The organism is Veillonellales bacterium (assembly GCA_039680175.1).
Classification (GTDB): domain Bacteria; phylum Bacillota; class Negativicutes; order JAAYSF01; family JAAYSF01; genus JBDKTO01.
Genome location: JBDKTO010000045.1, coordinates 1 through 57,275 on the forward strand (window position 1 = coordinate 1; position 57,275 = coordinate 57,275).

The window sequence follows — 57,275 nt, forward strand, 5'->3', positions numbered from 1 at the left end:
CAAGTTGAATATTTAGACCCTCAAAAAGTAGAAATGAAATGGATAAATGAAAAACAAAAAACATCTAAAATGCTAGAGGAAACGGGCATACTGGACTTGATTAAGGAACAAAAAAAATAGATAAAATCACAAATTACCCCCTTACCCCCGCCACAGAAGAGATACCCGTAAAAAAATCCCGTCCGAAAATAAAGCAGGAGATCGTATAACCCCCGCCTGACACACGCCAGACGGGGGTTATTTTCGACACCTATCACAATATTATGGACTTTCTTTCTTGTATACGTTTATTTACCAATTACAGCCTTATAAATTTCTATGCCACATCTCTTATCATTTTCATTTCTTCTGAGTTAAACAGTTTATCCAAATCCAATATGATCAACAGCCTGTCCTCCCTTTTACCTATGGCTTTGATAAACTCATTGGAATCTGCGATCCTTTTAATTGATTCTATAGCGTTATCTTCAAGCCGTATTACTTCTGTGACCATGTCAACCACGATCCCCATTTCCTGGCCTGTCATTTCAACAATAAGAGCTTGTTTCTTAGAGGGATTTTCTAACTGCAGTTCAAACTTAGCAGCAAGATCGATTACTGGAATAATCTTGCCACGAAGGTTTATCATTCCTTCCATATACTCAGGCGTGTTGGGAAGTTTAGTAGCTCCGTTATACTTAATAATTTCCCTGACATGAGATATGGAAACGGCATATTCTTCAGTTGCCAGCTGAAACGCGACAAGTTGTTCAGTTGCCATGATATGCACCTACTCCTTTCACCATTATACTTGGAAATTGCTTACAGCGCTCTGAAGATTCTGGGCCATTTTCGCCAGGCTTTGGCTGGAAGCAGCAATTTCTTCCATAGATGCCGATTGCTCCTCCGTAGCCGCTGAGACTGTCTGTGATTCACCTGATGCCTTTTTGCTTAAATTGTCGATCCGTTTCACTGATTCTACAATCTGTTGGCTGCCCACTGCCATTTGCTCAATGGCGGTGGATATTTCTTGCACCTGGCCGGATACGTTTGTGACCAGAGTTGCAATCTCCCGGAAGGCTTGTCCGGCAGCATTGACGACTTCTGCTCCCAGTTTGACTTCCTTAGTCCCATCATTCATGGCAACTACCGCTTTGTCGGTGTTGCCCTGAATCTCACTAATCAGGGAAGCGATTTGCTTCGCCGCTTCCTGGGACTGCTCCGCCAATTTGCGCACTTCTTCCGCAACTACGGCAAAGCCGCGGCCCTGTTCTCCGGCCCTGGCTGCTTCGATGGCGGCATTCAATGCCAGGAGGTTGGTTTGGCCGGCAATACCGGAAATCGTATCGACAATCTGACCGATTTCCTTGGAACGTTCTCCCAATAGCGTTACTACTTCCGCTGAGGCAGTAACCGTTTGTTCGATGCTAGTCATTTGATTAACCGCTTCATCTACCGCTTTGTTCCCTTCGATTGCCTTATCGGCAGCCTGGGCCGATTGGCCGGCTACTTCATTTGTGTTGGCAGCAACTTGCTGAATACTGGCCGATAATTGTTCCACCACAGCGGAAGTATCATTGGATGCGGCTAACTGTTCTTCCGCGCCCTTTGCCACATCGGTAATGGAGGTGGCGATTTGGTTAGCCGCCTGAGCCGACTGCTCGGAACTGGCAGTCAATTCCTCACTTGATGCTGCTACCTGTTCGGCATTTTCCGTAACTTGTTTGATCAGCGTCTTAAGTTCCGTCACCATCGTATTGAAGGAGGATGCCAGTTTGCCGATTTCGTCCTGGCTGGTAACATTCACTTGCTCGGTCAAATCACCATTTGCCACTTTCTGTGACACTACGGCTAACTGATTGACTGGGCTAGCGATGCGGCGTGCGGCAAAAAAGCCAATGAGAATTCCCAGCACAGCCGAAAATACAGCGGCAAAAATGGATGCATTTCGGGCTTGACCAACATTATCCAAAGCCTGATTTAAGTCGTTGGTAATTTCTTTGTTTCGACGTTCTTGATATTCATCTACTTTATTGTTTAAAGCCGTAGCAGCTGGTACTAACTCGCTTACCATGACTTGAATTGCTTCCTCTTGTTTACCGGCTTGAACTAAGGGGATAAATTTTCGTTCAGCAATTTCCGAATATTTATCATCCAGAGTTTTCACCTCGGCAGACAATCGTTTCCCTTCCGCAGAATTTGATGCTTCAATTAATTTCTTTTCAATCTGACTATTCACATCAGCCTCTCTTTTGTAATCGTTGAGCATTTGCTGATCTTTGGTAATAAAATATCCCTGAATATTGGCTATTTCGTCACCAGCGTTGTTGTTGATCTGATTTGTCTGGAGCAGACGCGGCAACTCATTGCTGGAATTTGTAACTAATTTTTCTACATCATTTACTTTCCAGATGGTATATGCAAAGCCCAATGAGGTTACCAGCACAACTAACAAAAAATAAGCCACCATCTTCGTCGTCAAATTCATTTTCATGTTCTACCTGCCTCTGTATTTTGAGAAGCAGGTTCACCTCCCCTGTCTGTAAGATAATTATTAGTTTTTATAAGTGCTTTTGACTGCAAAATTAGCGATATCTACTCCTCCTTATTATTCCCTGCTCTCATAGACGATCATAATATTATGGGACACCTCCTAATTAGACCTTTCTTTTGTCATTCACAAGATATAAAGGACAAAATCTTTGTGAAGCCATAAGAACAACCAAAACATTTATAATGATTGAAGGTTTGATTTATCTAGATATTTATCTATAACACATCAAGTATATGTGCCGATTTTATCAATTAAAAAAGTATCGACCAACAAAGGATCGAAAGCAGTGCCTCTTCCGTCCCATATAACTTTTAATGCGTTCTCTTGCGACATTGCTATGCGATAACATCGATCTGAAGTAATTGCATCATATACATCTGAAATTGCTAATATTCGTGAAATTAATGGAATAGTTTCACCTGATTTTCTTGTAGGATAACCGGTGCCATTAAATTTTTCGTGATGATAAAGAACAGCGTTTGCTATATCTTTTAGCTGATCTAAATTATTTAAAATTTGATAACCATATTCCGAATGCTGTTTAATAATTTCATACTCAAATGTGCTTAGCTTCCCTGATTTGGTCAATATGTTTTTAGAAATTTTCATTTTCCCAATGTCATGAAGCAGAGCTGCCGTGGAGATATCGTTAATCATTTTCGGTGAAAGATTAAGCCTAGTTGCTAGTTCAACCGAAAGTTTTTTTACGTTGAGGGAATGAGTAGCTGTATAGGGATCATATTTAGAGATTAGCTCGAGAAAATAATTAATTATTTCAGGTTTTGTTTGAGAAGAAGATGCGATAAGCATATTAATACCTCAAGGCGTAATGTAACACAATTAGATTGTGTTACATTAGCAAGCAAAAAAATTCATTTTCGTTGAATTTTTACATGTTTAATAATAAATTTTATAAATTTTTTCTACAAAAATTGCGGTTTTAAAGGATACTTTTACAACTTATTACATTTTTTTATTTAATAGGAAGGAAAATAATATAAATAATCGTATATATATATATTGTCAAAATAATTCATAGTAACACAATCTAATTTTGTTACTATAAGGGTAGACTACACTATTGTTTTATCTACCTTAGAAACGCAAAAAAGCCCGGACGCAACTAAATGTATTCGGGCTAAACTTTTCTTAAACTGTATCGTTTTCTTTATCCTTTGTGATTCCATCCGGCAACTATCCGCTTATGAGGATACTCAAATTGTTTTAGCTAAAAACCTTATCCATGCGTTCTCTTAGTTTTTGTCCATAATCGGTAAAAATTGCTTTCATGTTTTATCTTTCTCTCCGGGATATAATTGAGTTTGGTAGCTAAGTTTTAGCAAAGGCTGTCTTACTTGCCTGAGTTTGTTGATGAGTCGTAATGTAAACGCCAATCATTATCCATAGTCCGCCAACTATCTCCTGCCAGCCCAAATGCTCGTGCAGTAATATAACTGCAAGCGACATTCCTGCCAAGGGGATGATATTCATAAAAATCGCTGCAATATTGGAACCCACAACAGAAACTCCGACGTTATACAAAATAAAGGCTATTATCCCGCTGCCAATAATCATATATAGCATTAAAAGCCATCCTTGGTAAGATAAATGAACAGGTGCTCCGGTTCCTTCATACAGGATTATAACTCCCATTAGTACCGTCCCGGTGAAGCCAGCCCAAGCCGTAGTGGCTAGCGGCGTCATGTCTTCCATTACCTTTTGTCCCAGCATGGAATAAAAAACCCAAGCAAATTGAGCAACTATAAATAGCAGATCACCTTGATTAAAAGTTAATCTTTGTATGTTATCCCAAGAACCATGGAAAATTAAACATAAGGTTCCAAAAAAAGAAATTGCTATTCCCAACCACTGCTGCTTTCGCATATGTTCATGAAAAAAAATTCCAGTTAACAAGGCTGTCATTGCCGGTGTTAAAGTGGCTATTAGCGTACAATTAATTGCTGTAGAATATTGTAAACCAGTAAACTGCAGACCATTATTTAGTACAATACCGGTAACTCCCATAAGGATTAATGGAAGGACATGCTGTTGAGATGGCCAGCAGTGTTTGCCTTCTCTCCAGAATATAATTGTAAGTAATATTGAGCTAATACCGACAAAGCGCACTAAAATCAGCATCTCTGGCGAAATTTCGTTAAGAATACTTTTTACTGCAATTGCATTACCGCCCCATAGTACTGCCGTTAGACATAGAAGGCAATAAACTTTTTTTATATTTAGTTGCACACTCGTTGACTCCTTACGAAACGGGATTAGTGAATTACATATATTAATTCGATGAATACTTTAGCATACCATCCCGGCGAACGCCAGGCAAAATATGTTAGCGGATGAATGAATAATAAAATCATCATAGTCATAATCATAGAATGGATAAGCACCTAGCAGATGTCCTAATCCTATCCCCAGTCCCAAACCACTCAAGCCCAAAGATGCCCGAAATAGGCAAAACCACCATGGAAGGCTTCATGAGATTGACGCCAACCAAACACTTCGGACAACCATATTGCATATTTTGCTTCCTCCTTTACGACAGTTTACTGCTTCTCTAGCTTTTCATGTATCACTGGCAGAATCTTATTAATTATATCCGTTGCCATCCCATTCAATATGTTATAATCTGCCTCAATCCAATATGATTTTAGCAATTTAATTAATTCTTCATGCTCTATCATAGTGGCTCACCCCCATAATTCTATATTAAAACAACGAGATAAAATAATATATAGGCCGTAAGTACCAAAAAATAGGCTATCGTAATGGAATTTTTATGTTTTTTAAGGAAGGCCTTTTCATATATCTTTTGAGAATAATTTATATGTAAGTACTAAGATGGTGCTATATGACTGAGAAACATAGTGAATGGCTACAAATCAATCAATCTGTCCTCAAACTCCCCGATCCAAACAGGCATAATAACGGAAAACAATAAGAAGGGCGAATGGGTTCTATGCCACTTTCCTTGTACCTAACTTGTGATATTTATTTAAAAGACTATCAAGTTTTTGACTTAATTTTATTACATCAGGATTACTCAATCCCTTATCCATTCCCATATTCACCATGGTTTTGCGCAATGTTTCTATATTCTCAAGCAATCTTTTCACTTTCGACACGCTCCATATAAAATTTCAAACATTTACCATTATAATTAATTTGCTTAAATAAATCAACCTGTCGAAGTGTGTTTGTAAAATGAAAAAGTTCGTCACCATGCGGCAACAAGCTTCATTTTTTTATAAACCATCGTCCAAATTCGTCGAACAAATATAATTTTTAATTTTTTCCCTGCGTTCGGTAGGTGTATCTGGTGCCCGGTTCCAACGGGTATTTTTATGCTAAACAAAAAAAACGGCAGCATCGCTACCGGAGAAGGTGGATATATGGAATTGAGGCTCGTGTACGGTTTAATAATAGCCGCTAAATTTTAAAAATAAATTATAAAATCGTTATATTTTTATCTTTTCTTAAGCAATATCCTCTTTTTCGTTCACTTATGGCCTGCCTGACTTCTTCAAATATTACTGGAATAACATGAGTAATTATATTGTCAGCCATTATATTTAATGTTTTATAATCAGCTTCAGGCCAATATGATTTTAGCACCTTTATTACCTCTACGCGATTGATCACCTGACAGCCCCTCAATCTTTAATGTTTTTATATTTTGATTATATGGAAAATTCTTTTATTACTTTTACCTTCTTATAATAAAATGTCTGAAATCTAATCACCTAATTTAGTAGCTGTTGTAGACAGATTCTATTCAAGTATTAATTTTTATTTCTAACTAACTATGTTAATTCCTGCAAAACATATAACTTTTTAAAATATTTTGTAAAATAGGCTCCTACCTGCTATGTGTACTTAAGGAAGAACTGTATTGGAAATTATGGGAACGAACCAGCCTGACAAAAAAAACCGCCCAACCAAAAGGATGAGCGGCTATATGTATTATCATCAGTATTTAATTACTTGCCGAACCAACTATCACACCAAGCAAGAAGGCTCCAATTTCATTCAGTACCGAATCATGACGTTTATTTTCCCTCTCTTGGCGCTCACGCCACTCTCTTACACTTTCATCATGTCTCCGCCGCATCTCCCAATCATGGCGTTTATTTTCTTCGCGCATTCTTTTATCATGTTCATGCTGCCGATAATTATCGTGATTATGATATTCTTCGCTATATTGTATTCTTTCAGGACCATGTGCAGGAGAGGCGGAAACTATTGAAGCACCAAACCCAATTTGCAGCATACCTACCATTGAATAGACAACTATTTTTTTTACAATATTTTTCATGGAGCATCCCTCCTCTATTTCATGTTTTTATTATAATTGGTAAATATGACAAGATTGTGACTGAACAGTCACAGCTTTAAAACAAAAGCCCATCACCATCACGGTAAGGGGCTAACCTAAGTCAATTATACTTCTGTTACCATCTTGCTCGCAAACTGGCTGTTGTAAAGATTCTCATAGAATCCCTTTTTATTTAGAAGCTCCTGATGTTTTCCCTGTTCTATGATTGTGCCATTCTGCATGACCAGAATCAAATTCGCATCGCGGATGGTGGACAACCGGTGTGCGATTACGAAGCTGGTCCGCCCCTGCATTAGCCGTTTCATCGCTTTTTGAATCTCCGCTTCGGTTCTTGTGTCGACGCTGGAGGTTGCTTCGTCCAAAATAAGAATAGACGGGTTCGCAAGGATAGCCCTTGCTATTGTCAGCAACTGTTTCTGCCCCTGAGATACATTTGAACCATCCTCATTTAAAATGGTTTGATATCCTTGCGGCAAAGTGCGGATAAAGTGATCTGCTCGGGCAGCCTTAGCCGCAAGAGTCACTTCGTCCATACTCGCGTCCGGCCGACTGTAGGAGATATTGTCCTGTATGCTCCCCTGAAAAATCCAGGTATCCTGTAGCACCATACCAAACATCTTCCGCAAAGTACCACGGCTGAATTCTTTAATATCCACATCGTCAATCGTAATTTTCCCGCTCTGAATTTCATAAAACCGCATCAGCAGATTGACCAGCGTGGTTTTTCCCGCACCTGTCGGGCCTACAATAGCAATCGTATCTCCTGAATTTAAATGGATATTGATATTATTCATCAAAACCGTGTCATCACGATAGCTGAATCTCACATGTTCGAACGCCACTTCTCCCTTGACGTTTTTCAGCTGCTTGCTGTTCTGAAGCTCCAGCACTTCTTCATCCTCATCCAGAAGTTCAAAAACGCGCTCTGCCGACGCAACAGCGGATCGCAGCATGTTCAGAATGTAAGATATCTGCGTCATCGGTTCGGAACACATGTCGACGTATTGAATAAATGCCTGAATACTGCCAAGCGTCATGGTTCCCTGCACCGCGAAAATACCTCCGATAACCGCGACCACGACATATCCTATTTTCCCGATAAACCGAATCAGCGGTTCTATGGAAAAAGCAGTAAATTGTGCCTTCCTATTTGCGTCACAAAGCTGCCGGTTTACATTTTGAAAGGCTGCCACCGATTTTGCTTCGGTGCTGAAGGCTTTTATTACCATCTGACCGGTAAAGGCTTCTTCTATGGTGCTGTTTAATTCGCCTAAATATTTTTGATTATCTGCAAAATGGCCCTCCACTCTGTGTGCTACTTTCGTTGTGATAAACATGGATAAAGTGAGTGTCACAACTGTAATCAGCGCAAGGAGAGGATGAATGGTCAGCATGATTATGATGGCAGCTACAATTGTAACTGCCGAAGAAATGAGCTGCATCATTCCTTGTTGAAGGCTGTCGGCTACTCTCTCCAGATCACTGGTGGCGCGGCTTAATATATCGCCTTTTTGGTGGGAATCGTAATATTTTAATGGCAAATGGTTGAGTTTTTGGCTCAGTTCTTTCCGCAAGCCTAAAGTAAGGTTTTGTGCCACCCCTGACATCAAATACTGCTGGAAGTATATAAATAATGAGATTAAGATATAAATGACAAGCAGGAAAATGACGGTTTTCCCGATTGTATTAATATCTACGCTGAATTTTACTCCGGTTATCAGGGACATCTTTATTCCCTTAGTCAGCTGATCGATCACTTGACCCATTACCAGAGGGGCCGCAAGGTTAAGCGCGGAACTGACCAATACGGTAATCAGAACCGCCAAGAATTTAATCTTCTGCATTACGAGGCATTTTAGCAAGCGTATGGAAGTTGTTTTCGCATTTTTTGCTCTGTCGATGGAATCGTCTATGCCGATATCATAGGTATCCATTTCCTGATTTGTATTTTCGCTCATAGTGGCCTCCTTTCCTGTTAAACCAAATCTTCTTCGCTGAGTTGTGATGCCGCAATTTGTCTATACACGTCACAGCTTTTCATCAAGTCCCCGTGTCTGCCCATGCCCGCTATTTTCCCGTCTTCCAATACGATGATCCGGTCGGCATCCATGATTGTACTGATGCGCTGTGCTACAATTAAGACTGTGGAGTTTCCGGTTTCCCACTTCAAGGCTCTTCTGAGCTTTGCGTCCGTACTGAAATCAAGGGCGGAAAAGCTGTCGTCAAAGATATAAAGCTCCGGTTTCCGAATCAAAGCGCGGGCGATTGCCAGACGCTGCTTCTGCCCGCCCGACAGATTGTCGCCTCCCTGCGTCACATGGGAATGATATCCTTGCTCCATTTCAGTAATAAAGTCATGTGCCTGCGCGACTTTTGCGGCATGTTCCACCTGTTCCTGTGTGGTGTTTTCCATGCCGTACTGGATGTTTTCTGCTATCGTCCCGCTGAAAAGGAAGGTTTTCTGAGGAACAAACCCTATTTTGTCTCGCAGTTCTTTCTGTGGCAAAGCCCGAATGTCGATACCGTTAAACATAATACTGCCGCTTTCGATTTCAAAGAAGCGGAGGATCAGGCTTGCTATCGTTGATTTTCCAGATCCGGTGCCTCCAATAATTGCGGTAACTTCCCCGAAATTCGATTCAAAGCTCAAATTGCAGAGTACCGGCTCTTCCGCATTCGGGTACCGGAACATAACGTTCTGGAATTCAAGATGCGCGTATTCTTTCTTTTTTGAATAAGGTACCGACATATCCGAAATTTCAGAAGTCATCGTGAGAATCTCATTAATTCGGTCGGCGCATGCCTGCGCGCGCGGAATGTACATAAACGTCATGGCACCCATAATCAAAAAAATCAAAATCAGAAAGCAGTACTCGACCATGGCCATAATATCACCAATTTGCACAGCAGCCTCAACAATCCTTACTCCCCCAAGCCATAAAATACCGATTATGCCACCATTGACGATCAGCACTGCAGTAGGCTCCAGAACGGCAATTAACTTATTAATTCTGATTGCATTGTCCGCATAATCGGAAGATGCCGCGTCAACTCTGTTTTTTTCATATTTTTCACGGTTAAAAGCACGGATTACACGCACGCCGATTACATTTTCCCGGAGAGTTCGGTTAATATTGTCCATTTTTATCTGAACCAATTTAAATAGAGAAATCACTTTTTTTCCTAACAAAGCGGCAATCAGCAAAAAGACGACCATGGTCGCTACAATAATCAGTGCAAGTACCTTATCTTTTGCAAAGGCGAGACATAGTCCTCCGATTGCCATAATGGGCGCGGGCAACAACATTAAAATAAACATAATCGCGGCATCTCCGATTAAGGTTATATCGCTGGTTGCCCTCGTAATCATGGAAGCCGTACCGATCTTGCTAAAATCATTAATTGAAAATGATTGCACCTTCACAAATACGGCTTCGCGAATGTCCCGAGCTAATCTTGCGGATAATTTTGCAGCTAAATGGTTGCTCCAAACCGTAGCTGCTCCGGTTAAAGCGGATATCAACAGCATGATGGCTCCCGTTTTTATGATATAAGGGATGTTTCCCTTCATTACTCCGTTGTTCACAATTTCAGCGGTGAGCGTTGGAATATATAAGATACCAAGCGTCAATAAAAATGTGAGCAATAGTACAGTAACAAGCGTAACTTTATAAGGTTTTAAAAAGTGGAACAGTTTTAACATAAAAATCTCCTTGCTTGAATTTGTTTATTGCGTCATCTATAATAAGGTATAACGTAACCGGATAGTCAAGAGTAAGGGGAAAGAATAATTTATGACGAAAAATATGAGTAACTTTTTTACAACAGGGGAATTTGCAAAACTTTGCAACGTTAATAAAAGAACCCTTTTTCACTATGATGACATCGGATTGTTTCAGCCTGCCATTACAGATAAAAATGGATACCGGTATTATTCGTACCGTCAATTTGACGTTTTCTTAATTATATCCATGTTGAAAGAGCTGGATGTTCCATTAAAAGAGATGAAAGAATACATTGACCAAAGGACGCCTGAGCGATTACTTACTCTTTCAAGCCAAAAAATCGCTGAAGTCGAACATAAAATTAAAAAGCTAAAGCAAATTAAGCATTTATTGAAAGAAACAATCGCTTTTACAAATAAAGGACTAAATGTCGATTTTAAAGAAATTACAGTTGCGGAACAGGCGGAAGAGCATCTTATCCGCAGCGAATTGCTCCGTGAGGAAAACATAAAAGATTATATCAAATGGATATTGGAATTCACCAATTTTGAAAGCAGGACTCTGTCGACAGACACATCATTTGTAGGTACCATGCTAAGCAGAGAAAACATTACAAGCGGCAATTACTTTAGTAACTCTTATTTTTTTGTAAAAACAACGAACGAAAACATTTCAAACGCGATAAAGCCAAAAGGCTTATATGCAGTTACTTATCATCGTGGATGTTATGAAACGATCGGTAAAACCTATGAGAGACTGACAAATTATTGCAGCAGAAGGCATTTGTGTTTGGGCGAGTACTCTTATGAGGAAAGTTTATTAGACAATATTGCATTACAAAATGAAAACGATTATATTACGCAAATTACAATTGAGGTAGCCCAGTCAAGATGAAACTTATGGGATAAAAATCAAAGCCGCATGGATATTTTTTTTGTCGTCATGCCTTTTACGCCGACCAGCAGCGCGGAATCTCTCCGGCCCAGCAGCTTGCAGACCAGCTTTTTGGTAGTTGTGCTGCCTATAAGTGCAGCCACCCCTGGTGGGGACTGCGTATTTTGCTGCCATGAAAATTCATCTCCCCATTTTGGAAATATCCTTTTGGTTTGCGCGAGGTTGTCCGCTTTAACGGTAGCCGGTAGTTAACCGGCTTTCACCTTTTTCTTCTCATTGAGGATTCGAATTGCGGCCTTAACTAGTATTTCGTAGGCTGCCGAAATACTGGCGGTATCCGGCGGATCACTGTATGTTACCTTAACCACCTTGAAATTTGACATTTCTCATCCCTCCCTATTGTCACTTCATAAACAATTTCTTTAGAGCATATGCAGTAATGGGTTGGACCGTTGCCTAGTTTTTTTGTTATAATTTACCTATATCAGAAAAACAGAATTTAAATCAGGAAATTCTTCCACAAAGAACGGCAATCTTTTAACCCAGCTATTCTTTTGACAGGGAGAAAAGAAGATGAATTGTATGTACCTTAGCCCCCGATTATTTGAAAAAAGTTTATGGTGAACTGATTTCAAAAATTGGACAGAGTAAAATTTATTTGATAAAGCCGTTATCAACGGCTGCTTGATTGTAGGATCCGAGGTAATGCTGTATGATTGAAATGCTTTGACTGGAGATCATTTAACCTAGCTTGATTAAATGCGGACGAAAGAAGGTATAAATTTATGGGTCTATTAGTAGCTGCATATCTTCGCGTAAGCACGGACGAGCAGGTGGAACAAGGTATTTCTATACCCGCACAAAAGACTCGCATTACAGCCTATCTACAGGCTCAGGGATGGGATTTGTTTGATTTTTATATTGATGACGGATTGAGTGGAAAAAATCTAGACCGCCCTGACATGCAACGGCTTATAAGGGATGCAGAATCTACCCGGTTTAACGCCGTGGTCGTTATTAAGCTGGATCGTCTTTCGCGCCGCCAGAAAGATGTTCTGTATCTTCTGGAAGATGTATTCGAGCCGAATGGGGTTGGCTTTAAGTCGGTTACAGAACCATTCGATACCACTACTCCCTTCGGTAAGGCCGCTATTGGTATGATGGCTGTTTTCGCACAATTAGAGCGAGAAACAATTGTGGAAAGGGTTATTATGGCAAAAAAAGAGGCCGCCAAACAAGGCCGTTTTATGGGTGGTCCTGCCCCATACGGCTATAATCATATGCGCGGCAGTAAAAGTGTCGATATCAATGACGTAGAAGCTCATACAGTACATTTTATTTTTGATGAATACCTTACCAGCGGTAAAGGATATCAGCATATTGCCGATTGTCTCAACGAACGCGGAATAAGCCCACCCGATACTGCTCTGGAATGGAGCCGAGGAACAATTAAGGCAATGCTTCATAATGCCTTTTACGCTGGATTCATTGAGTATAAAGGGAATTTAAACAAAGGAAAACACCCTGCCATCATTACCGAGCAGCAATTTTTTGACGCCCAAAAAATTCAAAGTGTAAGAAGTACCTATAATCCGGAAGCGAAAAGCGGCTTATTAACCGGTCTCTTGTATTGCGCAGAATGTGGAGCAAGAATGCGGTTTAAAAAAGTATGGCGCAATCCTCGCAATCATAAAGAAAAAGTTGCTTATTATGTCTGCTATTCTCAGGACGGAAGCTCTAAATCAATGATACGCGATGTCAACTGCAAATGCGGGTATAAGCGAGCGGTTGATTTAGATGCTGCCGTAGTGAAGGAATTACATCAATATAGTCATAATCCCCAATTGCTCAAAGGTGTTGCAAAAAAGTTACTGCAGCCCGAAAATAATAAATATGTCAACAAGGCTATTACACAGGCGCAAAAAGAACTTGATAATACTAAGCATAAATTAAATAAGTGGTATGATGCCTTTGAGCAGGATACTATCACTTCTACTGATTTAGTAGATCGGATTAAGGGGCTTCGTGAACGGAGAATTTTTCTTGAACAACAAATAGACGAATATCATAAAACGATACTGGCTGATAAAGCTCGTATTGCAGATTCAGAAGAAGTCATTTCTTCCCTTAAAAATTTTAGCCGCATTTGGAGTCAATGCACCGAACCTGAACAGAGAACGATGCTGATCCGGCTCATCAAGGCCATCTATGTAAGTGAAGATGATAAAATTCAGATTACCTTTGCCTAATATTGCATGTCGTTTCGTATAAAGCATTACAGCATTATTCCCAGCTAGCAAACCGGTAACCACCGCTTCGGTATGGCCGACGAGAATGGCCGACTTTTCACCACCACAGAATAAGTTATCAATTCCATCAATTTGCAATGTATTATTACACGGCGCAATACCTAAATACCGCATGGAATTGCCGATTCCACCGGCATATGGATCTTCATAGCGGGCCCGTTCCAGACCAGGAATAGTCCGCAGCTCATCCAAGGGGAAAAACGACGTCATTAATTTAGCATGACCAGTATCCAGCAGTACTAAATTAGCAGCATATTCAGGTACTGCATACTGAGAACAGGCCTTTTTCCCCAAACAGTCATTTCGCTGTAGATTTTTTGGCAGCGGTATGACGACTACGCCACTGCTTTCCAATTGATCACGGATTTCTTGGCTTAGAGAATCTTTATTCAGTTTACATGAACCGCTCATGGCACCAAAAGTGCCATCGACTTTTTGCCCCATAAATTCCTTTACCTCAGCCTTTGCCGCTACACTGATGCGAGGGCCAAAAGAAGGACAGCGCAGTACGCACATCGCACAGCCATTGCCATATGTAAGACAATTGCCCATCGGCCCGGCTGTTCCGGTCGTATCAACGAAAGCATCACCTTTTATTAAGTCACCGTTATCCAAAGTCAACGACTGCAAAATCTTCCCGGATTTCACTACATCAGATACCCGGCTTTTTAGGCAAATTTCAATTCCATAATTTTGTAATATCTTTTTTACCAGTGGCTCCATGGTAGTTACATCATAAAAAGAAGCGTGGCTATGACCAGGAAAGTTCACACCCTTATGTCGACTATTTGCATCCATCGCTACAAAAAGATCTCCTCCCCCCATCGCGATGGACTCTTCAGCAGCAGTAAAACGGCCATTATTGCGAAAAATTCCACCTACCAGTCCAGTTCCTAATAGCATATCGGTACGTTCCAGCAAAATAACATGTGCACCGGCTTTGGCCGCCGATAGTGCTGCCGCGCATCCTGACCATCCCCCGCCAACAACAACTACTTTAACCATGGACATCACTCCATTCACGTCTTCATTACACTTACAGTCTATTCTCCGGCAGAAGAAGTGTCACAATCTAAAAAAAAATGGAACTGGCAACATATGTCACCGTTCCAGATACCACTTTATTGTCTTTAAAGAAAAATTTTCTGACAAACATACACGGAACCCAAAAAGCCAATCAGATCACCCAATAACCCAACAAAGACGGAATACCTGGGGTTACGAATTCCTACTGCACCAAAATAAACTGTTAGAATATAAAAAGTAGTATCGGTGCTGCCTAACGCCGTTGATGCTATTCTTCCTGCTAATGAGTCCGGTCCATGCGTATTGAATATTTCAGTAGCTAATCCTAAAGAGCCGCTTCCTGATAAAGGCCGCATAATCGCCAAAGGAATTAAATCAGGGGGTACACCAACTCCTTGTAACAGCGGCGCAACTGCGGACACACATACATCCATCGCCCCTGAAACCCGAAAAATAGTAACAGCGACCATAATCGCAACTAAAAAAGGCATAATCCGTATCGCAGTCTGAAACCCTTCCGTCGCCCCTTCAATAAAGGCTTCATAAACTTTAACCCTTCTGATAATACCGATTAAGGGAATAATCAGCAGCAGCAAGGGAACTGCCCAGCCAGAGAGCTGCTTGCACACTTCACCGAACATCAGCCTAGCGCCTCCTTTGTACCGGATAAAACATCCGGCATAGGCGATCGACAACAATTACACTTAGTGTTGCTCCTAAACTGACCACCAATGTAGTACCGACAATCTCTGTAGGATTGACTGAGCCGGCGGCTGAACGCAACGCAATAATAGTTGCCGGCACCAAAGTAAACCCGGTGGTACACAACGCCAGGAAGGTACACATCGCATCCGAAGCAGTTTCTTTACTGTTATTTATTTTTTGTAATTCCTGCATGGCTTTGATGCCAAGGGGGGTGACCGCATTTCCCATTCCCAGCATATTGGCGCTTAAGGTCATAATGATAGCTCCCATAGCGGAATGATTTATTGGGACGCTGGGAAATAAAAAACGAATGAATGGACTCAAAAGCAGGGAAAAAAGACGAATCATTCCCGATGCTTCAGCAATTTTCATAATTCCTAACCAAAGGCACATAACGCCGACTAATTTTAATGAAAGATTTACCGCCTCTTCGGCAGCAGCTATGGAACTTTGAGTAATTAAATCCATTTTGCCGTGTAACCCTGCATAAATCACGCCGACAATCATCAAAAAAGCCCAAATAAAATTAATCATACGTCCATCACCCCCTGTATGAACGTATGAATTGAACACATGAACTAGAACAATATTGATTTGCTGTCGTAAATAATCATTTTTCAGGCAAAATTGCGAATAAAAAAGGTGAAAAAGCTCCAGGCGGAATGCCACAACAGGCCAAAAAATGACTTAAGTTCCACATCTTCTGCGGCAACCAAATCTACGGTAGCAACTTGGTTATTGTTATACATCACTTTCACTATACCGATTTTTTGACCGGCAGTAATTGGCGCATTCACTTTGGCTGGTGCCACAATTTCAGTCCGAAACTGTTCCTTATCGTCCTCCGATACGGGAACAGTAATCGTAGCATTCGTCGCCAGCTGGATCAAGCCGGATTTCCCATTTGTAACTGCAATTGTTTTTAATACATCGCCTTGATTAAACATAACCATCGGCTTTACTTGCGAGAAACCATAATCCAATAAGGCAATAGAATCATCCCACATATGCTCGCTGTCTAAAACCACTGTAACTAATTGAATCCCGTTGCGCTGTGCCCCGGAGACGAGGCAGCGGCCTGCTGATGCTGTATAGCCTGTTTTTAGGCCATTACTACCATCGTACAACCAAAGCATACGATTTTCATTATACAGTTCCCGGTCATGATCCTTGCCAGGCCAGGGAATAATTTTATATTTTGTACTTACTATCTGAGTAAACAACGGATTGCGATAGCCATATGCCGCAATTTTTGCTAAATCATGGGCCGTCGTATAATGATCCGGATCCGGCAGACCGCTGGAATTAGTAAAATTCGTATTGTTCGCCCCGATAGCATGAGCCTTCTCCGTCATCAGCTTTGCGAAATTATTTACCGATCCGGAAATATGTTCGGCAACCGCTACTGTTGCATCATTACCGGATATTAACATAATTCCATATAACATATCAAGCATTTTTAACTGCTCGCCCTGGCTTAACCATAAAGATGATCCTTCTGTGTTTGCCGCGTTGGCGCTGGCAGTGACCACATCATCAATATTACCGTGTTCAAGCGCAACAATTAGTGTCATTATTTTAGTTGTGCTGGCAGGATAATGCCTTTCTTCCGCATTTTTTGTATAAAGTATTTTCCCCGTTGACGCATCAATTACAATAGCCGCTTTGGCTTTTATGTCCGGTGGGGACGCTGCCGCAGCAAAAAAAGGCATAGTAATGATATAGATTAACACTATAAAACAGGCAATTAGTCGTAACATAAATAACTTATCCCTCTCCACCAGATTATATAAGAGTAACCGTTGCATCTCATTTTTAAGATTTAAAAAATCAAACTAATAATTATTATATCCATGTTTTCTCCGGACGTAAAGTACCTATACATGATTATTGCGCCAACAGGAGATACTACTACGTAGTTTAAGGGAGGTGAAATTATGGAAACAATTGATGCTAAGACAGCTTTGCGCTCAACATTAACCCAGAAACAAGAACTTGTTCGCGATTATCAGACCGTTGCCAGCCAAATCACTGATGCTGAAGTAGCCAAAATGTATAAACATTTTGCCGAAGCAGAAGCATTGCATGCAACTAAAATTAAAGCGGTATTAAATGAATTACACTAAATTAGTAAAATTAGTAAATTTATATGTTAAAATCTTTACTATATGTACGGATTTTTATGGCCGCAACAAATATATTAAATAGGCAGTCATTCTGTCTGCTCAAAAAAATTTTACTGGCTGACAATTTTTCAAAGAATGTCAGCCAATTTTTCGGGTAAAAAAAAGAGCCCGAAAGCTCTAAACTATTCGACATAAGGTGATACTTTTTTAATTCAAATAGGAAAATTCTAGTTAAAAGTAATAAATGATACTCTTCTCGCCAACCTTTGCAATAATAACTGCCGCGGTCATATACAATAAATAAAAATCCAATCTTTTCACATGATCACCTCAGCTATAGTGTAACACTTTTAAGAGAATGAATCATACAGGAAATATCTGGATTACAAACTTTCCTGTTTATGTTGTCGGTATTTTACACTGCTTGTCATTGAGTTTTTGCCGTTTCAGCAAGTTCATCAAGTTCATCTTCAGCGTGCTGCTGCTTACACATTTCTTGCAATTTGCTTAATGCTTGTGGTATTAAATCAAGAATCCGGTCATACACGGCGTTGCCTTCCACAGGCATAAACCGTACGCCATTTGTCGGTGAACAAACCAAAAATCCCACAGGCTTAACACTTACCCCGGCACCACTGCCGCCGCCAAAAGAATGTGCAACTTCCGCCTCCTGGATTTCTTGCGGCTCATAGTCGCCTCCCCCGGCAGCAAAGCCAAAGCTAACCCGTGAAATCGGCAATATAACTGTGCCATCTGTTGTTTCGACCGCATCGCCTACAATGGTATTAACATCCACCATATCTTTTATACTTTCCATGGCAGTTTTCATTAGCCCCTGAATCGGATGTTCCCCCATTAGCTGCACCCCTTTTCCTTTCTTTTGGGTAAAAATAAACAACTCATCGCCTTTATAACATTTCCCAAACGGATACTGAATATACATTGGAAGTCGATCTCAAGCTGTCGTCGGTCAAATACAGGAATAACCGTAACCACCGGTTTTTGCAAAAATTCGATGCGGCATTTCATGACTGTAATTAAAAATTTTTCCATCAGCCCCAACGCACCAACCATCATACCAGTTACAGCAGCATCTTCTGAGCCGAAAATTGTTTTCCAGCAAAGCCGTTCACAATGAAGAAAAGATAATATTTTATTAATAAACCGCTGGTATATACGGGTATAATGTCGCAGGAAACAAATTACCTCATCAAATTTTTTAGGATGAGTAAGATAAATTTTAAAAGCATTTAAAATAAATCTATTTTCCCGGTGAATTTGACTATTTTCTTCCTCATCCGCTACTTTTACTTTTGATTCCGGCCAAATGATCATACTTTCCTTAGTCAATTTAACGACCGGGACGACCATACGATACAGTGTCATATTATGAAATAGGCATACCGATATCATTATATTATCATCCTTATCCTGCAGCCGATACCGGATATCAATATAAATTACAAGCCGGGAAAGCAGATAGGTGAGTGTAAGATTCGCGGAAATAGCAATCAACCAGTTCTCCATATTTACCCCTGTGTTTCTGCGTTATACTAATCTCCCCTATTGTGAACCTAAAATGCTCCCCCTATACAAAGAAGGACAGCCCGATTAGGGCTGTCCTTCAAGGAATTTAGCTAACGGCGGTAAATCATTAAGACTTTTCAGGCCAAAGCAAAGTAAGAAATCATCTGTAGTTCCGTATAGAATGGGCCGGCCAATCGCCTCTTTGCGGCCAACTTCCTTTACCAAATGACGATCGACCAGCATCGCCAGTAATTTTTCAATTTTTACGCCGCGAATGTTTTCTATCTCCTGTTTAGTGACCGGCTGCTTAAAGGCAATAATAGCCAACGTTTCCATGGCGGCAGAAGAAAGCCGCGTTTCCTGAATATGAGCCAGCTTTTCCACCGTAGATGATAACTCTGGTTTTGTACATAGCTGATATCCACCGGCAATTTCAATAATAGTCAGTCCCCGGCAACTATCGGACATATCTTCCATAAGCTGAGCCAATAATAGTTGAACATGCTCTTCCTCAATCGAAAGTATCTGTGCGATTTTTCCGGCTGTCATGGGGTCCCCATGAGCGAATAACAAGGCTTCAATATGCCCCTTCAGGTGCGCATAAAACATTGGGCATACTACCTCCTCAACATAAGATAGATAGGAGCAAAACTCTTTTCCTGACGAATGTTCACCCGTGTCAGCCGCATCAACTCTAACAGCGCTAGAAAAGAAACAATCATTTCCGACCGCGTTCCCGCTCTGATGAAAACCCGGCTAAATTCAACCGAACCATCATTCTGCCGCAACAGATGAAGAATATCGTACATCTTATCCTGGACACTAAATTCATCATGATCCACCAACGCAGAGGAAGGCTCTTTGCTTTCCCATACAGCAGCAAAAGCTGCCAGCAAATCGTCTAGCTTTAATCCTTCCGGTAATAAAACCTGCTCAGCAAATATTTGTGGCAAACGAGAAAAATACCGTCGGTGATTTTTCGCCATTTCTTCCATTACGCCTGCCATTTGCTTAAATTTCCGATATTCCAGAAGCCTGTCGATCAATTCCTGCCGCGGGTCACCTGCTTCATCGTCCAAGGCTGCGTTCTCCACCGGGTTAGGCAGCAGTATCCTCGATTTTATCTGCAGCAAAGTTGCTGCCATGACTAAAAATTCGCTGGCAATATCGATATTGAATTCTTTCAGCGCTTGCAGATAATCTAAATATTGTTCGGTAATTTTAGCAATAGGTATATCATAAATATCTAATTCATCTTTTTCAATTAAATGCATCAGCAGATCCATGGGACCTTCAAAAATTTCCAGTTTCACCTTATACGCTGCCATCTCAGGACAAATTCATCGCCCGGCGTACTTCTTCCATCGTTCGACTTGCCACCTTGCGGGCCCGCTCGGCGCCATAGACCAGAATTTCCTGCACTCGCTGCGGCTTCGCTGCCAATGCCTTGCGGCGGTTATGTATGTCGGCTAAATCTGTCACCATTTTTTCTGCCAGACGTTTCTTGCATTCAACGCAGCCGATTTCCGCCTGCGTGCAGCAACTGGTAACGTTGTCCAAATCTTCTTTGCTAAAAATTTTATGAAAGGCATACACGGTACAAATATCAGGATGTCCCGGATCAGTCTTTTTCACCCGTTGAGGATCGGTTACCATCAAACGCACTCGGCCCCTCAACTCATCAGGACTGGCAGCAAAAGGAATTTCATTACCATAAGATTTGCTCATTTTTCGTCCATCAATACCCGGCAGCAAAGGTGCCTGGCTCAGAAAAGGCTTTGGTTCAGGGAATATCGGCTGATATAGGTTATTAAACCGTCTGAGTATTTCTCTGGTCAATTCCAGATGGGGAATTTGATCCTCACCTACCGGCACGGTATCTGCCTTATACAAAATAATATCAGCAGTCATAAGTTCGGGATATCCTAAAAAGCCATAGGTATTAATGTCCTTGCCTTGACTTCCCAGTTGCTGCAGCTTGTCTTTATAGGTGGGTACACGTTCCAGCCAAGACAAAGGCGTAATCATGGATAATAAAAGATGCAATTCGGCATGTTCTTTCACCTGGGATTGAACAAAAATTACATTGCGTTCCGGATCCAGTCCTGCGCTGAGCCAATCCAAAGCCATATTATGAATATTTTCGGGTATCTTGCTGGTGTTATCAAATGAAGATGTTAAAGCATGCCAATCCACAATAGAAAAAAAGCATTCATATTCATGCTGAAGCTTTACCCAGTTTTCCAGCGCACCTAAATAATTGCCCAGATGAAATCTTCCTGATGGCTGCATACCACTAAAAATTCGTCCCTTACTCATTGCGATCTCCTCCAACTAGAAAATTATCATAATAATTTTATTAATAATATAATACAACCCGTATTCAAACGGATACAGGATAGCACCGATGATACCGACATAAACTAACGCCATAAGGATAAACGGCCCATAAGGCTCCAAGCGCTGCAGTGCATATGCCTGGCGCCCGGGCAATAAACTCATTAGAATTTTTGAACCGTCAAGGGGAGGCAGCGGTACCAAATTAAAAACTGCCAAAATAATGTTATAGTCTCGGGTTAAGGCCAAAACATTCGACCAAAATCCCACAGACATATGCAGTTTGCTCATTATCCCTAACAGCAACGCCACTAATAGCGCCATCAGCACATTAGAAGCCGGTCCGGCTAAAGAAACCAGCAGCATTCCGTTGCGTGTGTTGTGAAAATTGTTAGGGTTTACCGGAACGGGTTTTGCCCAGCCAAATTTAAACAACCATAACATAATCAATCCTAAAGGATCAAGATGAGCGATTGGATTCAGTGTCAGCCTGCCCAAAACCCGGGGTGTTGGATCGCCAAGCCGCACCGCAGCTCTGGCATGAGCATATTCATGTACTGTCAATGCAATTAATAAAGCCGGAATACGGAAAATCATGTCCGGATCAAAACCAAACACTTTGTTGCCTCCTTTACTTCAAAACAACCCACATTTCCCATTTTGGCACAATCCAAGGCCCTGTGCAAGAACCGTATCCTCATTATACTAGAAAACTGTAAAAAAACAAAATTGGCCGCAGTCTGTATTTTTTTTATTACAACATCCCCTGGTACAGCCGGAACTAGAATAAATTCTATCAGCGCAACAAAAGATAGTGATAAAGGAGGAGAGAGCGTGTCAACTTGGAAGAGAAAAATTCAATATTGGGGTATAGCCTGTCTCATTCTATCGCTGTTATCCAGCGGATGCAGTATGTTGACCCCGGCTAAAAAACCAGAGGTCGGTCCTACCGGCGACCCGATAAGCGCAAAACCGAATCCCCCCTTTGCCGAAAGGTTTTGGTCTCCACCGGAAGAATTATATGACTTGGAAGCAACTGCAGGTGTAATATTTGACGGGCTCAGGACCGAACAATGGCCACAGGTGGAAAAAGGATTAAGCACGTTACAGACTACCTGGCTAGAAACCAGACTTTTGATTGGTGAAAAAAAAGGAGCGAAAGAGGCCGATGAAGCGCTGCAAAAATTATCAGCATCAGTTACAGAAAAAAGAGCACCAGAAGTCTATGAAAATCTCAATAGATTTATGGGAAGTATCAGTGAAATCGGCAAATCTTATAAACTTTCCCCGTTGTCGGATATTATTGCCGTAGGAAATGCAGTTCGCAATGTAAGCTTTTATGTGGAAGATAGGAATTGGTCTAAAGCAGCATCCAAAGCAAAAGAGTTGGATGATACTTGGGGACAAGTAAAACCCAGCATGGAAAAAGTGGGCATTTTAAACGAAATTACCAAAACCCATGTCTCAATTAAACAAATAAAAGATGCGGTAAACGCCGAAAACAAAGGAGCGTTTGAGGATCAGGCAGCCAATATAAATGAGAGCATGGGGCGAATCAGAGAGTTTTATCGAGGTAAATAAAGAATCCCGCTGAAACGGGATTCTTTATTTACCTCGATTTTATTTTTCCCTGCTATCATCGGGTTGATCTTTCAGCCGATCTTTATCCTGAGGTTTTAATACTGCCGGGCGAAGAACTTTCGTGGGAATTGGCAGCCTTAGTAATACGTCTTTTAGCGCACTAAAATTAAAAGGTAATGCCGGCCATAAATAGGGAACACCAAACGACCTAGTAAACAGCATAATTAAAAAAATTCCCACTAAACCAACTAGGAATCCGGGTAGTTTAAAAAACATAACTAATAGTAAGAGTATACCGCGAAATAATCGTATTGCCATGGAAAACTCCACACTCGGAGTCGCAAAAGCTCCCACTGCAGCTACTGCAGTATAAAAAATAGTTTCATTGCCAAACAAACCAACTTTTGTTGCAAACTCACCCAGCATGAATGCGCCGATAAAGCCAAGGGCGGTAGATTGAGCAGCCGGAACATGAACAGTCGCCATACGGACTAATTCTACGCCAAATTCGGCTAAGATAAACTGCAAACCAATAGGAATAATTCCAGGATCCTTCGGTCCTAAAAAAGCCAATGCTTCTGGTAACAAATGACGCTGCAGCACAACAGCTAGCCATAACGGAGGCAGTACTAACGAAAGCAGTACTCCCAACAATCGCACTAGCCGGAGATAAGAACCAATAAGTACATTTTGGTGAAATTCTTCCACATGCTGCACATGATGCCACAGAGTAGTGGGCAAAATCATAATATTGGGCGAAGTATCCACAACCAGGCAAAGGTGTCCTTCCAGTAAATGTACCGCAGCTACATCAGGCCGTTCGGTATAACGTACCTTCGGCAGCGGGTTCCACTTATTGCCGCCGACAATATATTCTTCAATTGCCTTTTCCGCCATGGGAACCCCATCAATATTAATATCATTTAAACGTTTTTTGACCATGTCGATAAGATGAGAATTCGTTATGTCTTTTATATAACAAACAGCAATGTCGGTTTGCGACCGAGTTCCAACTTTCACAATTTCAAACCGCAGATTCGGATCCCGCAACCGGCGACGAATTAGAGCAGTATTGAAGGGCAATGTTTCAACAAAGGAATCCCGTGAACCACGGGTTACTTTTTCGATATTTGATTCAGCCGGAGTTCTGGCCGGATAAGCTCTGGCATCGAATACGATCAGCTGAGTTTCGCCATCTATCAGAAACAGAAGCTCCCCTGATAGCAAACTCGTCACAGCGTCATTTAAGTTACTCATTAATTTAACCTGAGAGTGAGTAGCCCGGGTATAAAATAATTTCTGCAGTGTATTTACCGATATTTCTTCTTGGTGCAGAATCATCATGTCTTGAAAAACGTTGGTCAATAAAACATCATTGGTCATACCATTTATTGAAAACGATGCGGCTCGTTTGCGTCCTATCTTGTATTCGCGAAAAACAATATCAAAACTTTCACCTACTCCTAGTAAGCCCTTAAGATAATTAATATTTTTATCTAAATCCTTGTCAATCTTCTGCTCTGCCGTCATATTCAATGCCACTCCGTTTCAACACTTCCTCAATTGCTCGGCGCGTTATCGGCGCCCCCCGGGTTATATCATCAGCCCTATCCATTTTACCAATATCTCCAACTCCAATGATCACCGGCACATCCACGTTATTTAAGACATCTACCGTATCGCCTTTAATGAGCAGCTTGTCACCACACTTTTGTTTAGACTCTCCGTTTTTGTCTACTGCAACGTCAACTACATCACCGCAGCAGTCAATACAGGCATCGGCTTCCACACCATCAATGCCGGTAGTATTAGAAGCAACCGCGACTACTCCCAATACGTTAATATCAGGATGAGATGCTACATACTCCATGGCTGCTTCTCCTTTGCCCTTGTCCTTTCGCCCCCGGTCATCAAACATCACTAATACCGGATCATGATGTACAGTTTTCAATAATTTAACGATTTCATCACCGCTTATCGGCGTTGGGTTACCGGCAGAGGCGGAAATACAGCGTAATCCTAAAGATGTTGCTATATCTTCAACAACATGCTGCGCAACTCTATCGCCGTCGGTTATCATAATAACCCGTACTTTATCCGGCAACATTATTCACCTCCCAAATTTGAGGATTGATTCTCCTCACCCAATAAATTACTGATTTTATTGGCTATTTTTTCACTTTCACTAATAACCTGTTTTAGTTTTTGCAAACTGGCTTCCAATTCATTGGCCAATTCAAACTGGGCTTGAGCCAAGACCTGTGGTGCTGTTTGCACCGCTACGGTATTTTCTTGAGACTTTGTCTGCTTCTGTGATTGCTTCTGGGGTTGATCGGATGATTCCATAACCCCTTGCTGTAAATTACTTTTGCTATTCGAAGTTATTGCTTGTTGAGTAGCTGTTTGCTGAAATTTTTCCAACTGACTATTCAATTTTTGCAGCAGACATATTATTTCTTGATTATCCGCTGTTTTAAGGCTATCCTCGGTGATTTTTGCCTGAGCCTGAACAAACCCTTGTGCTATATCGGCAATCATTGTTTCTGCGTTGCACGAAGCGGCTGGATTCGATTCGGCAACTTGCGCCTTTTGGTCACTTACACTGGATTTTCCACCATGTTCTTCCGTTTCATTTGTTGGCCGGTTAAAGAAATTCATAGTCCGCCGTGAATTTCGTCTGATCATCATCCCACTCCTCCGCTAGAAAAAAAATACCACGCATTTACTGTGAATGAAATTACAGCAACCCGTAAATTTACTACAGCAAAAGGATACTGCAAAACTGACAGCGGATTCAAAACATCCTTTGCTTTTTCCAATTCGACTCCACCGGAAATAGAGCTAACAATAAAATTTGCCAATGTTCCACCCAAAACAATTAATTGTCCGATCATCACACCATCCGGACTCATGACCGCAGCCATGCCAAATGCTCCTGCTGCAACCAGAGAGTTAATTTGGCCATGCATAAAAATAGTCATTAAAACCTCACCTGCTTCCTGGATTAATGCTGCAATCATTACGAAATGCGGATAGCGCAGTCCAGTTAAACATATTGTCAATAGCAGCCCAACGACATCAATCGTTACCATACAGTCAACCTTTGGGATTAAATAATACAGACATGATAAAACCGAATACTACAGCTGCCATAATGCCAACCGATGTTGCCCGCAGTGCGCCGCTAAACAGCCCCCAAAAGCCAAATTTGTTTATATCTTCAATTGTTCCTGACACCAGGGAATGCCCAAATCCAAGCAGCGGTACAGTCGCCCCGGCACCGGCTAAATCAACTAGTGGCTGATATAAGCCAAATCCACTCAATATTCCACCGACAACAACAAATAAAACAAGTACATGGGCTGGGGTCAAAGGAGTTAAGTCCATAAGCAATTGACCAATGACACAGATTAATCCACCAATGATGAATGCCAGTATATAACCTTGCAACAAATTTTTCCCTACCTTTCAAAACAGCTCCGGTATTATAGCGGCCCGCTATTTTATTTTGACCACTGTAATAACAAATAATTCACCATAAGAGAAAAAGAGCGTCTTGGTTAGACGCTCTCTACTAGATTCCGGTTCATTAATGAACATGAAACGCAACTTTTACATCGGCTTTATATTCGGCTATATGTCCATTATCAATATTTGCCGTGAAGTTAGTTACTTCAACCCCGAGTATATCATCAATCGTTTTACTTGCTTCGATAACGGCACTGTCTACCGCATCAGTCCAATTATGACGTGATGTTCCCACCAATTCAATAACTTTTACAACCATAATTATATCCTCCTTATCATATGATGTGGACTCGTTTATAATGTGTACAATTTTTTATAAAAAATACTAGCAAACAATACCGCTGAAAATAGTAACCGGAAGCTTCTGAATATTATAAACCTGCTTGGCACGTACGGGAGATTTTTTAGGCCGCTCATCGCTGTAATATACCCAGGCAAGCGTGCTGACGGTAAGGATTACACTTAGCGTCAAAGCTGCAATAACTATTTTTTTATTCAATTCACGCTCACCTCTTTGCCGCTTATTATGCCCATTAAGGCAAAAAAAAATAGACCCCGAAATGTGAATTAGGAGGTCACCCAAAATTGCCTTATCTTTTTGAGAGCCTGTTTTTCGATTCGTGATACTTGTACTTGGGACAAACCAAGTAAGCTGGCAATCTCCGACTGAGTTTTATCTTCAAAAAAACGCAGTTGAATAATAATCCGTTCTTTATCCGGCAGGCGGAATAAAATTTCTTTTAAAGCCAATCTCTCAATATAAGAATTATCCTGCCCATCAGGGCATTTTATCTGGTCTAAAAGAAGTATAGGATCGCCGCCGTCATCGTGAAAAGCATGATCATATAAGGATGCCGGAGGTTGGATTGCTTCCAGCGCTGAAACAATTTCCTGAGGCGCTAATGCCAGTTCTTTTGCTACTTCGATTATAGTCGGTTCTCTCCCCAATATTCCCTGCAATTTTTCCTGAGTGCGATGTACCCGGTAAGCCAACTCTTTGACCGGGCGGCTTACCTTTATCGGATTATCATCGCGTATATAGCGGCGAATCTCGCCAATTATCATCGGGACAGCATAAGTGGAGAATTTTACGCTATATTTCAAATCAAATCGTTCTACTGCTTTCATTAACCCAATACTACCAATCTGAAATAAATCATCCCATTCATAACCTCGATTGCTAAACCGATGAACTATACTTCGTACCAAATTAAAATTACATTTGATTATTTCTTCTTTAGCTTTTTGACTGCCAGCCTGCGCTCTGGTTATCAGCTCTTTTAACGCTTCATCTCCAAGCATGGGCATCCCACCTAATGCTCAATTTCTATTTTGGAATTAATAACTTTCACCATGGTAACAGTTGTGCCGGCATCTAATTTAGATTGAATCTTCAACTCATCCATAAATGATTCCATAAAAACAAATCCCAGTCCCATGCGTTCCGGATCACTGGAATAGGAAGGCTGGCGCGCCAGTTCGATATCTTGAATTCCCTTACCGTAATCTACAATGCTATACTCAATTCTATTTTCCAATAAAGTCATATTAAGTTTGATAATGCCCAAATCATTTCCATAGCCATGAATGACTGCATTAGAAACAGCTTCCGATACAGCTACTTTTATTTCTTCAATCTCGCTTAGCGTCAGTTCTACCTGCGCTGCGAAGGCCGCCGCCGTCACTCTGGCAATGCCTACATTTTCGCTTAAGCTTTGGAAAGACATTTTAAGCTGATTTTTTACCATACTGTCCTCCTTATAAACACGCTAACGCTTCTGTTTCGGATGGGTATAACTTCATAATTTTAAAAAGCCCGGACAACTCGAAAATTTTTGCCACTTGAGGCTGAATATGAGCGGCCAGTATTTGTCCTCCTCGCAAACTGATCCGTTTGTAACGCCCTAAAATTACACCGAGCCCCGAACTGTCAATAAAGGTTACTCCGGCTAAACTTAATAGTATATTTTTTGCTCCACTGGTATCCAAATTTTGGTCGACTGTTCGGCGAAATTCATCCGCAGAATGCATATCCAATTCGCCTTCCACTCTCACTATTAAAACACCTTGTTTTAACAAAGTCCTAATTTGCAATTCGAGTCCCTCCTCGTCTTTTCTATATTATTCGCCAATAGGAAAATTTTTCCTTCTTATGGTATAAAAAAAGCGCAGCTTTTTTTCTGCGCCTGTTTTTGCTTATATTATCGGGACAATGTAAATAAACTCGAGATCATATTTTGGAATATTTTTATAAAACCGGCTTTTTCGATCGGTTTTTCTGCAATGAGATCTACCTTACCAAGTTCTTTACCATCTTTAATAGCCAGCAGTTCACCGCATTTTTGTCCTTGTTCTACCGGCGCCGTAATAGCCGAACGAACCGCTATCTTTTTCTGTATATTTTTAGTTTGTCCCTTACCAACTAATAGGTTTAAATCCCGGGCAGCAACCAATTGTACCTCTTGTTCCATTCCTTTATTTACCTTTAATCTTTCAACGACAGCACCTTCCTCCACTATTGGAACCGCTGAGTAATTTGCAAATCCCCAATCCATCAGTTTCATACTTTCCCGTAAATGCGACCGCGGCTCCGGTGTAGCAAATACAACAGCAATAAGCCGCAATCCATCCCGTTTTGCTGTTCCGGCAAAACAGTATTTTGCTTCTTCCGTCCAGCCGGTTTTCAATCCATCGGCTCCTTTGTACCACCAAAGCAGCTTGTTGGTATTCACCAGCCAATTCTTTCCTCCTCTTAGCCAATACTCTTTTATACTGCATAATTCCAAGTATAAAGGATGTCGGACGGCTTCCTGGGTGATGACAGCGGTATCATAAGCACTCATGTAATGGTCAGCGGTTGGTAATCCGTTTACATTTGCAAAATGGGTATCCTTTAGCTCTAAACTTTCTGCCCGCTTATTCATAGCCTCCACTGCAGCCTGCTCGCTGCCATAGATGTGTTCCATAATTGCCACTGCCGCATCGTTTGCACTTACGACTGAAACCGCTACTAACAACTCTTGTACTGTCATTTGTTCTCCCGGTTCCAACCAAATTTGCGAACCGCCCTGATGCCAGGCATTTTCGCTGGTAGAAACCTCATCGGTCAATTTAATTTTTCCCTGCTCCACTGCCTCAACCGCCATAAGCAGCGTCATTGACTTGGTTACACTGGCTGGCGGCAGCCGTTTGTGAGAATTTTTTTCATATAGAACAGTTCCATTCGCATCCATCAAGACTGCGGATTGAGCCACGGTATCCAGTGAAGCTGCGAAACCTTCCTTGTGATCACCAACACAAATCACTAGTATTGAGACGAATACAATATAAAACAGGATGGCAATACGACGCAATTGGCACATATAGAAACACGCTCCTTTCATCATTTTTTTTATGGTATCCAATATATAAAATGATTACACTGGAAAGTCCAAACAAAAAGACTGGCCGAAGCCAGTCTAACTAACGTATTCTTTAAATCCGTCATTATCTACCGTTCCTAAAATCAGCTTTGGTTTTTCACAATGAATACTTGAACAGGTAATTGCTTTGAGAATTCGCTGTCTGCTTTCCTGACCTTTAACAAGATCATTCGTATGAATAACCGCGAGCGGCTGACCTGCTCGTATAAAATCACCGATACGGCAGCGCATAATAATTCCGGCCGCTAAATCAATCCGCTGTCCTTTGTATTCCCGACCAGCCCCTAATACCATAGCAGAGTAACCAATTTGGGCTGTATCAATATGTTGAATATAACCCTCCTGCTCACTTTTAACATCTATTTTAAATGCGGCTTCAGGCAGCAATTCTTTTTTTGTTATGAGTTTCGGGTTTCCACCCTGCGAAACAATAAATTCTTGAAACTTATCAAGCGCTTTCTGATTTTCTATCAGCTCAAGAAGCAGTTTGTTAGCTACTATTATATTCGGCGCTTCTCCGGCCAAAACCAACATATGCGCACCTAACAGCAAGGAAACGCGGCGCAGTTCTTCCGGACCATGACCGGTAAGAACATCAATAGCTTCCTTAACCTCTAAACTGTTGCCGACCGCCAGTCCAAGCGGTTCTTCCATACTGGTAAGCACTGCCTTGGTTTCCCGTCCCACTAGGATGCCAATATCAACCATCGTTCGGGCCAGTTCAATGGCAACAGGCAAGTTTTTCATGAATGCACCGCTGCCAACTTTTACATCCAGCAAAATTTTATCGGCACCTGCCGCGATTTTTTTACTCATAATTGAAGAAGCAATCAACGGAATGCTCTCCACCGTTGAAGTCACATCCCGCAAAGCATAGATTTTGCCATCGGCGGGAGCAATGGCCGGACCTTGTCCGGTAATCGCCAAACTATGTTTTTTTACAGCATCAAGGAATTCATTTTTGTCAAGTTGAGTACGAAAACCCGGAATAGATTCCAGTTTATCAATTGTACCGCCAGTAAATCCCAAACCACGTCCGGACATTTTAGCAACAGGCACACCGGCTGCAGCCACTAACGGTGCTACAATCAACGTTGTCGTATCGGCAACACCGCCGGTACTGTGCTTATCAATCTTAATTCCGGCAATGGAACTTAAATCAACCATTTCACCGGATCGGGCCATGGCTATAGTTAGAGCAGCCGTTTCCTCCCGATTCATGCCTTGCAGAAATGTCGCCATCAGCCAGGCAGCCATTTGATAATCCGGGATTTCATCCTTGGTATATGCAGAAATAATATATTCGAGTTCTGCGGGAGTATGCGATAATCCTTCCCGCTTTTTACGGATAAGGTTGACCATTCGCATCATCATCACCTGCTATTTCCGGGAGTAACCCTTGTAAAAATTTTCTCAGTAATCAGATTATGTTATGCACGCGGATGCGCCTTATCATATACTTCTTTTAAATGATTTTTCGTCACATGTGTATAAATCTGAGTGGTGGATATATCCGCATGCCCCAGCATTTCTTGGACGGAACGGAGGTCGGCCCCATTTTCCAGCAGATGGGCGGCAAAAGAATGGCGAAGTGTATGCGGCGTAATATCTTTCGTAATATTCGCTTCCTGGGCATATTTTTTTATAATTTTCCAGAAGCCTTGTCTGGTTAGCCGATTGCCGTGATGATTGACAAACAGTGCCGCTTCTTCATAGGTGCGTACTAACTTTGTTCTGCCTTTATGGATATATTCCTGAACACATTTAACAGCAATTGAGCCAAGTGGAACAATCCGCTCCTTTGCCCCTTTACCATAACATTTTATATATCCCATATCCAGATTTACATCTGAAATATTGAGGGAAATTAACTCCGACACCCGAATGCCAGTAGCATATAACAATTCCAGCATTGCTTTATCCCGCATTCCCGCCGGCATAGACCCATTCGGCTGCTTTAAAAGCTCTTCTACTTCAGCAATAGAAAGAATTTTTGGCAGTTTTTTCTCCAGCTTGGGAGATTCTAAATTTGCCGCCGGATCTTTATCTAAATAGCGTTCCCTTACTAAATATTGATAGAAGGATTTAATAGCAGCAAGATTACGTGATATCGTGGAAACAGCTCGTCCTTTAGATTGGAGATTTGTCAAATAAGCAAGGATGGTGTTACGATTGGAATCCTTCAAAATTTCCATCTGACTATTTTGTAAATATGTTTGAAATTGACGCAAGTCTCTACCATATGATTCTAAGGTATTTTGGGCTAACCCACGCTCAACTGCGAGATAGTTAATAAATTCATTAACATAGCTTTCCATATTTACCACCCTTTTCCCGGAATTCCGGTCATAAAGTCATTATAATGCCTTGTACAGACACATAAGACTTTATCTAATTTTAATTCCACATTAAGTTATATATTTCCTTTCTTTACCTGTCAAAAAATATTAATTTTTGCATTTTTTTTGTAAAGTTTAAAATTATCATGTCAACCAACCTATAAATACCCGCAAGGGTTTCTCCAGCAGATTTTGGTCGCGAATCTTAATATCAGGAGTTTGTGTATGCCAAAATAAAGTAAGCAGTTTGGGTAAAATGTAAAAAATTATCATAGCTAATAATATTATTTTTATGTAAAGTTTAATCTTTTTTAGCAGCCGATGCCATGAAAATATAAATACCATCTACCCACCCCGCTTTCATATGCTTAACTTAATATCATACCTATTCACCTATCCACCGGTTTATTCACACAAAAACTATGAAATCTATTTTCTAGACAGAATAAATAGGACTGCAATCAAATGCAGCCCCTGCTCCAATTATCCTTTTACGAGTAAACCGGCGACCAATTTCATAAATACCGGGGAAATGTATACCTCCACTAATGCAGCGATAATCATTAGCAGCAGCATTAGTGCGCATAAAAACGAATATGCCAAAGATTCATACAGCAAGTTACTTTTTATATGAGTTTTACGCTTAACTAACATAAGAGAAAATGTAGTAGCAGAAACACTTGTTACCAATATAGCCGGAACGGCAAAAAAATTATGCGGCAAAACAGAAACTAGGGCAAATAAAAACCCTTTCATGATATACTCATTGACCAGAAAGCCGACGGTAAACCCAATAATAAATCCGCGGATAAACAAAATAAACAAAACAAAAGGAATCCCTACGATAGTAAAGCCTAATATCCACATGAGGGCAATCGTTTTGGCGTTATTAAATAGTACTGTTCCCAGCGCCAAAGACATATCACCTATTCCGTTGGAATTTTGAATTAACCCGTTAAAAAATATTCGTAGATAACTAATTAACTCTGTCTTTTGTTCAGCCGGCAATGTTTTAACCGCCAGTGCTCCCACTACCACTCCAATAATTAGAATCAATATCGTGAAAAAATAAGCCACTAAATTTGCCCGAAAATAACTAGCAAAATTTTGGCGAAAATAAGCTAGCATACATTGTTCCTCCCCATTTATACCTTTTACAATGTATGCCGAATCCACTATCTTTATACCAGTTTTGTCCCGGATCATATTAACTGTTTATCTTGTCGCTATGTTAGCATATCATAAACCTGCCATTAGCAGACCTAGTATTGTTTTTGCATCCGTAATGAGCCCATCATGAATCATCGCCTTAATTTTACTGCGTGAATATGTTTCCACCTTAATAAATTCATCTTCATCGGGACATACTTCAGCCAATTTCATATTTAACGCCAAATATAGATGAATCACCTCATTACTAAAGCCCGGTGTGGTATAAATAGCGGTTAATTTTTTAATAGTGCCGGCAATATATCCCGTTTCTTCCTTTAGTTCTCTCCGGGCGCACTCATCAGGATCTTCTTCCGGTTCCAGCTTTCCGGCTGGAATTTCCAATAAAATTTTACCAATAGGATAGCGGTATTGCCTTACAAGCACTATACAGCCGTCCTCTAATATCGGAACAACGGCAACAGCACCTGGATGATGCACCACCTCACGCGTAGCTTCTTTGCCGTTAGGAAGTTGAACAGTATCACAAACAAGATTTAAAATTTTACCATTAAATATGCTGTTTGAACGTATAAATTTTTCTGTTAATCCATCCAATCTTTTAACCTCCTGGAATATTTTGTGGTATACCTACATATCTTACCTCCGGGGAGGAATATCCATGCAGATTGTTACTCAACGCAATAGTATCATTTTTTCTGGTAAAATCAAAGAGCTGCAGCAGCAATTATCGTTGCTGCAAACGAAATATACAACGGTAAAAGATATGATTCATCATTGTCTTAAATGAATCACGCCGCCTTACCCGGTCAGCTACGTTAATCATAAAAATCCCCCCTGCGTCCTAGAGGATACAGGGGGATGTTCGTTTCACGCACGCATCTCCATTCTAAGTTTATCGGCAATCATGGCCATAAACTCAGAATTGGTAGGCTTGCCCTTCTCCAATTTTATTGTATAACCAAATATCCGGTTGATCATTTCCATGTTACCGCGACTCCAAGCAACCTCAATCGCATGACGAATTGCGCGTTCCACCCGGCTTGGCGTCGTTGAATACTTTTCGGCGATCATCGGATACAATACTTTGGTCACGGCCCCCAGCAATTCGATTTCGGCAATAATCATCAGAATAGCATCCCGTAAATATTGATAGCCTTTAATATGAGCGGGAATTCCGATTTCCCGAATGATATTGGTTACTTCTACATCCACTGGACGAGCTTTTATTGCTTGAGCCACCATCGGCCGCTGGGATGTAATGGTGTTTGCCAGCTGTCGAATTCGGCTGACTAAAACATCCATATTGAAAGGTTTTAAAATATAATAATCAGCACCTAATTCCACAACCCGCTGGGTAATGCTCTCTTGGCCAAATGCGGTTAACATAATAACTTTAGGTCTTTTACCGCCCATAACATTAACCCGTTCCAATACGCCAATTCCGTCAAGATGGGGCATAATAATATCCAAAATTACAACATCAGGCTGTTTTTCCTCAATAATAGTAACAATTTCTTCTCCGTTGAAGGCAGTTCCGACCAAATCAATATCGGCTTGCTGCATAAGATATTCCTGCATAATCCCTACGAACTCGCGATTGTCATCGGCAATTGCCAATTTAATTGTATCTTTCATGAATAACATCCTCTCCCTATATTTTATACGATAAAAATACAATTCGACAAGTGCGCGTCAGTTCCTTCCTTGTTTGGAAAAAAAATCCATTATATTTAAAATTTTTATCCTGCTTTTTCCAAAAACAAACAGCTAGAAACTGCAAAAAGTTTTTTGGCTGTTTGTTTTTCTTTTTTCGGAATAATTCCGCTTTCCATAAGCATCCAATCAATAAAACACCCATAGCCTTTCGTCGGATCATGGACAAACACATGAGTAACGGCGCCAATAATTTTTCCATTTTGAATTATAGGGCTGCCGCTCATTCCTTGTACAATACCGCCTGTCTTTTCCATCAACCGGGAATCCGTTATTTTTATGACCATTCCTTTCCCTTCGGGAATATCCTGCAAATTAATTTTTTGAATTTCAATGGCAAAGCTCTCTATTTTCTGTCCATCAACAACAGTTAACATCTCTGCGGCTCCTGTCTGAACCTGGTTCATCGACGCAATAGGAATACCTTCCGAATACAATCCATTTGACAGATTATTACTTAACTGACCGTATATACCAAAGGGAGTGTTTTTTTTGATATCGCCTACTAACTGATCTTCTTCAATAAACATACCAATTTTTTCACCCGGTTGTCCACGTTTTCCTTGCTGAATTCCGGATACAGTTGCCAATACAATTTTACCCTGGTCGCAATCGATGGGTTGGTTTGTATCACTATCGGTAATAATATGCCCTAAGGCGCCATATGTTCTTGATTTAGGCTCATAAAAAGTCAGTGTTCCAACTCCCGCTGCGCTGTCTCTTACGAATAGCCCAATCCTGAAACGTTTAGTGTCATTACACAAAACCGGAGCCAAAGTAATATGAACCTGGTCTTCGCCCCGTTTCAATAATAAATCCAGAGAACGGTTATCTTTACCACTGGAGTCAATAATTTCAGCGACCTGACCGTCACTTTGAACCGGGGTTCCGTTGATACTGAGAATCACGTCGCCGATATTGATCCCGGCATTTTTTGCCGGTGTTGCATATTGTCCGTCTGCCATTTGTACCGGTGAATTGCCAACCACGATAACTCCGTGGGAATGAAGCATTACACCAATGGAATGCCCGCCGGGAATTAGAGTAATTGGCGGAATAACGTCTACTTCTACAGTACGAATCGGCACTAGCCCCAATAATTTAAATTCAACGATAGCCTTGCCAATTTTAACAGGTTCCAAAGCTACCGGCCGGGATAAAACAGAAGCAGGCGTATAGGACTGTAGGCGTATGCTTTGCTCATGATCCGGATGACTCATAGTAACCGTTAAAGGAAGGCTTACCGTAAATAAAGCCGACTCACCCTCCATAATACGCATGTGAGGCGGCAAGCTATAAATATGGCGAAACTGTGGTGAAAGACAAAATGCAATAATGAGTATCGCAATAAAAATTCCGCTAAAGGATCGCCGGTTAATGCTTGCCATGAATTCATCACCACTCCCTGCTTCAACATTTATGCTGCACTGATAAACTGCTCGCGAAATTAAAGATTCCCGTTTTTTTTCGGGATTATTCCGGGGAAAATACTATTAATTGTCTTTGCTATCTATTTCAGCTGTTTTTAAGCATAAAATAAGCGCAAGCTCATGCTTGCGCTTTATTTTTCCATATTTCTTTTTTTTGTTTTGCTGCTTTCAGCATATCCGCTGCATTTTCGACAGCCGCCTTGGTCATTAAATCGCCGGAAATCATACGGGTGATTTCCCTTAATCGCTCCGGTTCAGACAATATTCGCACCGTAGTATTTGTTCGATTCTTATCGGTTATTTTTTCAATATAAAGGTGACTGTCAGCCATGCAGGCGATTTGCGGTAAATGAGTGATACATAATACCTGCTTGCTGCCTGCCACGATGGCGATTTTCTCAGCTATCATCTGTGCCGTCTGTCCCCCGACACCGGCATCAATCTCGTCAAAAATAATAACTCCGACAGGATCCCTGTGCGTGCTAACTGTTTTTACGGCAAGAGCAATCCTTGACAATTCGCCGCCGGAAGCAACTTTCTGCAATGGTTTGGGAACCTCGCCGGCATTGGCGGAAAACAAGATCGTTACCTCATTACGCCCGTTGTTGTCAAAATCTTTTTTTTGTGTTACGACAAACAGAATGGTTGCTTTTGGCATACCCAGATCAATCAATTGATTACAAATACCAGCCGCTATTTGAGGTGCAGCTTGCAGACGAATACGGCTGAGTTCATCGGCTAAAGCAGTCATTTCTCTTTCTAATTCCGCTCGTTTATGGCTCATTTCGGCAAAATGCTCATCGAAATTAACCATTGTCTCGATTTGCGTCATACACTGATTATAATAATTTATTATATCGGCTATCGTTGCACCGTATTTTTTCCTCAATTTATATATTACATCCATACGCCTTTGCAGCTGACTCAATCTTGCTGGATCAAAATTCGTTGACTCGCAATAATCACGTAATTCCAGATTTACATCTTCAATTTGATATAAAGCATTCTCTACCGCCGTTAATTGGGGCTGAAGCCGGGAATCGTAACGTACAGCCATTTCCAGCTGGTTTTTTACTTCCGCCAGAGAGGTTGTTACGCCGATATGCCCGGTATTTTCTTGGCTTAATAAGTCATAAGCCCGACTGGCCGCATTGGCAATTTTTTCTGCATGCGTTAAGAACTGAATTTCCCGCTCCAATTCTACATCTTCGTCCTCTTTCAATTCCGCTGCGGCAATTTCCCGGGTCTGCCAATTTAACATATCCAATCGCTGCGCTCGTTCACGAGATTGTTTTTCCGTGAGTGACATCTCCTGACACAGTTTTGACCAGTTCCGGTAAACATCGCGGTATTTTGCCAGTAGATCGTCAATATGAGAATCAAAAGAATCCAGCAGATTCAAGTGCGAATCCGGCCGCAGTAAAGCCTGATTTTCATGCTGACCATGCATGTCCACTAATTTTTCACCAACTAAGCGTAAATAGGCCAAGGTAACGTGACAACCGTTCATTAAAATTAAATTTTTCCCGCTACGCGACAGACGGCGGCTAATAATCAGTGCACCATCTTCATCCAATAGAATACCTTGTTCTGCCAACATATCCTGTATACCATTCAGCCGGGGAAAATCGAAAACAGCTTCTACACGAAAAAAGTCAGTACCAGTACGAATATAATCCAAAGACGCCCGATTACCGAGAATCATACTGAGAGCATCAATGAGAATAGACTTTCCTGCCCCTGTTTCACCGGTCATAATATTCAAGCCCTCTGAAAATTCAATACACACCTGTTCAATTAATGCAAAATTAGTCACATTCAAAGATCGCAGCATCATAATCCTCTCCTACTGCCGTTATTGTAATAGGGACTGAAGTTTTGCAATCACCTGGGTTACAGCCTCCATAGGCTTCACAATGACTAAGATATTGTCATCGCCGGCAACTGTGCCAATAATCTCCGGCCATTTTGCATAATCAACCGTTGAAGCCACGGCCTGGGCTGTGCCTGGTAAAGTCTTCAAGACAATAATGTTCTGACTATAATCAATAGCGATTACTGAATCCCGGAACATTCTTTCCATGCGGGACGGAGAAAACATTACGCTTTGCTCCAGGGGAAAAGCATAACGTGATCTTCCGTCTCCGGTAGGAACCTTGATGAGCCTTAGTTCTTTGATATCCCGGGAAACAGTGGCCTGGGTAACTCTAATTCCTTTTTTTCGCAAGGACTCGGCTAATTCCTCCTGCGTCTCGACAATGCTATGCTCCACAATTTCTTTGATTTTAGCGTGACGCAATATCTTCACGCACTTCACTCCTAACTTTTTCTATTCAATTCAATATAAAGCCGTTGCAGTAAGCCAGCTCGGCTAATAAATGATGAGCCTATATTACCGCATTAAACGTTTGCATGTAAATCATCCCGCCACAGTTTCAACCGTAGGCTGCGATAATAGCTTTTATCATTAAACCGAAGAAATTGAGCTTGTGACGCTGACCGTCTCACCCGTACCTCGTCGCCAGGCAGCAATTTTTGAATCACCTGTCCATCCACTGTGAGAACGATATCCTCCTGGGCGATTGGTAAATTAATAGTTACTTCTTCATCGGCCGAAATAATCATCGGCCTGGCATGAAGCGTATGGGGACAAATTGGTGTAAGCAGCATCACATCCAGTTCCGGATTGACGATAGGACCGCCTGCCGACAGCGAATATCCGGTAGAGCCGGTGGGAGTAGCAGCAATCAGTCCATCGGCCCAGTAATCAGCTGCCGGCTCACCGCCAACCAACAAACGTAATTTTATCATCCGGGAGAATCCGGCTTTGGTTACAACTACATCGTTAACCGCCGAAGATACATAAATATTTTTTGAATTTCTGACCACTAAGGCATCCAGCATGACTCGTTTCTCAACACAATAATCGCCATGGATAATTTTCTCTAAAGCACATTCTGCCTGGGACAATTCCGCTTGAGTCAAAAATCCCAATTGCCCCATGTTAATCCCAAAAGCCGGAATGCCGGACGGAGCAATTTTTCTTATCGTACTCAATAATGTGCCATCACCACCTAAAGTAATCGCCACATCAATATGATCTTTCATAAACTCTATGGTACCGGATAAATCCGGGTAATTCAATACTTTAGCGGTCTGCTCCGGCAGAAGGATCGCAATTTTCTTTTTCTTACAATATCCGACCATCCAATCGATCACGGAGCCGACATTTTTTTTACTAATATTGGGAAATATTCCAATTGTTAACACCGTTATTCCTCCCATTAGCCACCCATTCACCCGCTAACCGGCAGTAATACAACTACAGATGACTATGCGCCGCTTGCACAACTGATTCGATCACCTGTCCGTTAACTATCGGCTCAGCGGCAGAATTTAAAAGATACAGCAGATATTCAATATTTCCTTCCGGCCCTTTTATGGGTGAAAAAGTCAGTCCCATGGGGGCAAGTCCAATTCTCCTGGCCATATCGACAATTTTTACAATCACTTCCTGATGCACCAGAGGATCGCGGACAACACCCTTCTTTCCCACTTTTTCTCTTCCGGCCTCAAATTGTGGCTTGATCAATGCCACAACTTCACCGGGAACTGCCAATAAAGTTTTCACTACAGGCAGAACTTTTTCCAGTGAAATAAACGCCACATCAATAGAAATAAAATGAAGGGATTCGCCGATATCTGCTAAAGAAATATGGCGGATATTTGTTCTCTCCATGTTAATCACCCGCGCGTCGGTACGCAGCGACCAGGCTAATTGGCCATAACCGACATCTATTGCATAAACCTTAGCTGCTCCGTTTTGCAGAGCGCAGTCGGTAAAACCTCCTGTAGAGGCTCCAATATCAGCCATTACCTTATTTTCAAGGCGAATAGAAAAAGTTTTTAGCGCTTTTGCTAACTTCAGCCCCCCCCTGCTGACATAGCCAATACTGTCTCCGGCCACACGGATATTGGCCTGAGAAGGAACCATTGAACCGGCTTTATCGATTCTCTGACCATTAACAAGCACCGTTCCGGCCATAATCCACGCTTTAGCCCGTTCACGACTTGGCGCTAATCCTTTGCTGACTAATAATGTATCAAGACGTTCTTTATTCATATAAAATCACCGCGCTCCAAACTGTCGTAAAAAGGCAATAGTACGATCAGCAATGCCGACAGCATCTAATTGATATTTTTGTAATAATTCAGCCCTTTTCCCATGCTCGATAAACTGATCCGGGAGTCCCAAGCGCAATAGCTTAACCCAGCTATATTGCTGGCTGTTTATATATTCCATAACGGCAGAACCAAAGCCGCCGGCTAAGACATTGTCTTCCACGGTGATCATAACGCTTCCGTCCCGGGCTAAATTCCGCAGCATTTGTTCATCAAGGGGTTTAACAAAACGAGCATTGACTACTCCGGCCTCAATTCCCTGCTGTGCCAGCAGTTCACTGGCTGTCAAGCAGGATTGAACCATTGCGCCGACTGCGAAAAAGACTACATCCTTGCCCTGCTTTAATTCTTCCGCTGTTCCAATTGCTAGTTTATGCATTGGTTCTGCGGTAGATACTCCCACCCCGCTGCCGCGGGGATAGCGAATAGCAACAGGTCCATTCATCCCGACAGCGGTAAACAGCATATGTCGCAGCTCATTTTCATCTTTTGGCGCCATAAGAACCATATTGGGTATATGCCGTAAATAGCTGAAGTCAAAAACTCCATGATGTGTCGGACCATCTTCTCCCACAATTCCCGCCCGATCAAGGGCAAAAATTACCGGTAACTGCTGAAGACAGACATCATGCACAATTTGATCATAACCTCGCTGTCCAAAAGTTGAATACAAGGCAACTACCGGCTTTTTCCCCTGTGTCGCCAAGCCTGCCGCCAGCGTAATGGCATGCTGTTCAGCAATCCCCACATCAAAAAAGCGCTGAGGAAACTTATCGCCAAATTGCTTCAGCCCGGTACCTTCCGGCATAGCAGCTGTAATTCCCACAATATTGGCATTCCGCTGGGCTAATTCGATCAATGCATTGCTGAAAACAGCTGTATAAGACGGCCGTTTATCGCTTTTTATTATTTCACCGGATTCAATGCAAAAAGGACCTACTCCATGGAATTTATTTGCATTGCATTCTGCCGGCAGATAACCTTTCCCTTTACGGGTCAAAGCGTGAATCAACACCGGCCCCTGCATATTTTTTGCTTTTTCAAACATATCCGTCAAAACTTGAAGATTATGTCCGTCAATTGGACCAATATAGGTAAAACCTAGTTCTTCAAACAGCATTCCGGGAACCAGCAGATAACGTAAACTGTCTTTCACCCGTTCCACCGCTCTCGCTACGCTGTCGCCAATTGCCGGAATCCGTTTGAGCAAAAATTCAATATCTCGTTTTACTTTGGTATATGTGGGCGCCGTCCGCATTTTCGATAAATATTCCGACATGGCGCCAACATTTTTTGAAATAGACATTTCGTTATCATTTACGATAACGATTAAGTGGGTACCCAAATCGCCGGCATGATTTAAAGCTTCAAAGGCTTGTCCGCCGGTCAGTGATCCGTCGCCGATAATTGCCAGAACCTGATGCTTGCCGCCCGACATATCCCGTGCAATCGACATACCCAGCGCTGCTGAAATCGAAGTGCTGGAATGCCCGGTGCCAAAAACGTCGTGTATACTTTCCGAGTGCTTGGGAAAACCGCTTAAACCGCCAAATTGCCTGAGTGTTGAAAATTGTTCCCGTCTGCCGGTGAGAATTTTGTGAACATAGGCCTGATGGCCTACATCCCAAACAAATTTATCCCGTGGACTGTCAAAGATCTTATGCAGTGCAAGTGTTAACTCCACCACACCCAAATTTGACGCCAGATGGCCCCCGGTCTTCGCTACAGTATGAATGAGAAACTCACGAATCTCCCCGGCCAGTTCTCCCAGTTGTTCCAGGGAAAGATTCTTTATATCCTGCGGTTTATTAATCGTATCGAGAAATTTATTCAACCAAGTTCCTCCTCTTTAACAGCTGTCCATGAAAATAATCAGCGATCCCGCGAAATCAAATATTTAACAAACGCACGCAACATATCTGCCTCACCGCCAAAATCAACTAAAGCAGCCAAAGCATTTTGTACTGCCTGTTGTGCCAGCTGCTGCGCAGTAGGCAAAGAATACAATGTAACATAAGTTGCTTTGTGGTTTCTGATATCGCTGCCCACCGGTTTGCCGATTTTTTCCTGAGTTCCGATGACATCAAGGATATCATCGGTAATTTGAAATGCCAGTCCGAATTCTTCGGCATAGCGGGTAAGTTGATCCACTTGTTGCGGCGTTGCACCGGCTAACATCGCTCCACCCCGAATGGCGGCACGAAACAATGCGCCTGTTTTCGCCTGATGCATAAACTGCAAAGCAGGTAAATCCAATGATTTCCCTGCAGATTTTAGATCAATAGCCTGTCCGCCCACCATACCGGCAGGACCGGCAGCGACGCTGATTTCCCGAATTACCGGTAAAAGAGCCGCCGGCGCTACGCCTGTTTGAGACAACATGACCTCAAAAGCTGCCGTTAATAAAGCATCTCCCGCCAAAACAGCCATGCCTTCGCCAAAAACCTTGTGATTGGTCAATTTGCCGCGTCTATAATCATCATTATCCATGGCCGGCAAATCATCGTGAATGAGTGAATAAGTATGTATCATCTCCAGCCCGCAGGCCATGTTGATGAATAAATTTCCGTTTCCCCCTACTGCATCGGCAGAAGCCATTAACAATACCGGCCGCAATCGTTTTCCCCCGGCAAACAGGCTGTAGCGCATCGCCTCAAAAATAATATCAAGATATTTTTGCTCCCGGGGAATAAACTTTGCCAATGCAGCATCAATTATTTTTCCCTTATCCTGGCAATATTCTTTTAACATCATTCACCCTCCTGTGTCTGCAATGGCTTTTCAATTATTTTTCCCTGTCGTTCTTGAATAATTTTATCAATTTGTTTCTCGGCTGCATTTAATTTATGTATACAGACTTGTGAAAGTTCAACGCCTTCGGAAAATTGAGCCAGTGAATCCTCTAATGGCAGTTCTCCCTGCTCTAATTGTTTCACAATATCCTCCAACTGAGCCAGAGCGGTCTCAAAACTCAATTCGTTCTTGTTTTCCGGTGATAACTTTTTAGCTTTAACCACGTTCTTCCTCCCTCTTCTGCAACACTTCTACCGTAATGGCGCCTTTATAAAGCACCACTTCCAGCTTTTGGCCGATATTGATATCGTTATAGGTTCGTATAATTCTGCCATCCTGATTGCGCAGTACACTATATCCTCGTGACAGTACCGCCAGCGGACTAAGTATAGCCAGTTTTTCCGCAGCAATCGTAAAGATATGTTTCGCATCCCTGATTTTATACTGCAAGGCTTGTTCCAGCCGCTGCCTGGAATTATCCAGAAGCTGTTGTTTCGCGGTTAGCAAATCAGCAGGATGAGTCATTACCCGGCTGCTGCTGTATTGTTCCAACCGAAGCCGCATTTTTTTGATTACGTTAAGAATATTCGCTTCCAGCATATTACGCATTGACTGCACATAACGATATAATTCACGGGCATCCGGAATTACAATTTCCGCTGCCTGAGATGGTGTCGCCGCCCGGATGTCGGCGGCAAAATCAGTCAAAGTAAAATCCGTTTGGTGTCCGACTGCCGAAACGACAGGCACATCCGATTCAGCAACTGCCCGCACCACTATTTCCTCATTAAAGGCCCACAATTCTTCCAGCGAACCGCCACCGCGCCCCACAATAATAACATCAATCCCGCCGCGATTATTCAATACTTTAATGGCCTGAGCAATTTGCCGCGGCGCTTCCGCTCCCTGTACCTGAACAGGGAATAAAATTAAAGGAACACCGGAAAATCGACGTTTGGAAACGGTAATAATATCTTTGACGGCGGCACCGGTGGGGGATGTGATAATTCCCACTGCTTTTGGCAAAAGCGGCAGCTTTTTTTTTCGTTCTTCGGCAAATAGTCCTTCCCGGCTGAGTTTTTCTTTTAATTGAGCAAAAGCCAGACTCAGTTCGCCGACACCTTGCGGTACTAAATTATCAACATATAACTGATACTGACCATCCCGTTCAAACACCGTTATTCGTCCACCGGCCAATACCTTAAGCCCATCCTGTGGCTCAAACTTCAGAAATTGTGCCCGGCTCTTAAACATTACCGCCCGAATTGTAGCGTTATTATCTTTTAAGGTGAAATAACAGTGACCGGAATGATGCTGCTTGAAGTTTGATACCTCCCCTTTTACAAACACCGAGACTAATTTTAGATCATGATCAAATAAGTTTTTTATGTAGGCAGTCACTTGACTAACGCTGAAGATACTCAAAAGAATCACCTTTATCTATTAATATACATATCTTGACTCTCTATTACCAACTTATTTACCAGTGGTTAACTGATAATTTATACTCTTCGATGTATAATTATTATCATATATCAACCGTATAAAAAAAACCAGACCAAAGTCTGGATAGTTTTTATTAATACCCTCGATCAGTGTAGTGTTTGATAAGATAACCGCCGACTCCGCCAAAAATAAACCAAAAGAAACCACCTGGTGGAATTAAATGACCAACTATCGCACCGACAATCGCCCCTAGAATAACATAAGTTATCATCGGATCACCTCCACATATGTGTGTTTATGTATCATATGCCGAGGTCATCAATCTTGTGCTAACAGTGACTTAGGGCGTAATAGGCCGTTCCAATTGCATTATCCGGACTGTACTGTTTTTCAGGAAAAAACAAGCGCACTTTACAAATTCTAGCAAGGTGGCTTTGAACATAATCGCGAATAAACTGATTGGAAGCTACTCCGCCAACCAATAGTACATTCGATAATCCCGTATGCTGAATGGCTGCCTTCACCATCCGACTGATGGTTTCCGCAATACAGTACTCTACTCCGGCAGCAATGCCTGCCGGAGCAACTCCCTGCTCAATCAGCCGCTCGGCATATGTTGCCGGACCGGAAAAACTAACATCCATTTTTTTAACCGAAACCGGTATTGTGGCTATGCAGTCCAACCCTGATTTCGCCAGCTGCTCCAAATGGCGCCCCGCCGGGAAAGGAAGCTGTAATCCCACACCAATCCTATCGATAAACTGTCCGGCATGCAAGTCCATACTGCCGCCTAATAAGACTATTTCTACCTGTTCGTCGTTCATTTTCACCTTAACTATTTCTGTTGTGCCGCCGGAAACATGAACCGCCAAAAAATCTTGAAACGCAAGTGCAGGGCCGCCGACAGACCAAATTCCGGCAAAAATATGACCTTCCTGATGGCTAATACGCTGCAGCTTGCTTTGGTAGGCAGCCGCTAAAACCCGGGCATAGCCATCACCAACTAAAAAAGCCGGCATATAGGAATCCGGCAGAGGCCGAGGATAACCGGACACCCCAATAGCCTGAAAACGCAGTGGCTGCTCTACCATAGCGGCAGCTTGCTCAAACAGTGCAGGCAGATTGCGCGTATGCTGAAATACCATCTCTGATTGCGCTAAACCACGACCACCAGGCTTAACCGACAATATTTTGCGTTCATCAGTAATCAGCTTTCCCGTTTCATCTAAAATAGCAACTGAAGTCGTATAACAGCTGGTATCAATCCCTAAAACATATTTCATTTCTCTAACACCTTGTTTTTTACTAAAGAACCTAATATTCCATTAACAAACCGACTGGATTCTTCGGTGCCAAAAACCTTAGCTAACTCAACCGCTTCATTGATTACAACATTGGGTGGCAGTTTTTCACTGCCAAATTTCATTTCATAAATAGCCATTCTGGTAATATTGCGATCCACCCCGGGCATACGTTCAATTTTCCATTCGTTGGCAAATTGACTAATTACAGCATCAATTTGTTCTAAATGGGCTTGCGTTCCCACTACAAGTTCTTCTGTATATAATCTTGCTTTATCCGTACTTTTCTCATGTTCGATAAAAACCGTTTGCAACGCAGCCTGTTTGTCCATGGCATTAAAATCCAGCTGAAATAAAACTTGTAATGCCATTTCTCTTGCCATTCTACGACTCATAATCGTCCTCTTTTTCTGAAAAATTTTCGAATATTCCTCTACTGTTAATTCTGACTAGCGCCGGTATCCCGGTGGTAAAAGCTTATCTAAAATATCCATTATATCTTCTTTTTCGTCAATGCGCTTACCGACAATATAACCGGCCAGCACGCATAACAATACAAAAAACGTGCGAAAAAAGCCGAAAGCAATAATCAAAATGCCAACTAGCAGCCCCAATACAGCCCCGACAAGCTTGCCGCTATGATTTTGCCAAATTTCTTCCCATAGTTTAGCATTCATATTATTACTACCCTCCTTCATTCAACACGTTGTTTAATTTTAAATTCATTGGAAATGTTCTCAACCAATACCTGTACATCTGCCAGTTCAATACCAACCGTACTTTTGATATGCTCATGCACACGGCGTTGAATTTCAGCAGAAACGGAAGGCACATTGCTTTCCGGACTTACTACTGCTCTAATGATGACCTGTGGTTCCTGGCGTTTCAGATTCACATCAATTTTAACTCCCCGAACTCCCCGGGTATGTCTGGCTGTTTTTTCAATTAAATTTTCTATTGCTGTCAGAGAAATATGGATGTCGCCTAAATCAGTGTGATTCACAATAGTATCTCTCATCCGCCTTGAACGCAAACCGGCAAACAATAGTCGAATGCTGACTAAAAAAAACACGGCGCCAACCGAGCCGGCTTCCCACTGGCCGAAAATATAGGAAAGGCTTGTCCCTACAACATCTAAAGAAATCAGGCGTACAGACAGTAAGATAACGCCTAAGGACAAAAAAGCTAACAAAAAGGTATAAATAGACAAAATAATGCGGTCAATAATGCCCATAATGACTCCTTTCTAGCGTACGCGGATATCTTCGTCCTTACCCTCCGGACTAAAGCCGACACCTTGAATGTGAATATTTACTTCTACTACATCCAATCCGGTCATGGATTCGATCGCCCGTTTTACATTCTCCTGCACTTGTAAAGCAACATCCGGAATGCGGACACCATATTCTACAATAAGATGTAAATCCACGGCGGCTTCCCGTTCACCGACTTCAACTTTCACTCCCTTAGCTAGGTTTTTCTTACCTAGCATTTCCGCAATACCACCAACTAATCCACCGCTCATTCCGGCGACTCCGGATACCTCGGTAGCAGCCAAACCGGCAATAATACCTACCACTTCATCCGCGATTCGAATAGAACCTCCGTCATTATGTTCCAATTTTTCCATTTCCTTTTCCAAGCACAACCCTCCCTTATAAAATTACCCAATAAGGTTAGTTTATTATTTTACATTATAACAAACATCTTCCATGTTTACAAATAAGCACGCTGTTATGGTTTTGCGCTTATTGTAATATTCTCAGCTTTGCAACCGCTCACCCGGCTGATAACATCCGCTACCTGAACGACTTCTTCCCGGGACAGTGAGTCGGTTTTTACTACTGCACTTACGGAATTATCCTTGATAAATACCAAGGCATCAGAATATCCTTTTGTTTTTATTAAGCTTTCCAGCTCGGTTTCCTGCTGCTTTTCTAAAACCATTTTTAATATCGTTTCCTGAGCCTTTTCTCGGGCATTATCGGTTTTCGAATTTTTAATGATCTCCCGCAGCAAATCCGATTTTTCACTGCGAGCTTTATCCCTTTCCAAACGATATTCAATAAAAAAATCCGGACCGGCTACCGCTACTGCCTGTTCTGCAACTACTGATCTGGTTACTTGAATGGCGTTGGAGCGATCCACTTTTGTTTGTCGATCATTACGGCAATATACCCAGATAATTGCTGCCAGCAGGACGATAATAATTAGAACAACACTGATCAGAGAAGTGGCTTTACCCTTTCTTATGGATAAAACAAACATACACTTACCTCACTTTCTTTGCGGTAATATCGTAATTTTATAAGAAGGCACGCCTAATCCTGCTTCTACTGCTTTGGTAAGATTAACCTTTACAGTAGAATCATATGCACCTTCGGCAATTACCAATACACCTTTTATCACTGGTTTAATCTCCCTTACCATTACCGGCTTATCCACACCATTTTCTTTGCTTAATAGTATCTGCTCATTTTCTTTCGTCTCAGTGGTAGTTCTTACGCCGCCGGAAGTATCCTTTTCCTGGATAACCTTACTCTCCCTGACAATATTTTTGGCATGTTCCTGGGTGCTGCCATTCTCCAGGGTGATATTCACGGTTACGGTTCCCGCACCCTTAACCTGGGATAATATATTAGCTAATTTCCCTTCCAAGCTCTCTTCATAACTTCTTGTATTTACTATAGGAGAGCTTTTTAGGCTGTCACTGGCAGTTTCCGGAATCGGCTTAATGTTTTGACTGTCAAATAAACTGCCGGCCGCGATAAGCAGTACTCCGATGATACCTAACCACAACATTCGTGTGGTTAAAACCCCATCTTTCAACAATTGACTTGGCCATAGTTTTCTTCCGTTTGTCAAAAAAGTACTCAACCCACTCATCGACGCTCCTCCTCCATGTCAATATAAAAGTTGTACATCAATTTTATCTTTGGGCAGTTGATATAATTCAGCAATTGTCTGCTGAATTTTTTGTTTTATCTGAGGGCTTAACTCTTCAGCACTATTTGTTGCCGGGTCCCCGATAATCACCTTGGCAACTTTCTTCTCACCGCCGACAACTCCCGGTTGAACATAAACGGTAATATGCTGAATTGCTCCTGACAGTTTACTGCCAGGTTGTTCTTCAATCCGAATTGCCGCAGTGGCATCTGCCACGCCGTCAATCGCCATGACGATTGCGTTTATTTGCTTGGCTAACTCCTTTTTATACAACTGATGGGTGATGTGTTCTCTTTCCTCCACAAGAGTATTAGTGATATTGGCGGCTGAAGAGTTGGATGACGTGGTACTGATAGCAGAAACTTCACTTGGCTGTATTTTATTTTGAATCATGTCAATCGCAGGATTTAAGATAGCTAGCAGAATAAACAGCCCCATAATGACCCGGATAAACCGCTGCATACTGCTGTTTGGTAGCAGCAATTCCAAAAAGGAAGCAAACAGTACGACCAAAATAATGTTTTTGAGCCAAGCGGAAATTGCAGTGATCACAAACTTCCTCCCAACTTGCCACGATCCAGACTACCTCTATAAACAAATGCTTTATCGCAGCATCATAGCAATACTTCCAGCACCGATTATCAATGTGATCGTAAGGAAAAACATCAGAGCAACCGTCAATACCGCACCAAATAGCAACAATAGATTATTGCCCATAGCATCAAGACATTGCGCCATTTTTTCATCACCCATTGGCTGGATGATCGCTCCCGTAACTTTAATAATCAAGACAAGCGATAAAAGCTTGATCAAGGGAAACGCACAAAGTAATAAGACAGTCGCTACGCCAAAAATACCAATGGCATTCTTAAGCAGCAAAGAAGCTCCCATCACAAGTTCTACGGTGTCCGCAAACATTTTTCCGACTACGGGAATAAAGGTAGACGTGGCAAATTTAGCCGTTCTAAGGGCTACACCGTCAGCCACACTGCCGGCAACTCCTTGAATGGTGATAATGCCTATAAATGATACCATAGTAAAACCTAAAATAATAAGGCCGGTTTGTTTAAATAACCTGGTTAAATTATATAAACGATATTTTCCTGATAAGTAATTAACGCACTCTAGGGTAGCGGTTAGCAGAAGCAGCGGCAAAACAGCATCTTGAACAATAACGCTCACGGAACTAACTACGAACAACATCAAAGGGGTAAACAGAGCCGCAGTCGTCACAGCCCCTACGCCAGCCAATAATGAAATCAGCAAAGGCAGCAATGCTTCCATAAAGCCAACCATATTGCCAATCGTCTGCCGGGCCAAAGTTAATGCATTATAAAATACATTTAAAGCAATAACAATCAGAAAAATGTAACACACTCCATAGGCCAGAAAGGATATTCCTGACTGCTCGAAGGAATTTTGCAGATTTTGCAGCATAGCACAAAGTACTGCTAAAAATAATAGTTTACCCAGCAAATGGATATTGGTAGCCAATTCTTTAAATAAGTGGGCTACTATTGTTTGCCAGACACTTTGCCAGTTCACGGTCAATCCTTTGCTGGCAATTTCCCGTAAACCAGCGCCGGTTAATAAAGGAATATTTTCGTTAAGTTCCCGATTAATATTACTAATAAATTGATTTACATCATCTATTGCCAATTTATCCAATAATTGATCCCCTAACGCCTCTGTTTCCGATGCCGCCCAAGCAAAATTCGAGCATGTTAACAGTAATAAAACTATAATGATACATGACTTCATTCAAATTCCACCCTATGGAATCAATTTTATAATCGTATCTAATACCAGGGCGATGATCGGTATGGCCATAACCATTACAAAAACCTTACCGGCAAATTCAATTTTACCGGCAATTGCCCCTTCTCCGGCATCCCGGCAAACCTGAGCGCCAAATTCCGTAATATAGGCAATCCCAATAATTTTTAAAATGGTGTTCAAATACATGGAGCTAATATTGGCCTTTTCGGCTAAATCACGAAATAAAGTAAGCACAACATTAATTTTATTAAGAATCAGCAAGAAGATAATTGTAATTAGAGCAAGGCTTAATTGTACCGCAATTTCCGGTTTATCCCGTTTAATAATCAAGATAAGTAGGGTAACAACAAATCCCATCCCAATAATTTGAATGATTTCCATAGCGCATGCTCCTTAAAACAGCTTGAAAACATCCTGCACTGTAGTAAATAACCGGCCCAACAGCTGTACGACCCACAACAAAACGATGGCAAACCCGGCCAGGGTACACAAATGCGCCATATCTTCCTTGCCTGCCTGTTTTAAAGCAGTATGAAATACCGATACTAAAATTCCTACTCCCGCAATTTTAAATAATAGGTCCAATCCCATCATTTTGCCTCCCTCATCAGATTAACAATATAATGACAGCTAAACTGCCGCAAATTCCCAGATAACGATACATCTTGGTATTCCGGTTTCTAATTTCTATTGCCTGCTGTTCAATTTTTAATAATTGCTCTTCAATCATATCCAGATATTTTACCTGCTCTTCCCGATTCATACTGCCAAGATTGGAACCCATGACCAGCAATATTTCTATCTCCGCTGGGCCTACCGCTAATTTTTCCGTATACTCTTTCATGATTTGCTGCATTGCTTCCCGCGGAGTCAGCCAACCGTTTTGCTCTAACTGCGCCGCTAATGCTTGAAAAAAATCAGCAATGACCCCTTGTGTTCCAGTTGTGCATTTTTGCAAAGCCTCCGCTAGCGGTAAGTAAGCATAACTGATATAGGACTTCAACGATACCAAACAAGTTGCAATCTGACGTATCTGACGCGGACGTTCAATACAACGCTTTGCCAGCTGGAACCCAATTGTCGTACCAACTGCCAGCACCAGGCAGCTTCCTAAAAATTTTAGCCACATTGCTTTACCACACTTCTTTCCGGAAATAAAATTGTATTTTGTTTGGCGTCGATAATCTCTGCTATCGTACCAATTACCGGTTTATTACATAAAACAACATAGCGCTCAAAATATTTTTCTATAATCAGTTGGCCGATAAACGGACGTTCCTTCACCTCGGCAACATCCCGTCCATGCACTGTCGCAATCACACTTACGCCGGCATTTAAAGCCTCTCGCACGGCAGCGGCATCTTCTTGCCGGCCCAATTCGTCGGTCACAACCACTGCCGGTGACATAGAGCGAATTAACATCAGCATACCGGTTGCTTTTGGGCAGCCATCCAGCACATCAATACGTTGTCCCAAATCAACAGTGGGAACACCATTTTCGCAAGCAGCAACCTCTGATCGTTCGTCCACTAAGCCTACCTGCTGTCCGGGAAAATTATATTTTATATTGCCTGTGCTAATCTGCCGCACTATATCCCGTAACATGGTTGTCTTACCACAACGGGGTGGAGAAATAATTAAAGTACTCCTGACTCGCTTATTGCCTTCAACAATAAAGGGAAGGACGGTGTCGGCACATCCCTTTATTTCTCTCGCCAGACGAATATTCATAGAACAAATGTTGTTTAATGTCTTGAGCTGCTCATAATCCAGGACAGCCTGTCCTGCTAAACCAATGCGATGCCCTCCTTTAATGGTAATAAATCCCATCCTTAATTCGTGCTCATAAGCATATAATGAATTTTTGCTGATAAGCTGCAGGGCGCGATGAATATCTTCTCTGCTGCAATAAAACGCCTTGTTCGGTTCAGCAACCGGGCAGCCTTTATTATCAAGTAGCATATCCGTAGCACCTAATACCAGCAATAACGGTCGTTCTGCCCGTAAACGGATTTCCGTCAACTGGCTCATCACCTCAAGCGGCACCTTACGTAAAACAGCAATCAGAACCGGGGGAAGTACCGGATAGATATAATTTTCCATTATATTGATAATATTGGTCATATTCCACCCCCCTTTCTTTACATAGATATGGAGCAGAAAAAAGTTTATGACAATAAATCGATAAAAGCCATAATTATTTTTCCGCAAAAAAAAAAGAAATCCCGGATACCCAGGATTTCTTGCACGTTTTAATTCAACAACGCTAAATGCCAGGATGAAGACCATGGCGAAATTCATTCTCGACACTACTGTCATTAACATCAATATCATCCTCGTCTATTGCATTGTCATAAACAACTTCGCCGCAGTGAGGGCAAGTAACTTCGACAGCGTCCTTTTCATCTAAAAGTTCGGATTCAAACGCCACCGCTTCATGACAAAATGGGCATTCTACCTCAATAAATTCATCATCCTCATATGTCTCTTCGTAAATTTCTTCTTCTAAATCCGTTAAATCTTCGTCAATGGTCTCTACATAATTCCCCAAATCTTCCTGTACAGAGTTCATATTGTCGAATTCTTCTGCCATATCATCCATTACATCTACAATATTCAACAGTAGTTTCCCTTCAGAAGAAGTATCACTAACATTAAGACCTCTGGTCAACCCCTGCAAGTAGGCAACTTTTTCTTTCATATTTCCCATAAAAAAACAACCTCCTTTAACAATGTTCAGTGCGATAGTGGTATTATGCCCAAACAAGCCTCAAAACATTATCCGGCCGGTTAAGAAAAAAGCACTCTCAGTACTGAAAAAGTAATGAGAGTGCTTAACGTATCCAAAAAACTATGCTCTTTCGATATATTCGCCGCTGCGAGTATCAATGCGCAACACATCGCCAATATTAATAAATAAAGGAACGCGAACGACATAGCCGGTTTCCAATTTTGCCGTTTTATTGCCCCCAGTTGCGGTATCGCCGCGAATTCCAGGATCCGTTTCCACTACAACCAGTTCCACCGAATTCGGTATGTCAACCCCGATGACATTTCCTTGGAAAAAGTTTACGGCAATATCCATATTTTCCTTTATGAATTTTGTAGCATCTCCCAGTTGTTCCGCATTTAACTCAATCTGGTCATAAGTTTCATTATCCATGAATACAAATGTGCCATCGCTTTCATATAAATATTGCATCGGACGATTGTCGATATGCGCTTTCGGCACCTTTTCGCCGGCATTAAAGGTACGTTCAACAACAGCACCAGTACGTACATTTTTCAGCTTAGCGCGGACAAAAGCGGCGCCTTTACCGGGTTTAACGTGCTGAAATTCCACCACTTGCCACACGTCGTTGTCAATTTCAATCGTTACCCCGGTACGAAAGTCATTACTTGAAATCATTTTATAACCTCCAATTACCCATTAATTTCTTTTAATTCTTTGCTGCTGGCAGTAAGAACCTCACATCCCGCAGCAGAAACTACCACAGTATCTTCAATTCGAACTCCGCCCCATCCAGGCAGATAAATACCAGGTTCCACGGTAACCACCATGTTTTCACGTAACTGCGTATCGGTATTGGATGGTGATAGTCTTGGTTCTTCATGAATGGTAAGGCCTACACTGTGTCCCAATCCATGACCGAAAAAGTCACCGTAACCGGCTGCCTCAATCACCTGCCTAGCCTTGGCATCCACTTCAGAACCAAGTAATCCGGCCCTGGTTGCCTGAATGCCAGTTAACTGGGCAGCTAAAACCAGATCATATATTTTCCGCTGTTTCGGCGTCGCCTGACCAACCACTATTGTCCGGGTAATGTCGGAATGATATCCCTGATATACGGCGCCAAAATCCATAGTAATCATTTCGCCCGGTACAATTTTCTTAGCTGACGGTGCTCCATGGGGAAGTGCGCCCCGCTGTCCGGAAGCAACAATCATATCAAACGCCATTTTTTCGGCACCCAGTCGGCGCATCTGAAATTCTAATTCAAAGGAAATATCCTGTTCGCTCATATCCGGCCGGATAAAAGTTAATATATTTTCAAAAGCAGCATCGGCAATTGCTACCGCCTTTTTGATAGCGGCCAGTTCATCGGCATCCTTCACCATTCGCAAATGATTCACCCTGGACGGTACTAATACCGCTTTTGTCAGAATAGCCCTCATTTTGCTAAAAACATCATAAGTGATGTAATCTTGTTCAAAGCCTACGTTTTTCAGCTGCAATTGCTGAATTGCATTGTCTAACGTCGCATAGGGATTGCTGCTATATTGAATGATTTCATAACCGCGAGTCTGCTTTTCCGCCTGCTCCGTATAGCGGGAATCAGTTAACAATTTGGTGGCCGAATTACTAATCAGCAGCATGCCAGCGGAACCGGTAAAGCCGCTAAAATACCGGCAATTCTCCGGTCGGCTGATAATCATGCCATCTAAATGCTGTTCGCTTAAAAATGATTGCAATCTCGCTATTCTCTGCTTTATATTATGCTCCGCGGACAATTCGCGCCGCCTCCTCCAATGCCAAGATATAACTATCGGCACCAAATCCGCAGATCTGACCGTAAACCACAGGTGCGATCACGGAATGATGCCGAAATTCTTCCCGTTTATGAATATTCGACAGATGCACTTCAATGGCAGGAACAGAAATAGACGCCAACGCATCGCGCACGGCAATGCTGTAGTGAGTAAAAGCCGCCGCATTTAGAATAATACAGTCAAACCCGTCCGGCTCAGCCTGCTGAATACGATCAATCATAACCCCTTCATGATTCGTTTGCATCACTTCAATATCCATTGCCAGTTGTTGTGCCTGCTGCAAAATCTTCGCGTTGATTTCATCCAGTGTCAATGTACCGTAAATCTGGGGTTCACGCTTCCCTAATAAATTCAAATTAGGCCCGTGAATCAATAATATACGCGGCCTATCTTCCCCCATACTATCACAACTCCATACTGATGTATTAACTTTTATATTCTACCATAATTTTCGCTTTTTGCCTAGAATATCTTCTTGTTTTTCCCGTCCGGTATTAACTACCGCTAACGGTCACACGATCAAGGCGGAGAGTTGGTGCGCCTTTTGCACCGAAGAATCGTAAATCGTTCCCAACCCCGTCAATGCCTGCAAATAAATCTAAAATATTACCGGCAATAGCAACTCCCCGCACTGGCTGTGTCATTTGACCGTTTTTGATCCAAACACCGGCAGCCCCGACAGAAAAATCACCGGAAATAGGATTTGCCGTATGCATTCCCATAACGTTAGTAACATAGAATCCGTTTTGGACCTCGGCGATCAATTTCTCGCGGGGCGTAGTGCCTGGTTGAATATAAATATTGGTTGGGCCGACCTCCGGCATAGTTTTAAAAGAACCGCGCATACCATTTCCGGTACTGCTGACGCCATCCTTTTTCGCAGTATACGTATTATATAGATATTGATTCAGCACCCCGTCAATAATCAAATCATGTTTTCCCGTCGGAACACCCTCCCCATCAACCGGGCAGGTAGCAATTCCATCCGCCAGCCTTCCGTCATCGGTAAGGGTAAACAAGGAAGAAACCACTTTTTGACCCAGTTTGTTTTTGAAAATTGACCGCCCTTTTTGAACGGAATCGGCACAAAGAGCGGGTATGAGGACAGAACAAAAACTGGCAGCAATATAAGGCGGCAGTACCACTGCCGCCTTAACGGTATGAATTCTTTTTGCCCCCAGCAGCAATCCGGCGTTCCAGGCCGCTTCTTTACCAACTTCTTCGGGATTGAGTTTCGCAAAATTTCTTGTATAGAGGAGTCCGGTACCAGTCTGGACATCACCGTTCTGTTCTGCCAGCACTACTCCATACAGCCCGCAATAGCCTGAACGATAATAATGGGCCAATCCATTGCTATTGGCCAAAGCAACCCCGTATGCCGCATCTTCATAACCGCAGCGCTCAGTACGAGTAATCCGGGAATCGGCAGCTTGCGCCGACTGCTCGATTTGTTTTGCCATTTCTATTTTTTCTTCTACTGTGGCAGCAGCAATCGTTTCATTCCAAAGCTGGATTTCAAAATTTGTCGAAACATTCTGCGGTAATCCATGATATGGATCGG

The 57,275-nt window shown here is 42.0% G+C and carries 69 protein-coding genes and 1 pseudogene (1 of these 70 running past the window's edge); 5 read left to right on the forward strand and 65 right to left on the reverse strand.

Annotated features, from left to right (window positions below):
• Positions 1–316: 316 nt before the first annotated feature.
• From ABFC84_07050 to ABFC84_07090, 9 genes are all read right to left on the reverse strand, one after another.
• On the reverse strand, positions 317–760 hold the full coding sequence (locus ABFC84_07050; GenBank protein MEN6412505.1) for a chemotaxis protein CheW: 444 nt from the start codon (positions 758–760) through the stop codon (positions 317–319).
• A 24-nt stretch (positions 761–784) separates the two neighbouring features.
• Positions 785–2,473, reverse strand: coding sequence for a methyl-accepting chemotaxis protein (locus tag ABFC84_07055; protein ID MEN6412506.1), 1,689 nt, complete (start codon positions 2,471–2,473; stop codon positions 785–787).
• Between the two features lie 285 nt (positions 2,474–2,758).
• On the reverse strand, positions 2,759–3,343 hold the full coding sequence (locus tag ABFC84_07060; protein ID MEN6412507.1) for an HD-GYP domain-containing protein: 585 nt from the start codon (positions 3,341–3,343) through the stop codon (positions 2,759–2,761).
• A 519-nt stretch (positions 3,344–3,862) separates the two neighbouring features.
• Positions 3,863–4,780, reverse strand: a complete 918-nt coding sequence (locus ABFC84_07065) for a DMT family transporter (protein ID MEN6412508.1) — start codon at positions 4,778–4,780, stop codon at positions 3,863–3,865.
• Positions 4,781–5,502: 722 nt separating this feature from the next.
• A complete protein-coding gene (locus ABFC84_07070; protein ID MEN6412509.1) occupies positions 5,503–5,661 on the reverse strand; it encodes an aspartyl-phosphate phosphatase Spo0E family protein in 159 nt (52 codons plus the stop codon).
• Between the two features lie 331 nt (positions 5,662–5,992).
• Positions 5,993–6,187 (reverse strand): hypothetical protein, encoded by a 195-nt coding sequence (locus tag ABFC84_07075; GenBank protein MEN6412510.1) that lies wholly within the window; start codon positions 6,185–6,187, stop codon positions 5,993–5,995.
• Positions 6,188–6,521: 334 nt separating this feature from the next.
• Positions 6,522–6,860, reverse strand: coding sequence for a hypothetical protein (locus ABFC84_07080; protein MEN6412511.1), 339 nt, complete (start codon positions 6,858–6,860; stop codon positions 6,522–6,524).
• A gap of 125 nt (positions 6,861–6,985) precedes the next feature.
• Entirely contained in the window at positions 6,986–8,839 is a 1,854-nt protein-coding gene (locus tag ABFC84_07085; GenBank protein MEN6412512.1) for an ABC transporter ATP-binding protein, read from the reverse strand.
• Positions 8,840–8,856: 17 nt separating this feature from the next.
• Positions 8,857–10,584, reverse strand: a complete 1,728-nt coding sequence (locus ABFC84_07090; protein ID MEN6412513.1) for an ABC transporter ATP-binding protein — start codon at positions 10,582–10,584, stop codon at positions 8,857–8,859.
• Between the two features lie 91 nt (positions 10,585–10,675).
• Here ABFC84_07090 and ABFC84_07095 point away from each other — a divergent pair, with 91 nt between their 5' ends.
• Positions 10,676–11,500: a MerR family transcriptional regulator gene (locus tag ABFC84_07095; protein ID MEN6412514.1), complete on the forward strand. Its 825-nt coding sequence runs from the start codon at positions 10,676–10,678 to the stop codon at positions 11,498–11,500.
• A 17-nt stretch (positions 11,501–11,517) separates the two neighbouring features.
• Here ABFC84_07095 and ABFC84_07100 read toward each other — a convergent pair whose 3' ends face one another.
• Entirely contained in the window at positions 11,518–11,643 is a 126-nt protein-coding gene (locus ABFC84_07100; protein ID MEN6412515.1) for a hypothetical protein, read from the reverse strand.
• A gap of 105 nt (positions 11,644–11,748) precedes the next feature.
• Positions 11,749–11,883: a hypothetical protein gene (locus ABFC84_07105; GenBank protein ID MEN6412516.1), complete on the reverse strand. Its 135-nt coding sequence runs from the start codon at positions 11,881–11,883 to the stop codon at positions 11,749–11,751.
• A gap of 402 nt (positions 11,884–12,285) precedes the next feature.
• Here ABFC84_07105 and ABFC84_07110 point away from each other — a divergent pair.
• Positions 12,286–13,308, forward strand: a pseudogene (locus ABFC84_07110) (recombinase family protein).
• A 297-nt stretch (positions 13,309–13,605) separates the two neighbouring features.
• On the opposite strand, the gene ABFC84_07115 reads toward ABFC84_07110, so the two are convergent.
• The 4 genes from ABFC84_07115 to ABFC84_07130 form a co-directional block, all read right to left on the reverse strand.
• Positions 13,606–14,832 (reverse strand): FAD-dependent oxidoreductase, encoded by a 1,227-nt coding sequence (locus ABFC84_07115; GenBank protein ID MEN6412517.1) that lies wholly within the window; start codon positions 14,830–14,832, stop codon positions 13,606–13,608.
• 107 nt (positions 14,833–14,939) lie between these two features.
• Positions 14,940–15,476 carry a nucleoside recognition domain-containing protein gene (locus ABFC84_07120; protein ID MEN6412518.1) on the reverse strand — a complete coding sequence of 179 codons (537 nt, stop codon included), beginning with the start codon at positions 15,474–15,476 and terminating at the stop codon, positions 14,940–14,942.
• 4 nt (positions 15,477–15,480) lie between these two features.
• Positions 15,481–16,074 carry a nucleoside recognition domain-containing protein gene (locus tag ABFC84_07125; protein MEN6412519.1) on the reverse strand — a complete coding sequence of 198 codons (594 nt, stop codon included), beginning with the start codon at positions 16,072–16,074 and terminating at the stop codon, positions 15,481–15,483.
• Between the two features lie 83 nt (positions 16,075–16,157).
• Positions 16,158–17,300 (reverse strand): D-alanyl-D-alanine carboxypeptidase family protein, encoded by a 1,143-nt coding sequence (locus ABFC84_07130; GenBank protein MEN6412520.1) that lies wholly within the window; start codon positions 17,298–17,300, stop codon positions 16,158–16,160.
• Between the two features lie 177 nt (positions 17,301–17,477).
• Between ABFC84_07130 and ABFC84_07135 the strand changes: the two genes are divergently transcribed.
• A complete protein-coding gene (locus ABFC84_07135) occupies positions 17,478–17,666 on the forward strand; it encodes a hypothetical protein (protein ID MEN6412521.1) in 189 nt (62 codons plus the stop codon).
• 427 nt (positions 17,667–18,093) lie between these two features.
• Here the strand turns inward: ABFC84_07135 and ytfJ are convergent, their stop codons facing one another.
• The 6 genes from ytfJ to ABFC84_07165 all read right to left on the reverse strand — a co-directional run bounded on the left by ytfJ (position 18,094) and on the right by ABFC84_07165 (position 22,148).
• Complete coding sequence (gene ytfJ, locus ABFC84_07140) at positions 18,094–18,522, reverse strand: GerW family sporulation protein (protein MEN6412522.1); 429 nt, start codon at positions 18,520–18,522, stop codon at positions 18,094–18,096.
• Positions 18,522–19,193 carry a DUF2953 domain-containing protein gene (locus ABFC84_07145; protein ID MEN6412523.1) on the reverse strand — a complete coding sequence of 224 codons (672 nt, stop codon included), beginning with the start codon at positions 19,191–19,193 and terminating at the stop codon, positions 18,522–18,524. Before ABFC84_07145 ends, ytfJ begins: the two co-directional genes overlap by 1 nt.
• 84 nt (positions 19,194–19,277) lie before the next feature.
• On the reverse strand, positions 19,278–19,802 hold the full coding sequence (gene scpB / locus ABFC84_07150) for an SMC-Scp complex subunit ScpB (GenBank protein ID MEN6412524.1): 525 nt from the start codon (positions 19,800–19,802) through the stop codon (positions 19,278–19,280).
• An 8-nt stretch (positions 19,803–19,810) separates the two neighbouring features.
• A complete protein-coding gene (locus ABFC84_07155) occupies positions 19,811–20,521 on the reverse strand; it encodes a segregation/condensation protein A (protein MEN6412525.1) in 711 nt (236 codons plus the stop codon).
• Between the two features lies 1 nt (position 20,522).
• Positions 20,523–21,512, reverse strand: coding sequence for a tryptophan--tRNA ligase (trpS, locus tag ABFC84_07160; protein ID MEN6412526.1), 990 nt, complete (start codon positions 21,510–21,512; stop codon positions 20,523–20,525).
• Between the two features lie 15 nt (positions 21,513–21,527).
• Positions 21,528–22,148, reverse strand: a complete 621-nt coding sequence (locus ABFC84_07165) for a site-2 protease family protein (GenBank protein MEN6412527.1) — start codon at positions 22,146–22,148, stop codon at positions 21,528–21,530.
• Positions 22,149–22,190: 42 nt separating this feature from the next.
• Here ABFC84_07165 and ABFC84_07170 point away from each other — a divergent pair, with 42 nt between their 5' ends.
• A complete protein-coding gene (locus ABFC84_07170; GenBank protein ID MEN6412528.1) occupies positions 22,191–23,111 on the forward strand; it encodes a DUF4363 family protein in 921 nt (306 codons plus the stop codon).
• A 39-nt stretch (positions 23,112–23,150) separates the two neighbouring features.
• Here the strand turns inward: ABFC84_07170 and ABFC84_07175 are convergent, their stop codons facing one another.
• From ABFC84_07175 to ABFC84_07245, 15 genes are all read right to left on the reverse strand, one after another.
• Entirely contained in the window at positions 23,151–24,653 is a 1,503-nt protein-coding gene (locus ABFC84_07175; GenBank protein MEN6412529.1) for a spore germination protein, read from the reverse strand.
• Entirely contained in the window at positions 24,619–25,218 is a 600-nt protein-coding gene (locus ABFC84_07180; protein MEN6412530.1) for a stage V sporulation protein AE, read from the reverse strand. Before ABFC84_07180 ends, ABFC84_07175 begins: the two co-directional genes overlap by 35 nt.
• Positions 25,218–25,799, reverse strand: coding sequence for a hypothetical protein (locus ABFC84_07185; protein ID MEN6412531.1), 582 nt, complete (start codon positions 25,797–25,799; stop codon positions 25,218–25,220). Before ABFC84_07185 ends, ABFC84_07180 begins: the two co-directional genes overlap by 1 nt.
• Entirely contained in the window at positions 25,796–26,203 is a 408-nt protein-coding gene (locus ABFC84_07190) for a hypothetical protein (protein ID MEN6412532.1), read from the reverse strand. The genes ABFC84_07185 and ABFC84_07190 overlap by 4 nt, the downstream gene beginning before the upstream one ends.
• 4 nt (positions 26,204–26,207) lie before the next feature.
• On the reverse strand, positions 26,208–26,564 hold the full coding sequence (gene spoVAE / locus ABFC84_07195) for a stage V sporulation protein AE (GenBank protein ID MEN6412533.1): 357 nt from the start codon (positions 26,562–26,564) through the stop codon (positions 26,208–26,210).
• Between the two features lie 136 nt (positions 26,565–26,700).
• Entirely contained in the window at positions 26,701–26,898 is a 198-nt protein-coding gene (locus ABFC84_07200; protein MEN6412534.1) for a dodecin family protein, read from the reverse strand.
• A 66-nt stretch (positions 26,899–26,964) separates the two neighbouring features.
• Complete coding sequence (locus ABFC84_07205; GenBank protein MEN6412535.1) at positions 26,965–27,138, reverse strand: hypothetical protein; 174 nt, start codon at positions 27,136–27,138, stop codon at positions 26,965–26,967.
• Between the two features lie 68 nt (positions 27,139–27,206).
• On the reverse strand, positions 27,207–27,941 hold the full coding sequence (locus ABFC84_07210) for a SigF/SigG family RNA polymerase sporulation sigma factor (GenBank protein ID MEN6412536.1): 735 nt from the start codon (positions 27,939–27,941) through the stop codon (positions 27,207–27,209).
• 11 nt (positions 27,942–27,952) lie between these two features.
• Positions 27,953–28,387: an anti-sigma F factor gene (gene spoIIAB, locus ABFC84_07215; GenBank protein MEN6412537.1), complete on the reverse strand. Its 435-nt coding sequence runs from the start codon at positions 28,385–28,387 to the stop codon at positions 27,953–27,955.
• A gap of 10 nt (positions 28,388–28,397) precedes the next feature.
• The gene (gene spoIIAA / locus ABFC84_07220; protein MEN6412538.1) at positions 28,398–28,733 is read right to left on the reverse strand and encodes an anti-sigma F factor antagonist; all 336 of its coding nucleotides are present in this window, start codon (positions 28,731–28,733) and stop codon (positions 28,398–28,400) included.
• Positions 28,734–28,840: 107 nt separating this feature from the next.
• The gene (locus tag ABFC84_07225; protein ID MEN6412539.1) at positions 28,841–30,001 is read right to left on the reverse strand and encodes a D-alanyl-D-alanine carboxypeptidase family protein; all 1,161 of its coding nucleotides are present in this window, start codon (positions 29,999–30,001) and stop codon (positions 28,841–28,843) included.
• A gap of 96 nt (positions 30,002–30,097) precedes the next feature.
• Entirely contained in the window at positions 30,098–31,429 is a 1,332-nt protein-coding gene (locus ABFC84_07230) for a thymidine phosphorylase (protein ID MEN6412540.1), read from the reverse strand.
• 62 nt (positions 31,430–31,491) lie between these two features.
• On the reverse strand, positions 31,492–32,379 hold the full coding sequence (xerD, locus tag ABFC84_07235; protein MEN6412541.1) for a site-specific tyrosine recombinase XerD: 888 nt from the start codon (positions 32,377–32,379) through the stop codon (positions 31,492–31,494).
• A 504-nt stretch (positions 32,380–32,883) separates the two neighbouring features.
• Positions 32,884–33,528, reverse strand: a complete 645-nt coding sequence (gene spoIIM, locus ABFC84_07240) for a stage II sporulation protein M (GenBank protein ID MEN6412542.1) — start codon at positions 33,526–33,528, stop codon at positions 32,884–32,886.
• A 111-nt stretch (positions 33,529–33,639) separates the two neighbouring features.
• Positions 33,640–34,167 carry an NUDIX hydrolase gene (locus ABFC84_07245; GenBank protein MEN6412543.1) on the reverse strand — a complete coding sequence of 176 codons (528 nt, stop codon included), beginning with the start codon at positions 34,165–34,167 and terminating at the stop codon, positions 33,640–33,642.
• A gap of 64 nt (positions 34,168–34,231) precedes the next feature.
• Here ABFC84_07245 and ABFC84_07250 point away from each other — a divergent pair, with 64 nt between their 5' ends.
• Complete coding sequence (locus tag ABFC84_07250) at positions 34,232–34,360, forward strand: hypothetical protein (GenBank protein ID MEN6412544.1); 129 nt, start codon at positions 34,232–34,234, stop codon at positions 34,358–34,360.
• 80 nt (positions 34,361–34,440) lie between these two features.
• Here ABFC84_07250 and spo0A read toward each other — a convergent pair whose 3' ends face one another.
• From spo0A to ABFC84_07395, 29 genes are all read right to left on the reverse strand, one after another.
• A complete protein-coding gene (spo0A, locus tag ABFC84_07255; GenBank protein ID MEN6412545.1) occupies positions 34,441–35,208 on the reverse strand; it encodes a sporulation transcription factor Spo0A in 768 nt (255 codons plus the stop codon).
• A 104-nt stretch (positions 35,209–35,312) separates the two neighbouring features.
• Entirely contained in the window at positions 35,313–36,674 is a 1,362-nt protein-coding gene (spoIVB, locus tag ABFC84_07260; GenBank protein ID MEN6412546.1) for a SpoIVB peptidase, read from the reverse strand.
• Positions 36,675–36,834: 160 nt separating this feature from the next.
• A complete protein-coding gene (recN, locus tag ABFC84_07265) occupies positions 36,835–38,553 on the reverse strand; it encodes a DNA repair protein RecN (GenBank protein MEN6412547.1) in 1,719 nt (572 codons plus the stop codon).
• Between the two features lie 18 nt (positions 38,554–38,571).
• Positions 38,572–39,024: an arginine repressor gene (argR, locus tag ABFC84_07270; GenBank protein MEN6412548.1), complete on the reverse strand. Its 453-nt coding sequence runs from the start codon at positions 39,022–39,024 to the stop codon at positions 38,572–38,574.
• 92 nt (positions 39,025–39,116) lie between these two features.
• Positions 39,117–39,986, reverse strand: coding sequence for an NAD(+)/NADH kinase (locus ABFC84_07275; GenBank protein ID MEN6412549.1), 870 nt, complete (start codon positions 39,984–39,986; stop codon positions 39,117–39,119).
• A 52-nt stretch (positions 39,987–40,038) separates the two neighbouring features.
• Positions 40,039–40,839: a TlyA family RNA methyltransferase gene (locus ABFC84_07280; GenBank protein MEN6412550.1), complete on the reverse strand. Its 801-nt coding sequence runs from the start codon at positions 40,837–40,839 to the stop codon at positions 40,039–40,041.
• 6 nt (positions 40,840–40,845) lie between these two features.
• Complete coding sequence (dxs, locus tag ABFC84_07285) at positions 40,846–42,732, reverse strand: 1-deoxy-D-xylulose-5-phosphate synthase (protein MEN6412551.1); 1,887 nt, start codon at positions 42,730–42,732, stop codon at positions 40,846–40,848.
• 38 nt (positions 42,733–42,770) lie between these two features.
• Complete coding sequence (locus tag ABFC84_07290) at positions 42,771–43,649, reverse strand: polyprenyl synthetase family protein (GenBank protein MEN6412552.1); 879 nt, start codon at positions 43,647–43,649, stop codon at positions 42,771–42,773.
• On the reverse strand, positions 43,649–43,915 hold the full coding sequence (gene xseB, locus ABFC84_07295) for an exodeoxyribonuclease VII small subunit (protein MEN6412553.1): 267 nt from the start codon (positions 43,913–43,915) through the stop codon (positions 43,649–43,651). Before xseB ends, ABFC84_07290 begins: the two co-directional genes overlap by 1 nt.
• Positions 43,908–45,116 (reverse strand): exodeoxyribonuclease VII large subunit, encoded by a 1,209-nt coding sequence (gene xseA, locus ABFC84_07300; GenBank protein MEN6412554.1) that lies wholly within the window; start codon positions 45,114–45,116, stop codon positions 43,908–43,910. The genes xseB and xseA overlap by 8 nt, the downstream gene beginning before the upstream one ends.
• 154 nt (positions 45,117–45,270) lie before the next feature.
• Positions 45,271–45,408, reverse strand: coding sequence for a hypothetical protein (locus ABFC84_07305; GenBank protein MEN6412555.1), 138 nt, complete (start codon positions 45,406–45,408; stop codon positions 45,271–45,273).
• 58 nt (positions 45,409–45,466) lie between these two features.
• Complete coding sequence (locus tag ABFC84_07310) at positions 45,467–46,420, reverse strand: hypothetical protein (protein ID MEN6412556.1); 954 nt, start codon at positions 46,418–46,420, stop codon at positions 45,467–45,469.
• Positions 46,417–46,833, reverse strand: a complete 417-nt coding sequence (gene nusB, locus ABFC84_07315) for a transcription antitermination factor NusB (GenBank protein MEN6412557.1) — start codon at positions 46,831–46,833, stop codon at positions 46,417–46,419. The genes ABFC84_07310 and nusB overlap by 4 nt, the downstream gene beginning before the upstream one ends.
• Before the next feature lie 54 nt (positions 46,834–46,887).
• Positions 46,888–47,115: a DUF2273 domain-containing protein gene (locus ABFC84_07320; GenBank protein ID MEN6412558.1), complete on the reverse strand. Its 228-nt coding sequence runs from the start codon at positions 47,113–47,115 to the stop codon at positions 46,888–46,890.
• A 17-nt stretch (positions 47,116–47,132) separates the two neighbouring features.
• Complete coding sequence (gene amaP / locus ABFC84_07325) at positions 47,133–47,672, reverse strand: alkaline shock response membrane anchor protein AmaP (GenBank protein ID MEN6412559.1); 540 nt, start codon at positions 47,670–47,672, stop codon at positions 47,133–47,135.
• Positions 47,673–47,684: 12 nt separating this feature from the next.
• Entirely contained in the window at positions 47,685–48,080 is a 396-nt protein-coding gene (locus tag ABFC84_07330; GenBank protein ID MEN6412560.1) for an Asp23/Gls24 family envelope stress response protein, read from the reverse strand.
• A 92-nt stretch (positions 48,081–48,172) separates the two neighbouring features.
• Positions 48,173–48,706, reverse strand: coding sequence for a SpoIIIAH-like family protein (locus tag ABFC84_07335; protein ID MEN6412561.1), 534 nt, complete (start codon positions 48,704–48,706; stop codon positions 48,173–48,175).
• Between the two features lie 9 nt (positions 48,707–48,715).
• The gene (locus tag ABFC84_07340) at positions 48,716–49,324 is read right to left on the reverse strand and encodes a hypothetical protein (protein ID MEN6412562.1); all 609 of its coding nucleotides are present in this window, start codon (positions 49,322–49,324) and stop codon (positions 48,716–48,718) included.
• Between the two features lie 18 nt (positions 49,325–49,342).
• Entirely contained in the window at positions 49,343–49,936 is a 594-nt protein-coding gene (gene spoIIIAF / locus ABFC84_07345) for a stage III sporulation protein AF (GenBank protein MEN6412563.1), read from the reverse strand.
• Positions 49,937–49,987: 51 nt separating this feature from the next.
• Positions 49,988–51,145 (reverse strand): stage III sporulation protein AE, encoded by a 1,158-nt coding sequence (gene spoIIIAE, locus ABFC84_07350; protein MEN6412564.1) that lies wholly within the window; start codon positions 51,143–51,145, stop codon positions 49,988–49,990.
• 12 nt (positions 51,146–51,157) lie between these two features.
• Positions 51,158–51,544, reverse strand: a complete 387-nt coding sequence (gene spoIIIAD / locus ABFC84_07355; protein MEN6412565.1) for a stage III sporulation protein AD — start codon at positions 51,542–51,544, stop codon at positions 51,158–51,160.
• 12 nt (positions 51,545–51,556) lie between these two features.
• Positions 51,557–51,754 (reverse strand): stage III sporulation protein AC, encoded by a 198-nt coding sequence (spoIIIAC, locus tag ABFC84_07360; GenBank protein ID MEN6412566.1) that lies wholly within the window; start codon positions 51,752–51,754, stop codon positions 51,557–51,559.
• 16 nt (positions 51,755–51,770) lie between these two features.
• Positions 51,771–52,292, reverse strand: coding sequence for a hypothetical protein (locus ABFC84_07365; protein ID MEN6412567.1), 522 nt, complete (start codon positions 52,290–52,292; stop codon positions 51,771–51,773).
• A complete protein-coding gene (gene spoIIIAA, locus ABFC84_07370) occupies positions 52,283–53,287 on the reverse strand; it encodes a stage III sporulation protein AA (protein MEN6412568.1) in 1,005 nt (334 codons plus the stop codon). Before spoIIIAA ends, ABFC84_07365 begins: the two co-directional genes overlap by 10 nt.
• Before the next feature lie 142 nt (positions 53,288–53,429).
• Entirely contained in the window at positions 53,430–53,873 is a 444-nt protein-coding gene (locus tag ABFC84_07375; GenBank protein ID MEN6412569.1) for a CD1247 N-terminal domain-containing protein, read from the reverse strand.
• 141 nt (positions 53,874–54,014) lie between these two features.
• Positions 54,015–54,572: an elongation factor P gene (gene efp, locus ABFC84_07380; GenBank protein MEN6412570.1), complete on the reverse strand. Its 558-nt coding sequence runs from the start codon at positions 54,570–54,572 to the stop codon at positions 54,015–54,017.
• 14 nt (positions 54,573–54,586) lie between these two features.
• Positions 54,587–55,675: a Xaa-Pro peptidase family protein gene (locus ABFC84_07385; protein ID MEN6412571.1), complete on the reverse strand. Its 1,089-nt coding sequence runs from the start codon at positions 55,673–55,675 to the stop codon at positions 54,587–54,589.
• Positions 55,659–56,114: a type II 3-dehydroquinate dehydratase gene (aroQ, locus tag ABFC84_07390; protein MEN6412572.1), complete on the reverse strand. Its 456-nt coding sequence runs from the start codon at positions 56,112–56,114 to the stop codon at positions 55,659–55,661. The genes ABFC84_07385 and aroQ overlap by 17 nt, the downstream gene beginning before the upstream one ends.
• Before the next feature lie 94 nt (positions 56,115–56,208).
• Positions 56,209–57,275, reverse strand: the 3' portion of a protein-coding gene (locus ABFC84_07395; GenBank protein ID MEN6412573.1) for a TldD/PmbA family protein. Its footprint extends 268 nt past the window's final position; the window shows 1,067 of its 1,335 coding nt (coding positions 269–1,335); its start codon lies beyond the right edge, outside the window; the stop codon is at positions 56,209–56,211.

Excerpts from the sequence above, each read along its gene's own strand:
- ABFC84_07050 (MEN6412505.1), bottom strand. The coding sequence starts at position 760 with ATGGCAACTGAACAACTTGTCGCGTTTCAGCTGGCAACTGAAGAATAT.
- ABFC84_07055 (MEN6412506.1), bottom strand. The coding sequence starts at position 2,473 with ATGAAAATGAATTTGACGACGAAGATGGTGGCTTATTTTTTGTTAGTT.
- ABFC84_07060 (MEN6412507.1), bottom strand. The coding sequence starts at position 3,343 with ATGCTTATCGCATCTTCTTCTCAAACAAAACCTGAAATAATTAATTAT.
- ABFC84_07080 (MEN6412511.1), bottom strand. The coding sequence starts at position 6,860 with ATGAAAAATATTGTAAAAAAAATAGTTGTCTATTCAATGGTAGGTATG.
- ABFC84_07085 (MEN6412512.1), bottom strand. The coding sequence starts at position 8,839 with ATGAGCGAAAATACAAATCAGGAAATGGATACCTATGATATCGGCATA.
- ABFC84_07090 (MEN6412513.1), bottom strand. The coding sequence starts at position 10,584 with ATGTTAAAACTGTTCCACTTTTTAAAACCTTATAAAGTTACGCTTGTT.
- ABFC84_07095 (MEN6412514.1), top strand. The coding sequence starts at position 10,676 with ATGACGAAAAATATGAGTAACTTTTTTACAACAGGGGAATTTGCAAAA.
- ABFC84_07105 (MEN6412516.1), bottom strand. The coding sequence starts at position 11,883 with ATGTCAAATTTCAAGGTGGTTAAGGTAACATACAGTGATCCGCCGGAT.
- ABFC84_07120 (MEN6412518.1), bottom strand. The coding sequence starts at position 15,476 with ATGTTCGGTGAAGTGTGCAAGCAGCTCTCTGGCTGGGCAGTTCCCTTG.
- ABFC84_07125 (MEN6412519.1), bottom strand. The coding sequence starts at position 16,074 with ATGATTAATTTTATTTGGGCTTTTTTGATGATTGTCGGCGTGATTTAT.
- ABFC84_07130 (MEN6412520.1), bottom strand. The coding sequence starts at position 17,300 with ATGTTACGACTAATTGCCTGTTTTATAGTGTTAATCTATATCATTACT.
- ABFC84_07135 (MEN6412521.1), top strand. The coding sequence starts at position 17,478 with ATGGAAACAATTGATGCTAAGACAGCTTTGCGCTCAACATTAACCCAG.
- ytfJ (MEN6412522.1), bottom strand. The coding sequence starts at position 18,522 with ATGGGGGAACATCCGATTCAGGGGCTAATGAAAACTGCCATGGAAAGT.
- ABFC84_07145 (MEN6412523.1), bottom strand. The coding sequence starts at position 19,193 with ATGGAGAACTGGTTGATTGCTATTTCCGCGAATCTTACACTCACCTAT.
- scpB (MEN6412524.1), bottom strand. The coding sequence starts at position 19,802 with ATGTTTTATGCGCACCTGAAGGGGCATATTGAAGCCTTGTTATTCGCT.
- ABFC84_07155 (MEN6412525.1), bottom strand. The coding sequence starts at position 20,521 with ATGGCAGCGTATAAGGTGAAACTGGAAATTTTTGAAGGTCCCATGGAT.
- trpS (MEN6412526.1), bottom strand. The coding sequence starts at position 21,512 with ATGAGTAAGGGACGAATTTTTAGTGGTATGCAGCCATCAGGAAGATTT.
- ABFC84_07180 (MEN6412530.1), bottom strand. The coding sequence starts at position 25,218 with ATGTTGCCGGATAAAGTACGGGTTATTATGATAACCGACGGCGATAGA.
- ABFC84_07185 (MEN6412531.1), bottom strand. The coding sequence starts at position 25,799 with ATGATGATCAGACGAAATTCACGGCGGACTATGAATTTCTTTAACCGG.
- ABFC84_07190 (MEN6412532.1), bottom strand. The coding sequence starts at position 26,203 with ATGGTAACGATTGATGTCGTTGGGCTGCTATTGACAATATGTTTAACT.
- ABFC84_07200 (MEN6412534.1), bottom strand. The coding sequence starts at position 26,898 with ATGGTTGTAAAAGTTATTGAATTGGTGGGAACATCACGTCATAATTGG.
- ABFC84_07210 (MEN6412536.1), bottom strand. The coding sequence starts at position 27,941 with ATGCTTGGAGATGAAGCGTTAAAAGAGCTGATAACCAGAGCGCAGGCT.
- spoIIAB (MEN6412537.1), bottom strand. The coding sequence starts at position 28,387 with ATGGTAAAAAATCAGCTTAAAATGTCTTTCCAAAGCTTAAGCGAAAAT.
- ABFC84_07225 (MEN6412539.1), bottom strand. The coding sequence starts at position 30,001 with ATGTGCCAATTGCGTCGTATTGCCATCCTGTTTTATATTGTATTCGTC.
- ABFC84_07230 (MEN6412540.1), bottom strand. The coding sequence starts at position 31,429 with ATGCGAATGGTCAACCTTATCCGTAAAAAGCGGGAAGGATTATCGCAT.
- xerD (MEN6412541.1), bottom strand. The coding sequence starts at position 32,379 with ATGGAAAGCTATGTTAATGAATTTATTAACTATCTCGCAGTTGAGCGT.
- spoIIM (MEN6412542.1), bottom strand. The coding sequence starts at position 33,528 with ATGCTAGCTTATTTTCGCCAAAATTTTGCTAGTTATTTTCGGGCAAAT.
- ABFC84_07250 (MEN6412544.1), top strand. The coding sequence starts at position 34,232 with ATGCAGATTGTTACTCAACGCAATAGTATCATTTTTTCTGGTAAAATC.
- spo0A (MEN6412545.1), bottom strand. The coding sequence starts at position 35,208 with ATGAAAGATACAATTAAATTGGCAATTGCCGATGACAATCGCGAGTTC.
- spoIVB (MEN6412546.1), bottom strand. The coding sequence starts at position 36,674 with ATGGCAAGCATTAACCGGCGATCCTTTAGCGGAATTTTTATTGCGATA.
- recN (MEN6412547.1), bottom strand. The coding sequence starts at position 38,553 with ATGATGCTGCGATCTTTGAATGTGACTAATTTTGCATTAATTGAACAG.
- ABFC84_07280 (MEN6412550.1), bottom strand. The coding sequence starts at position 40,839 with ATGAATAAAGAACGTCTTGATACATTATTAGTCAGCAAAGGATTAGCG.
- ABFC84_07290 (MEN6412552.1), bottom strand. The coding sequence starts at position 43,649 with ATGTTAAAAGAATATTGCCAGGATAAGGGAAAAATAATTGATGCTGCA.
- ABFC84_07305 (MEN6412555.1), bottom strand. The coding sequence starts at position 45,408 with ATGATAACTTATGTTATTCTAGGGGCGATTGTCGGTGCGATAGTTGGT.
- ABFC84_07310 (MEN6412556.1), bottom strand. The coding sequence starts at position 46,420 with ATGAAATATGTTTTAGGGATTGATACCAGCTGTTATACGACTTCAGTT.
- nusB (MEN6412557.1), bottom strand. The coding sequence starts at position 46,833 with ATGAGTCGTAGAATGGCAAGAGAAATGGCATTACAAGTTTTATTTCAG.
- ABFC84_07320 (MEN6412558.1), bottom strand. The coding sequence starts at position 47,115 with ATGAATGCTAAACTATGGGAAGAAATTTGGCAAAATCATAGCGGCAAG.
- amaP (MEN6412559.1), bottom strand. The coding sequence starts at position 47,672 with ATGGGCATTATTGACCGCATTATTTTGTCTATTTATACCTTTTTGTTA.
- ABFC84_07335 (MEN6412561.1), bottom strand. The coding sequence starts at position 48,706 with ATGTTTGTTTTATCCATAAGAAAGGGTAAAGCCACTTCTCTGATCAGT.
- ABFC84_07340 (MEN6412562.1), bottom strand. The coding sequence starts at position 49,324 with ATGAGTGGGTTGAGTACTTTTTTGACAAACGGAAGAAAACTATGGCCA.
- spoIIIAE (MEN6412564.1), bottom strand. The coding sequence starts at position 51,145 with ATGAAGTCATGTATCATTATAGTTTTATTACTGTTAACATGCTCGAAT.
- spoIIIAD (MEN6412565.1), bottom strand. The coding sequence starts at position 51,544 with ATGGAAATCATTCAAATTATTGGGATGGGATTTGTTGTTACCCTACTT.
- spoIIIAC (MEN6412566.1), bottom strand. The coding sequence starts at position 51,754 with ATGGGATTGGACCTATTATTTAAAATTGCGGGAGTAGGAATTTTAGTA.
- ABFC84_07365 (MEN6412567.1), bottom strand. The coding sequence starts at position 52,292 with ATGTGGCTAAAATTTTTAGGAAGCTGCCTGGTGCTGGCAGTTGGTACG.
- spoIIIAA (MEN6412568.1), bottom strand. The coding sequence starts at position 53,287 with ATGACCAATATTATCAATATAATGGAAAATTATATCTATCCGGTACTT.
- ABFC84_07375 (MEN6412569.1), bottom strand. The coding sequence starts at position 53,873 with ATGGGAAATATGAAAGAAAAAGTTGCCTACTTGCAGGGGTTGACCAGA.
- efp (MEN6412570.1), bottom strand. The coding sequence starts at position 54,572 with ATGATTTCAAGTAATGACTTTCGTACCGGGGTAACGATTGAAATTGAC.
- aroQ (MEN6412572.1), bottom strand. The coding sequence starts at position 56,114 with ATGGGGGAAGATAGGCCGCGTATATTATTGATTCACGGGCCTAATTTG.